Below are 57,671 nucleotides of genomic sequence, written 5' to 3' on the forward strand. Positions count from 1 at the left end.
CACCACCCCACCTGCCGGTACGCCTGCCCAGTGAACCCCTCCAGCCTCTTTATCCGCAGGCCCGTCGCCACGACGCTCCTGATGCTCGCCATTCTGATGAGCGGGCTTCTGGGCTACCACTTCCTCCCGGTTTCGGCTCTGCCGCAGGTGGATTACCCCACCATTACGGTTGAGACCTTCTACCCCGGCGCCGGGCCGGATGTGATGGCAACCTCCGTGACGGCCCCTCTGGAAACCCAGTTTGGCGAGATGCCGGGGCTGGACCAGATGACATCGCGCTCCTCAGGGGGCGCGTCTGTCATTACGCTGCGCTTCAACCTCACCATGTCCATGGACGTGGCGGAGCAGGAAGTGCAGGCCGCCATCAATCAGGCCAATTCTCTCCTGCCGACTGACCTTCCGGCCCCGCCGGTCTACGCCAAGGTCAACCCGGCGGATACACCTGTGCTGACGCTAGGCATTACGTCCTCCACCATCCCCCTGCCGGAAGTGGAAGACTATGTGGACACCCGTCTGGCCCAGAAAATCAGTCAGATTTCCGGGGTTGGGCTGGTGACGCTTTCAGGCGGCAACCGCAAGGCCATTCGCGTTCGCGTCAACATCCCCAAGCTGACCTCCTACGGGATTGATCTGGATACGCTGCGCACCACCATTGGCAACGTCAACGTCAACTCCCCCACCGGCACGTTTGATGGTGCAACCCGTGCGGCCACGCTGCGGGTTGATGGGCAGATTACCAATGTGGACATGCTGCTCAATCAGGTCATTGCCTATCAGAACAGCGGGCCTGTCCGGATCCGGGATGTCGCCTCTGTTGTGATCGGCCCGGAAAACACCCAGCTTGCCGCATGGTCCAACCTCACCCCGGCGCTGATCATGAATGTGCAGCGCCAGCCGGGTGCCAACGTGATCTCCGTGGTGGACAATATTCAGGCGGCCCTGCCCGTGCTGCGCAAGGCGCTGCCGCCGGGCATTGATATTGTTCCGCTGACAGACCGCACCACCACCATCCGCGCCTCCGTCTCTGACGTGGAGTTCGAGCTGTTTCTGGCTCTGGTGCTGGTCGTGGGCGTGATTTTTGTGTTCCTGCGCAACGTCCCGGCCACCATTATCCCCAGCCTGTCCGTGCCGCTCTCCATTATCGGCACGCTGGCCATTATGTATCTGCTCGGCTTCTCGCTGGATAACCTCTCTCTCATGGCCCTGACCATCGCCACCGGCTTTGTGGTGGATGATGCCATTGTGATGATCGAGAACATCTCGCGCTACGTGGAAGCCGGGGAAGACCGGATGTCCGCCGCCGTCAAAGGTGCCGGGGAAATCGGATTTACCATTATCTCCCTGACCATCTCGCTCATTGCGGTGCTGATCCCGCTGCTGTTCATGGGTGATGTGGTGGGCCGCCTGTTCCATGAATTTGCGCTGACCCTGTCCATCACCATTGTTCTGTCTGCCGTGGTCTCCCTGACGCTCGTGCCGATGATGTGCGCGCGGATCCTCAGTGAACGCCCGCATGATGCCGCCAGCGCCACCACCGCCTTCCAGCGCTGGTCCGCCCGTATGGAAGTGGCGACGGAAAAGCTGATTGCCGGGTATGACCGCGCTCTGGATGTTGTTCTGGCGCACCGTGTTCTCACCCTGTTTGTCGCGCTCGGCACGCTGGTGCTGACCGGCGTTCTGGCTGTTATCATTCCTAAAGGGTTCTTTCCCGCGCAGGATACCGGCGTCATTCAGGGGATTTCCGTTGCGTCTCAGGCCATCTCGTTCGAGAGCATGAAGGAACACCAGCAGGCCCTGGCCCGCGTACTGCTGAAAGACCCGGATGTGGTCTCCCTCTCCTCCTTTGTGGGGGTGGACGGGCAGAATGCCACGCTTAATCAGGGTCGCTTTCTGATCAACCTGCGCCCGCATGATGACCGTTCAGACAGCGCGCTGACCATTGCGCGCCGTCTGGAGCAGGAAACCTCCGAGGTCGCCGGGATCAAGCTGTATATGCAGCCTATTCAGGACCTGTCTCTGGATACAACCGTCACCGCCACGCAGTATCAGTTCCTGCTGGAAAACCCGGACGCCACCGCGTTTAATACGTGGATCCCCAAACTGCTGGACCGCCTGCGGCAGGAGCCTGCTCTGGCCGATGTCACGTCTGACCTTCAGGCCGAAGGGCTGGTGGCGCATGTCACGCTGGATCGCACCACCGGCGCGCGCTATTCCATCACGCCGCAGACCATTGATAACGTGCTGTATGACTCGTTCGGCCAGCGGCAGATTTCCACCATCTACACACAGTCCAACCAGTATCGTGTCATTCTGGAAGCTGACCCGGCATTCCAGACCAATCTGGCCTCGCTCAATCAGGTCTATCTGCCGGGTATTGGCGGCAACTCCGGGGAAAGTTCCTCTGGCCCTACCCGCTCCCCCACCTCAGGGCTGGTGCCTCTGGCGGCGGTGACAAAAGTTACAAAAGGCAAGGCCCCGCTGCTGATAACCCATTTCGGGCAGTTCCCGGCGACGACCGTCTCCTTCAACCTCGCACCCGGCTATGCGCTGGGGGATGCGACAGCCGCCATCCGCAAGGTGGAAGAAGAGATCAAACTGCCCTCTTCTTTCCAGACATCCTTTCAGGGCACGGCGGCGGCGTTTGAAGGGTCTCTGAGTAACGAACTCTTCCTCGTCGCGGCGGCGCTGGTTGCCGTCTATATCGTGCTGGGTATTCTGTACGAGAGCTTTATCCACCCCATTACCATTCTCTCCACCCTCCCCTCCGCCGCCATTGGGGCGTTGCTGACGCTGATTGTGGCCGGGGTGGATCTGGATGTGATGGGCATTATCGGCATCGTGCTGCTGATCGGTATTGTGAAGAAAAACGCGATCATGATGATCGACTTCGCACTGGATGCCGAGCGTGAGCACGGCATGGACTCCCTCCAGTCCATCCGTCAGGCAGCCACGCTGCGGTTCCGTCCTATCCTGATGACAACCCTTGCCGCCATGCTGGGCGCTGTGCCGATGGTCATTTCCAACGGCACAGGGTCTGAACTGCGTTACCCGCTGGGGCTGACCATTATCGGCGGCCTTGCCCTCTCTCAGCTTCTCACACTGTTCACCACGCCGGTGATCTATCTGACGCTGGATACATGGGCCCATCGCTGGAACGCATGGCGCCACCGTAATGACCTGCCTCCCACCCAGCCGCCCTCAGCCGGACAGGTTCACTCGTGAATTTCAGCCGGATCTTCATTGACCGGCCCGTTGCCACCATTCTTCTGACCGTAGCACTGCTGCTTGCCGGCGTGCTGGGGTACAGAAGTCTCCCGGTGTCAGACCTGCCGAACGTTGATTTTCCGGTTATTCAGGTGCAGGCCCGGCAGGCTGGCGGCTCACCTGAAGAAATCGCCAGTTCCGTCGCCGCCCCGCTGGAGCGGCATCTGGGGCAGATTGCGGACCTCACGGAAATGACGTCCCAGTCCTCCCAGAACCTGACGCGCATCACGCTGCAATTTGCGCTCTCACGCGATATTAACGGGGCCGCGCGGGATGTGGAGGCAGCCCTTCAGGCCGCCCATGCGGACCTGCCCTCTTCCCTGCGCCAAAACCCGTCCTATTCCAAAGCCAACCCCAACGGCGCGCCTATCCTGATTCTGGCGCTGACCTCCGACACCCACACCCAGCCACAGCTCTATGACTACGCCACCAATGTTCTGGAGCAGCACCTCTCGCAGATTGAAGGGGTGGGGGAAGTGGAAATCAGCGGGAGCGCCCTGCCCGCCGTGCGCGTGGAAATCAACCCGCACCCGCTCTACAAATACGGCATCAGCTTTGAAGACGTCCGGGCGGCACTGGCCTCTGCCAACGCCAACACCCCCAAAGGGGTGGTGGACCAGAACGGCATGCGCTTTACGCTCGACACGAACGATCAGGCCCGCAGCGCGCAGGACTACCGGGATCTGATTATCGCATGGCGCAACAACCGCCCGGTGCGGCTTTCAGACGTGGCCTACGTGCGGGACAGCGTGGAAGACCTCCGCAACGCAGGCTATTATAACGGCGCGCGCTCCGTGATTGCCGTTGTTTTCCCGCAGGCCGGGGCCAACACCATCAAGACGGTGGACCAGATTAACGCCAAAATGCCGCTGCTTCAGGCCGCCCTGCCCGGCGGGGTGGACCTGCATGTGGGGCTTGACCGGTCTCTGACCATCCGGGCCTCTCTGGCGGATACGCAATATACGCTGATTGTCTCCATCGTGCTGGTCGTGCTGGTGGTGCTGGCCTTCCTGCATTCCGGCCGCATGACGCTGATCCCGGCCGTTGTGGTGCCAACGTCCATTGTGGCGACCTTTGGCGTCATGGCGACCCTCGGCTATTCGCTGGACAATATGTCCCTCATGGCGCTGACGGTCTCCACCGGCTTTGTGGTGGATGACGCCATTGTGGTGATGGAAAATATCGCCCGTTATATTGAGCAGGGCTATTCCGCGCGGGACGCCGCCATTCGCGGCACGGGGGAAGTGGCTTTTACCGTCATTTCCATCTCCATTTCCCTCATTGCGGTCTTTCTGCCCATCCTGCTGCTGGGCGGGCTGGCCGGCCGGCTGTTCCATGAATTCGCGATGACAGTCTCCGTCACCATTCTGGTGTCCATGGTGCTGTCCCTCACTCTTACGCCGATGATGGCAGCCCAGCTTCTCACCCCCCGCAAGCCCGGGCAGACGCCGCAAATCCTGCGGCGCATCACGGTTTTTATCACCCGCATCCTGAATGGTTTGCAGGCAGGCTACACGCGCACGCTGGACGTGGCACTGGCGCACCGCAAACTGGTGCTGCTCAGCCTGCCGCTGACTCTGGCCCTGATTGTCGCGCTGTTTGTCCGTATGCCCAAAGGCTTCTTCCCCACGGAAGATACCGGCATGATGATGGGCCATTTGCAGGGTGATCAGTCCATTTCCTTCACGGCGCTCTCACAAAAGCTGATGCAGGTTCAGAAAAGCATCCTGAAGGATAAGGATGTGCAGAGCGTCTCCAGCTTTATTGGCGGGCGTGGCTCCAATCAGGCCAATCTGTTCCTGCAACTCAAAGATAAGGCAGACCGGTCCGATACGCCGACAGACCTGATTGCCCGCGCCACACGCAGGCTGAGCCATCTGGTGGGCGCGCAGTTCTTCATGATGCAGCCGGGAGCTGTGCGGGCCGGTGCTCGGCAGAGCAACGCGGCCTACCAGTACACGCTGGAAGGAGAATCCGCGTCCGAACTCTATACATGGACCAGCAAGCTCCAGGCCGCCCTGCAACACCACCCGGAATTCACGGATCTGTCCTCCGACGTGCAGCAGGGTGGCTCTGCGATTGATGTGCGGATTGACCGTGACACCTCATCGCGCGTGCAGATCACCCCGCAGCTTTTGTCCAACACCCTGTATGATGCCTTTGGCCAGCGCTCAGCCTCCGTCATTTATAACGCGCTCAACCAGTATCATGTGGTGATGGAAGCGGACCCGCAGCACTGGTCCAGCCCCAACGCACTGAATCAGGTCTGGATCAGTGTATCAGGCGGGTCTGCCGGGGGCGGCACAAAGTCCAATACGGTGCGGGTCCGGCGGGATGCGTCGGGCCGGGATTCGGCAGGCAACAGCACTTCCTCCTCCCTGAGCAGCCAGTCCTTCAAAAACCAGATTGCCAACGCTCTGGCGGGCGGGGCGAGTGCGTCAAACGGCTCCGCAGTCAGCACGTCGTCCGAGACCATGGTGCCGCTTACGCTGGTGTCCAGACTGGTGCCTGCCAAAACACCGCTTTCCATCAACCATCAGGGCCAGTCCGTCGCCACTACCATTTCCTTTAATCTGGCGAAAAACGTCTCTCTGAGCACGGCAACGCAGGTGCTTAAGGCCACGCAGGTCGCGCTGCATATGCCGCCCACCATCCACGGCAGCTTTGCGGGCAACGCCGCGCAGTTCCAGCAGACCGTGAATGATGAACCGCTGCTCATTCTGGCGGCACTCGCCGCCGTCTATATTACGCTCGGTGTGCTGTATGAAAGCTACGTGCATCCGCTGACCATTCTCTCCACCCTGCCCTCCGCCGGGGTCGGCGCACTGCTGGCCCTGCAACTGGCAGGCGAGGAATTTTCGCTCATCGCCATGATCGGCGTGATTCTGCTGATCGGCATCGTCAAGAAAAACGCCATCATGCTGGTGGATTTCGCCATTGAGGCCGAGCGTGAGCGGAATCTGTCCTCGCTTGAGGCCATTCGCACAGCCTGCCTGCTGCGGTTCCGCCCGATTATGATGACATCCGTGGCCGCAGCCCTTGGAGCGGCCCCCTTGATTGTTGCTAACGGCTATGGTGCCGAGTTGCGCCGTCCGCTGGGAATTGCGATTGTGGGCGGTCTGATCGTCAGTCAGGCGCTCACGCTCTATACCACGCCCGTTATTTACCTCATGCTGGATGGGTTGCGCCTGCGCTTTGCCCGACGCCGCCCCCGCTCCCTCCGCCTTTCTCACAACATGCAAGATACCTGATACGCCCGATGAAGCATTTCCCTCTCCGCCCGTCTTCTCGCCGCCTGAGTATCCTGCTGGCCCCGCTTATTTTAACGGGCTGCATGGTCGGCCCCAGCTATAAGCGCCCTTCGGCCATTGTGTCTCCTCAGTTCAAGGAACTGCGCCCGGCGCCCGGCTGGACCTACGCCAAACCGGCTCTGGCGGAGCTGCCAAAAGGCACATGGTGGACCATTTATAATGACCCGACGCTGAACGCGCTGGAAGCACAGGTCGCGCTGAACAACCAGACCGTGCTGGAATATGACGCCCGCTACCGGAACGCCCGCGCAACCATAAATTCCGTGCGCGCGCAGCTTTACCCCACGCTGAGCGGTTCACTCTCCTTCAACCGGCAGAGCTCCGGCCGTGGGTCACGCTCGTCCGGCACCATCATCAATTACGGCGGAGATTCTGCCTCCGGCGGGGCTACGCCCTCCAACAGCACAGAAAATACCTACGGCATGGGGCCGACTGCCTCGTGGGATCTGGATCTGTGGGGCAAGATCCGCCGCCAGATTCAGGCACAGGTCACTGAGGCACAGGCGAGTGCGGCAGACCTTGCCAATGCCCGCCTGTCCTATCAGGCGCAGCTTGCCACGGCGTATTTCAACATGCGCTATCAGGACAGCCTGCATGACCTGCTGGAGCGGAACGTGAAGTTCTATGAGCGCTCCTACCAGATTACCAAAAACCAGTATGACGCCGGGACCGCGACCCCGACGACCCTGTTGCAGGCGCAGACACAACTCGAACAGACCCGCGCGCAGTCCACCGCCACACAGGCGGCCCGCGCCCAGTATGAACACGCCATTGCCATCCTGATTGGCAAACCTCCGGCGGAAGTCTCCATCGCTCCCGGTGCGCTCCCTACCTCCATCCCCGCCATCCCGGTCACGGTTCCGGCCGATCTGCTGCAACGCCGGCCGGACGTGGCGGCGGCTGAACGCCGGATGGAAGAATATAACGCTCAGATTGGTGCGGCCATTGCCGCGTTCTATCCGGATGTAAAACTCACGGCGTCTTATTCCTACAGCGGGGACCCGGTGGGGACACTGGTGCAGGTGGCAAACCGAATCTGGGCACTGGGAGCCTCAGCGTCTGAAACCCTGTTCTCCGGTGGCAGCCGTACTGCTGCCGTGCATGAAGCAAACGCCAATTATGATTATTACGTCGCCACCTATCGTCAGACGGTGCTGACCGCACTGCAAGGCGTGGAAGATCAGCTTGCCAACCTGCGCGTTCTGGCCCAGCAGGCTGACCAGCAGGATGTGGCCGTCAAAGCCTCCAACCGCGCGGTCACTGTGGCCCTTAACCAGTATATGGCGGGCACGGAAATTTATACGACGGTTATCACATCGGAAGTCACCGCCCTTTCCAATGCTGAAACTGCCTTGCAGATCCAGCAGAGCCGGATGCTGGACTCCGTTACCCTGATTGAAAATCTGGGTGGTGGCTGGAACGCGACTGAACTGCCGAGCAAAAACTCCATGCAGACGGATAATCCCTTCCTGCCCTCCTTCATTCAGAAGGACAAAAACTGAGTTTTCCGGAATAATCTGGACAACGGAACAAAGTCCTTGCTGTTTTCAGCAGGGACTTTTTTTATGGGCTCTGACCCTGCTGTACCCAGCCATCTCTCAAGCACGAGCCTTTCCATATGCTGAGACGCCGTCCGCTCTTAGTTCCCGTTCTGGCCTGCGCTTTTCAGGTGGCATTCCTGTGCGTTGCCTCGCCGTGTCAGGCTGCTCTGGGTGCTCCGGGCGCGCCAGACCTCAGAACCCAGACCATTCTGCCCCCCGACGCCCTGTCTTTCCAGACGCAGCAAACCTCTGAGTCCTCAGGTTTGCAGTCATGGCTTACGGAAGATCTGACCGTGCACGGCAAACGCCACGCGGCCTTTCTCGCGCCCCCGCAAAAGCCTTTTTTAAAACAGTATGACGACGGCCATGCCGCTGGAGATATCACTCTCTGGAAAGGTATACGCATCCACATGCAGTTTGGCGAAGATACCCGGCATGACCCGGTAACAGGTGCCTCTATTGCCCCGTTTGGTGAAGCCTACCGCCTCAGCAATCCCCTCAGACAACGATAACAGCCCGCAGCGATGCTGGACGCCTCCTCCGCTTCGTCTCAGGCTCAGGCTCTCAGGCTCTCAGGCTCTCAGGCTCTCAGGCTCTCAGGCTCTCAGGCTCAAGGTCCGTGAAAAACAAATACCCATCATAAAAAAAAGCCCCCATCCTTCCGGACAGGGGCCTTTCTCAAACTCTGGATGGACCTGTTTATTGAGTGAGCGAGCGGCCCGCCAGCAGGGCGACCACCAGAAACACAACAAACAGAACAATCGCGATAAAGAACAGAATTTTAGCCATTCCGGCAGCAGCGGAAGAAATCCCGCCAAAACCGAACAGACCAGCAATGATGGAAATCACCAGAAAGAAAAGCGCCATCTTCAGCATGTTGAAGTCTCCTTTGCCTTTTTAACCAACACGACCGTTAGTGTTAAAACGGGTGTCAGCGTTGATCAGGATTTACGAGCCAGTAAGGCGCCCAGAATAAAACCGAAAAGACCCGCGACCGAGACAGCAACAACAGGTTGATCCGCAACGCAGTCCCGCACCGCATCCAGCGCGGCACAGGCTTTGTTGCAGGCCAGACCATCAGTCTGATCCGCCGCTTTGTTGAAAAGGTTTTCTGCACCGTCCTGAACACGGCCAATGCCATCTTCCAGTTTGTTCTCAACTGTTTTTTCGTCACTCATCAGAAGCCCTCCCCCTCTCATAACTGCTCATAACGCACACCTGCGCACAGGGATGCGTTGCAGCCGTATTTTCTCACAAAAAAAGTTAAATTTCGGCGGATTGCCAGTATGGAGCCCCACCGGGGTCCGGCTCCCCGGCAATCATGGCGCGCAGCCGGGCGGCATACATGCGAAAAGCAGGAGAATCCGGCTCTTTTTCCCCGGCTCCAATCTCCAGTTCTCCGGTAATGCCCGCGGGGGAGCCGGAGAGCACGACAATGCGGGTCGCGAGCTTCAGTGCTTCTTCAATATCATGCGTTACAAACAGCACCGTTTTATGGGTCTGCTGCCAGATCCGCAGTAATTCGTCCTGCAAGGAACTGCGTGTAATGGGGTCGAGCGCCCCAAACGGTTCATCCATCAGCAGCAGGTCCGGGTCAACCGTCAGAGCACGGGCAACCCCAACGCGCTGACGCTGGCCGCCCGAAAGACGCCTCGGCCAGCGGTCCGCCGCATCTTCCAGCCCGACCAGCCGCAATGCCGCCAGCGCACGCTCCCGTTTTGCCTGCCGGGTCAGCCCCAGCCCTTCCAGACCAAAAGCCACATTCCGCAGGACAGAACGCCAGGGCATCAGCCGGGCATCCTGAAAAACCAGAGCCTGCGCACGGCGCCTGCCCTCTGCTGCCCCATGCGATGCGCCTGCCTCATCCTGCGTCGGCCCGACTACTGTGCCTTCTGAGGGCTTGCTCAGCCCCATCAGCACCCGCAGCAACGTGGATTTCCCCACACCGGACGGCCCAAGCAATGCGACAAACTCGCCTTTGTGCAAATTCAGGCTGACATGCCGGAGAATAAACGTCTTTCCACCATCATGCGAAAGCCCGACCTCTTCAAGCCGGGCCAGAGGCCCCGCATCGCTCATGCCTGCCATCGCAGCACACGCACGCGTACAAAACCGAAAAGAAAATCTGTCAGTGCATACAAAAGCGCCATGGTCAGCATATAAACCACAACCACGTCGGTCGCCAGAAGACTGGACGCCTGCATCATACGGGCGCCAATCCCCGGCACCCCAAACAGTTCTGCTGCCACAACGGACATCCAGCCCTGCCCCAGCCCGGTTCTCAGCCCGGCCATAACGCCCGGCGCAGAGGCGGGCAGCACAACCTTGAACAAACGCCCCAGAAAGCTGCCATGCCCAAAAGCTGAGGCCAGTTCATACAATTCCGGGTCCACACTCCGCACCGCCGCATAAGCCGCGTAGAAATTGATCCAGAAAACGGAAATCGCGATAACAAACGTCGCGCCGGAAGTGTTCAGTCCAAACCACAAAATGGCAAACGGCACCCATGCCAGTCCCGGTACCGGACGCAGGAGATGCACAATCCCGGCCAGAAACGCATCCAGCACTGGCACCATGCCGCATAGCAGGCCCGTCAGTGCCCCCAGCACGGAGCCAAACAGCAGCCCCAGCGCGTAATGGCTCAGACTATCCAGAATAGCCTGTTGCCAGAACCCACCATGCACCTCATCCAGCCACGCCTGCCACAAAGAGCTTGGCGCAGGCACCATGCCAGACGGCAGAAGGCCGGTGCGGACCGCCGCCTCCCAGCCTCCAAAAAACACAATCAGACCAAGGCCAGACAGTGCGAAGCGCTGCCGTGGGGAAAGCGCGGTTGTCACTGTTTCAGCTGCCGCCACAAATCAAGGTCAAACAGGTCTTCCACCGGCTGCGCTTTTCTCAGCAGCCCCTGTTCCACTTCAAAGTCCTGCAACTGCTTTACGCCCTCCACAATACGGGTCGGATCGCTCACAAAACGGGACGCAGAGCCTTCCAGCGCTTTTTTCAGAACATCTTCACTCAGAATGCCGCCGCCGAGCGCCTTGGTCACAAACGGCGCGGCCTCATTCGGATGCGTGGCCAGAAGTGTTGTGGCGCGCACAAACAGGCCAGCCAGAGCCTTCGCCCAAGCCTGACGGTCGGGGGCGTTGGGATTAACAATTGCCAGTACGGAACCGGGCTGGTCCGGCAAGAGGTCATGCCCGCTGGCGAGCGTTCTGACATCCTTCAGTCGGCTGCGCACCACCGTCAGGGCGGGCTCGCGCAGCACGGCCGCGTCCACCGCTCCAGCCAGAAACGCCTGCTGTGCCGCATCAATATCCACACCGACAATAGACACAGCAGACGTCACGGGATTGATTCCCTCCCGCTTTTGCAGCCAGAACCGCAGCAGACTGTCCGGCACAGAGCCAGAGGGCTGAACCGCAATACGCGGCAGACGAGACTGCTCCTGCTTGAATTTTTCCAGAACATTTTTCAGGGCCTCAGGAGAAAGGCCCCCTTCTGCCCCGGCAGGCAGCAATGTGCTGAGCGCCCCGCGGGACACCACTTCCAGTTCCTCAACAGAGGCTGCCGTGACCACCTTGACATCCGCGCCATGCGCCCGTGCCTGAAGCAGCGGGAGAACGCCCGCCACATAGGCATCAATCCGCCCGGAAACGAGCGCCTGAATGGCCTGCGGGCCAGACGTAAAGCGCACCAGATTCAGGTCCAGCCCGGCCTCTTTCGCCCAGCCTTCTCCATCCAGCATAAACAGCGCGGAAGAACCGAGAACAGGGATATAGCCAATCCGCACCGGTGTCCCGGCGTGCGCAGGGCTACCCAATACGGACAGAGCCAGCGCGCCCGCAACTATCAATCGGGAAAAGAACCGTTTCATTTCATCACCACGCTGAGCAAAAGCGTTTAATACCGAAGTAGTATAGTGATAAAATTCGAACGCCTGTCAACGCACCGCATGAAATGGAGATTATGCGGTTTTGTCACAGCTTCTGGAAAATGTGTTGGCGCATATAAAAACAGGGGCCGATGGAACACGGAAACCACCGTTTCATCCCTGCCCCTGCTTCTGTAGATCACTCTGTCAGGCTGTCAAAAACAGAGCCTTATCCTTGCGGATTATTCCGGCCCGGAAGACGTACGCTCTTTTTACAAACCAGACACTGTCAAACTTGAAACCAGCTTTAGCAGACCTTACTGGTTCCCGACAGCATGCATCGCGGCTTCACGATTCATCTGGTTATCTCTCTGCTCATCCCGGCGGATCTGCGCACGCGCTTCCGGAGAGACAGTAATCAGAACCGTCAGCAACGCGGAGACAACATACAGCCCGCTGAAAATCCAGATCACGCCTTCAACACCGCGCCAGCCTTCAAACCAGGTGACAATAGCCGGGCCAACCCATGTACTGGCCCCGGCACCCAGACCCAGAATGGACAGAGCAGCCGCTTTTTCACGCGGGCAGACCTGCGGCATCAGGCCAGAGAGCGGCACGAAGGACGCCAGAGACGCGCCATACAGCACCCCCATAGCCGCCGCGATGGGGAAGTTATGCGTAAAGGACAGCGGCACATAATAGAACAGCGGAACAGAAATAGCCGCACCAAGCCCGCCACCCACAGCCACAACCGTCCGCGGACCAAGCTTATCGGCCATCATGCCGGACAGCAGGTTGAAGATAATGTTGCTGAGGAACACGATGGACAGCAGTTGCAGCCACTGTTCCAGAGAAAACCCGACCAGTTTGGTAAACACGCCCGGCATAATGACCAGAAAGGCATATTCAGAAGACGTGTTGATGGTGCGCACAATGCCCGCGATCAACGTCTTCGGTTCACGCCAGATGATGCTGATTGAGCCGAACATGGCCTGCTTTAGCGTTACGTCCGACGGGCTGAGACGCTGCGTGCCACGGGGTTCATGGGTGAAGAGAAGAGCAACAAGCCCCCCAGCCATGACCAGCCCCAGAGAAGACCAGAACGTGCCCATTTCCCCAATGCGCGGAATGGCAAAGCTGGCGAACAGAGAGCCCAGCGTCGGCAGACCACCAGAAAATGCAAACCAGAACCACCCGGCGGCCGACCCAAGCTGGCGCGCAGGCGTTGCCGCGGCAATCCAGACCAGAAAGCCATAAGCAAACAGCGGATACCCAAGACCACGCGCCGTATAGGCCACCATCATCATCTGATAGTTGTTCGGCTGGAGGCCGAGCAGCAGAAACAGAACTTCAAAAACACCCCAGATCCAAAGGCCGGTCCACATGACTTTCTTCGGCCCCCAGAGGTCCGACAGAGGGCCTGAAAGCCAGGAGGAAATGGAGACAGCAACACCGTAAACGGTAAACAGCAGCGCAACCCGTGTGGAAGAATGTCCCTGCCCTTCCAGATACGGAGCCAGATACCCGGCCTCAACCCCGTCCCCGATCATGAACAGCAAAAGCCCGACAAAGCCCCAGAGTAAGGGACGCGGGATGCCCATTCTGTCTATAAGATGTGGTTTTTCCTGCTGTGTTGCTGTCTGCATCACCATGCTCTCCTTCATGCGGTGACGGCACGAAATAAAGACACCTCGCCTCATTGCGTGGGCTTCAGGCACATCACCATACGGACCTTTACGGGAGTGCTCGCAAAGACCCGAAAAAACGATTTTTTTGCTGGGCAGCCGTCAAGCGCGAGACGGAACAGACAGATCGTAAGATCTCACCCAAACAGCCATAAGGACGGAGAAAAACTCAACATCCGGGCTGATAACAACGACCACACTGGCGTGGACGCTTCTGCCAGAAAGGCAGATGAGGCCAGCATGAAGACGCTGGCCTCCCTGATCAGACTCTGGAAGCCTCAGGCTGCCAGATCGTGCTCTTCCGTCACTTCGGGACGGGGGCCGCTATCCTGGCCCTTTGCACTGATATCGCGGTCGATCAGTTCGATCACAGCCATATCAGCTGCGTCACCATAGCGGACGCCAGCACGCATCACGCGGGAATACCCACCGGTGCGGCCCTTGTAACGTTCTGCAATCGCGGAGAACAGTTTCTTCACGATCACTTCGTCACGCAGCATGGCATAAGCCTGACGACGAGCGTGCAGATCACCACGTTTGCCCAGCGTGATCAGCTTTTCGACGACGGGACGCAGTTCCTTCGCCTTGGGCAGAGTGGTCGTGATCTGCTCGTGTTTAATGAGAGCAACGGCCATGTTGCGAAACATTGCCGCGCGGTGAGAAGAGGTTACGCCGAGCTTTCTGCCGGCCATCCGGTGACGCATAGTTCAGTTCCTAGTCAATAAGATGTGGACTTAGAACGGCTCATCAAGCCGCTTTGCCAGATCTTCAATATTTTCCGGCGGCCAGGCCGGCACATTCATACCCAGAGAAAGCCCCATGGAGGTCAGGACTTCCTTGATCTCGTTCAGAGACTTACGCCCAAAGTTCGGAGTGCGCAGCATTTCCTGCTCGCTCTTCTGGACCAGGTCCCCGATATAGATGATGTTGTCGTTCTTCAGGCAGTTAGCGCTACGAACAGACAGCTCAAGCTCATCAACCTTACGCAGCAGGTTACGGTTGAAGGGCAGGTCATCCTGCGGCTCTTCAGCCTGAACCGGACGCGGCTCATCAAAGTTGATGAACAGTTGCAGCTGATCCTGAAGGATTCGGGCTGCAAGAGCAACTGCATCTTCCGGCGTGATGGCGCCGTTAGTTTCCACCGTCAGCAGCAGCTTATCAAAGTCTGTTACCTGACCAACACGGGTCGGCTCAACTTTGTAAGACACGCGCTTGACCGGAGAATAGATGGCATCAATCGGGATAAGACCGATCGGCGCATCTTCCGGACGGTTTGCAGCAGCGGGGACATAACCCTTGCCCATGTTCACCACAAATTCCATGCCCAGCTTCACACCGTCATCCAGTGTGCACAGAACCAGATCAGGGTTCATGACTTCAATGTCATGCCCGGTCTGGATCTGGCCGGCACGCACTTCACCGGGGCCTGTCGCCGTCAGCACCATGCGCTTCGGGCCTTCTCCGTGCATACGCAGTGCAAGCTGTTTGATGTTCAGGACAATGTCCGTCACATCTTCGCGCACACCCGCAACAGAAGAGAACTCGTGCAGGACGCCGTCAATCTGCACGGCTGTAACCGCAGCCCCCTGCAGGGAAGACAACAGCACACGACGCAGGGCGTTGCCCAGTGTCATACCAAAACCGCGTTCCAGCGGTTCTGCCACAACTGTCGCAATACGTGTCGGTTCCACGCCGGATTCGACTTCAAGCTTTTCGGGCTTGATCAGAGATTGCCAGTTTTTCTGAAGGACCAAGGTACCGGCCTTTCAATATGAAAAAACACTGCAGATCGCAGCGATTTCTCAGAAAATTAACAGAACAGCGAAAAGATGGCGGCTACACTCAGGTAGCCGCACAACCTTAATGCTTAGACGCGACGACGCTTGCGCGGGCGGCAACCGTTGTGCGGTACCGGCGTCATGTCACGGATAGAGGTAATGGAAAAACCGACAGCCTGCAGAGCGCGCAGAGCGCTTTCACGCCCTGACCCGGGGCCAGACACTTCGATTTCCAGCGTTTCCATGCCGTGTTCACGGGCCTTGCGGCCTGCGTCTTCAGCAGCAACCTGCGCCGCATACGGCGTAGACTTACGGGAGCCTTTGAAGCCCTGAGCACCGGCTGAAGACCAGGAAATTGCATTCCCCTGTGCATCAGAGATGGTGATCATGGTGTTGTTAAACGTGGACAGAACATGTGCCACGCCAGAAATAATGTTCTTGCGCTCTTTTTTACGAATACGCGGTGTAGCGGCTTTCGCCATTGTTTTTCTACCTCAGTCCCTGCCCAGAAGCCCGCAAAAGCCGTCCGGAAATCCTCAACAAATCAGATTAACGCGTGGCTTTCTTCTTACCAGCGATCGCCACAGCCTTACCCTTACGTGTACGGGCGTTGGTGTGGGTTCTCTGACCATGCACCGGCAGGCCGCGACGGTGACGGAGACCGCGGTAGCAGCCCAGATCCATCAGACGCTTGATGTTCATTGCGACTTCACGACGCAGGTCACCTTCAACGCGATAGTCGGTGTCGATCACTTCACGCAGCTTTGCGATTTCATCATCGCTCAGCTCGTTCACGCGCTTTGCATCGGCAATGCCAACCTTCTCGCAGATCTGAGCTGCCTTGGTTGCGCCAATTCCGTAAATATACTGAAGCCCGATAACAACCCGTTTGTTGGTCGGGACATTCACGCCGGCAATACGTGCCACGCTTTACACTCCTGTCGGTTCAACTCGCTGGTCGAACGCTACTGGCATCACATGGATGCATGATTTCAATCAGTGGCCGCGAAATATACCGGCCACCCGCACAAGTCAACGAAAACAGATCACTTTTTCGTGAGCTGTCACTTTCACGCCATGACAGCTTCAATGTCTGCCGTGACCTGAGCGGTCGGAAGCATTCCATTAATTTTATAAAGCCGTCCGGTTTTTTCATAAAAAGGAAGAATCGGAGCCGTCAGATTCCGGTATTCCTTCAGGCGCTCAACAACCGTTTCGCGCTTGTCATCCGCCCGCCGCTTGAATTCATGGCTTCCGCATACATCACACTCACCTTCCTTTTTAGGAGGCTTGGAGACTTCGTTATACGTCGAGCCACACTTGCTGCACGTAAAGCGTCCGGAGATTCGGTCTGCCAGAATGTCTTCATCAACATCCAGAAACAGAACCACATCTATTTTTTTATTTTCGGCAGAAAGCATCTTATCCAGCGCATCTGCCTGCCCAAGAGTGCGCGGGAATCCATCCAGGATGAATCCCTTTGCACAGTCAGGCTGCCCGATGCGGGAATGCAGCATGGCGATAATCAACTCATCAGGCACCAGTTTCCCGGCATCCATTAGAGATTTTGCCTGCTTACCAATGTCAGACCCACGCGCAACCTCGGCACGCAGCATGTCACCGGTAGAAATCTGCACCAGACCGTACTGCTCTTCCAGCCGCTTGGACTGCGTTCCCTTCCCGGCACCGGGAGGCCCCAGAAAAATCACGTTCATCGTCTGATAACCCTCTGCTTCTTGCCACCACGAGACCGCCGCATAAGCCCCTGATACTGATGCGCAACAAGATGCGACTGCACCTGCGTCACGGTATCAATAGTGACCGACACGATAATGATCAGACTTGTGCCGCCAAAATAGAAAGGCACGTTGTAACGGCTGATCAGAATCTGCGGTAACAGACACACAAGAACCATATAGGCAGCGCCAATCGTCGTCAGGCGCGTGAGAATTTTATCGAAGTAGGTTGCCGTGGCCGCACCGGGGCGAATACCCGGAATAAAGCCCCCCTGCTTACGCAGGTTATCCGCAGTTTCCGCCGGGTTAAACGTGACTGCCGCATAAAAATACGAGAAGAACACGATCATGGCGGCGTAGAACAGCATATAGAGCGGCTGCCCCTGCCCCAGCTCTTCACCCAGAAACGACAACCAGCCCGGCATAGACTTACCGTTCATGAAGCCGGAGATGGTGACCGGAATCAGAAGCACAGACGAAGCAAAAATCGGCGGAATGACGCCCGCTGTATTCACTTTGAGAGGCATGTGGGTGGTATCCCCCCCAAACATCCTCTGTCCCATCTGTCGCTTGGGATACTGGATCACAACACGCCGTTGTGCCTGCTCCATAAACACGATGAACGTAATGGTCACCGCAGCCAGAACAAGAAAGACCAGCACGAAGAAAGGCGAAAGCGCGCCCGTGTATCCGAGCTGGAACAGACTTGCCATGGCATGCGGCAGGTTGGCCACAATACCGGCAAAGATAATGAGGGAGATCCCGTTCCCGACACCTCGGGACGTAATCTGCTCACCCAGCCACATCAGGAACATGGTGCCACCCACAAGGGTGATCACGCAGGAAACCAGAAAGAACACGCCAGGGTTCACAACAGCGGATCCAGCTGCGCTATGCATACTCTCAAGCCCGACTGCAATGCCGTAAGCCTGAAATAACGCAATAAACACAGTCAAATAGCGTGTGTACTGATTGAGCTTTTTCCGCCCCTGCTCACCTTCTTTTTTCAAGGCTTCCAAAGAAGGAACTGCCGTGGACATCAACTGCACGATAATCGAGGCAGAAATGTAAGGCATGATATTGAGGGCAAAAACGGTCATACGCCCAAGCGCACCACCGGTGAACATGTTGAACATGCCCAGAATGCCACCCTGATGCTGAGCCAGAAGCTGCCCCATCACCGTCGCATCCACACCCGGAACCGGAATGTATGTGCCAAGACGGTAAATAATCAGCGCACCAAGCGTGAACCAAATCCGCTTTTTGAGTTCGGTTGCCTTGGCAAAGGAGCCCACATTGAAGTTGGCAGCCAACTGTTCGGCCGCGGAAGCCATGCATCCGTCCTTTCACACAAACAGCGCCACCACATAACGCGGGACGCTGTCATGATAGTCTAAGAGTTAACCCAGACCACATCTGGAGAAGTATCAGCCAGAAGAACAGTACAGGACTGCCCTTCTGACCAAAACATCAGGATGCGCTGGCTTCAGCAGCCTTAGGAGCCACCAGGACCTTGATGGACCCGCCAGCTTTCTCAATAGCTGCAACTGCAGAAGCAGAAGCACCAGACACTTCGAACGTGACAGCGCGGGTCAGTTCGCCTTCTGCCAGAATACGCACACCAGCATATTTGCCCGTGCCGACCAGACCAGCAGTTTTCAGCGTTTCTTCCGTCACTGTCGTGCCAGCTTCAAGCTTGCCATCAGCGAAGGCTTTTTCAATCGCACCGAGGTTAACCGGAGCATAAGCCTTACGGAAGATGTTTTTGAAGCCACGCTTCGGCAGACGACGATAAATCGGCAGCTGACCACCTTCAAAGCCGTTCAGGGACACGCCTTCACGTGCTTTCTGCCCCTTCACACCTTTACCGGAGGTCTTGCCTTTACCAGAACCGATACCACGACCGAGACGCTTTTTGCGATAACGAGAGCCTTCGTTATCACGCAGTTCGTTCAGATTCATATCAATCCTCCACCTTCACGAGGTGGGCCACCTTACGGACCATACCACGGGTTGAAGGGGTATCTTCCAACACCCGCTCACGCCCGATCTTGTTCAGACCGAGACCCACAAGGGTCTCTTTCTGGCCAGGCTTGCGGCCGTTACCGGACGCAATCTGAATGACTTTGAAGGTCTTAGCTTCAGACATCTGCAGCCTCCACACCTGAAGCAGCCTGATCGCGCTTACCGAAGATTTCAGCAACCTTCTTACCGCGACGGTTTGCAACAGAACGAGGGCTTGCACAACGCTCAAGCGCCGCAAACGTCGCTTTCACCATGTTGTGCGGGTTACGCGTCCCGAGGGACTTGGCAACCACGTCATTGATGCCCAGGCTTTCAAAAACAGCGCGCATCGGGCCGCCGGCAATGATCCCCGTCCCTGCTTCAGCAGAGCGCAGAACAACCTTACCAGCACCGAAGTGACCAGTCACATCGTGATGCAGCGTGCGGCCTTCCTTCATCGGCACGCGGATCATGCCACGCTTGGCACGTTCCGTCGCCTTACGGATAGCTTCCGGCACTTCACGGGCTTTACCAGCACCATACCCAACGCGGCCTTTCTGGTCACCAACGACAACCAGAGCAGCGAAGGCAAAGCGCCGACCACCCTTAACAACCTTAGCAACGCGATTGATGGTGACCAGTTTATCAACCAGTTCATCGCCTTCGCGTTCGCGATCACGGCCGCCTCGACCGCCTTCTCTTGGTTCACGAGCCATTACGTGATCCTTTCCTCAGAAGGAGAGACCGCCCTCGCGGGCAGCCTCCGCCAGGGCTTTCACGCGCCCATGATAAAGATACGACCCCCTGTCGAAAACAACCTGGGAGACGCCGGCAGCCACAGCACGCTGCGCAACAAGTTTACCAACAGCGCCAGCGCTGTCCTTGTTGGCACCGGTCTTCAGAGACGAGCGCAGTTCTTTATCCAGGCTGGAAGCGGCAGCAAGGGTGCATCCGCGCACGTCATCAATGACCTGCGCATAGATGTTCTTGCCAGACCGGAAGACCGACAGACGCGGACGACCACCAGCCTTGCGACGGAGCTGAAAACGCAGGCGAGCACGCCGACGGTTCCGCAGTTCCTGCTGAGTGCTCATTATTTCTTCTTGCCTTCCTTGCGACGAATGGTTTCCGTCTCATAACGCACACCCTTGCCTTTATAGGGCTCAGGCTTACGAAAATTGCGAATATCAAGAGCAACCTGCCCAACGCGCTGCTTGTCGATACCTTCGACAAGGATAGCTGTCGGACGCGGCGTGGAGATCTTGATACCCTGCGGGATCGGATAAACCACGTCGTGAGAATAGCCCAGGTTCATCACAAGATTAGAACCCTGCACAGCAGCACGATAACCGGTGCCGTTGATCTCAAGAGCCTTTGAGAACCCTTCAGAAACACCTTTGATCGCCGTTGCAATCAGAGCGCGGGTTGTGCCCCACATCATACGAGCCTGCGCTGCAGTCCCAACCGGACGCACCGCGACTTTCCCGTCTGAAATTTCCGCTTCAATGTGAGAGGAAAGCGGCAGAGCGAGTTCGCCCAGCTTTCCCTTCGCCTTGAAAACACCGTCTGCAATCGAGACAGTCACCCCTGCGGGAACATCAACGGGATATTTGCCTACACGTGACATGTATCCCTCCTCAGAACACGCGACAGAGGACTTCACCGCCAACATTGGCAGCGCGAGCCTCGACATCAGACAGAACACCACGCGGTGTGGACAGGATCGAAACCCCGAGACCAGCACGCACCCGCGGCAACTCTTTAATTTTGGAATACACACGGCGGCCCGGACGGGACACGCGGTGAATTTCCTTAATAACCGGCTCGCCTTCGGAATATTTCAGCTCGATATGGAGCTGAGTGATGCCTTTGCGAATTTCTTCGTGTGAGTAGCCACGGATGTAGCCTTCACGCTGCAGGGCATCAAGAACATTCGAACGCAGCTTGGAAGCCGGCGACACGCAGGACACATGGCGTGCACGCTGCGCGTTACGAATACGGGTGAGCATATCACCCAGCGGATCAGAAAGTGACATTGTGCGCCCTTACCAGCTAGCTTTGACCAGGCCCGGGATCTGCCCGTTTGAAGCCAGATCACGCAGTGCAATACGGCACAGCTCAAACTTGCGGTAGTTACCGCGAGAGCGTCCCGTAAGTTTGCAACGGAGACGGACACGTACGCGTGAACCATTCCGCGGCAGTTCAGCCAGCTTTAAAGACGCATCAAACCGATCTTCTACAGGAAGCGAGCGGTCCATCACAATGTTCTTCAGCGCCGCACGCTTTTCCTTGTCGCGCGCAGCCATGCGTGTCCGCTTGGCATTACGCGTGATGGCAGAAGTCTTAGCCATATAATTTTATCCTCCGGAACCCTTCGAAAACCTTCGATGGTTTTCCAAGACAACAACACCTGGTGACAGGTAACCTATTTCACTCAGGCAGCAAAGGGGAGATCGAACGCTTTAAGAAGCGCCTTAGCTTCAGCATCCGTCTTTGCGCTCGTCACAAACACCACGTCCATCCCGCGAACTTCGTCTACTTTATCGTAGTCGATTTCAGGGAAAACGATCTGTTCTTTCAGACCAAGAGCGAAGTTACCACGTCCGTCGAACCCCTTGTTAGCCGGCAGACCACGGAAATCGCGAATGCGGGGCATTGCGATCGTGACCAGACGATCAAGGAATTCATACATCTGCGCACGGCGCAGCGTAACCTTACAACCGATCGGCAGACCTTCACGGATTTTGAAGCCCGCGATGGCTTTCTTTGCAACAGTTTTAACCGGCTTCTGACCTGCAATAAGCGTCATTTCAGCAACGGCAGCGTCCAGTTTCTTCTGGTCGCCTGCAGCTTCACCAACGCCCATGTTCAGGACAATTTTTTCCAGCCGAGGAACCTGCATGATGTTTTTGTAACCAAACTGTTCACGCAGTTTAGCGCGCAGTTCAGCTTCATAACGTTCCTGCATACGAGGAACGGAACGAACGCCCTTAGACTCACTCATTCTCGCCCCCTCAGCCTTCAATCACTTCGCCGGTTGCTTTTGCAACACGAACTTTCCGCCCGTCTTCCAGAACACGGAACCCAACGCGGGTCGGCTTCTTGGAGGCCGGATCGACCAGTTTCAGATTCGACAGATGAATCGGGGCTTCACGCGTGATGATGCCGCCTTCTTCACCCATACGCGTTGCTTTCTGGTGACGCTTAACAAGCGCTACACCACGAACAATCGCGCGATTTTCAGCCGGACGGACGGAGAGAACTTCACCCTGAGTTCCTTTGGAGGAACCCGTGATGACAACAACCGTATCGCCTTTTTTAATGCGAGCAGCCATTTATAGAACCTCCGGCGCCAGAGAGATAATTTTCATGAACTTGCGCGCACGCAGTTCACGAACAACCGGACCGAAGATACGGGTGCCGATCGGCTCCTGCTGCTTGTTGATCAAAACAGCAGCGTTCTTATCAAAACGGATCGCGCTCCCGTCGGGGCGGCGAACCGGATAAGAGGTACGCACGATAACAGCTTGGTGCACGTCGCCTTTTTTCACCTTCCCACGGGGGATGGCTTCCTTGACAGACACGACGATCACGTCGCCGACCGAGGCGGACTTCCGCTTGGAGCCGCCCAGTACCTTGATGCACTGCACCTGACGCGCACCAGAATTGTCGGCCACGTCGAGGTTGGTCTCGGGATGGATCATGAACTAGATATCCTTACCTTACGCTGACACGCCAGCGGAGGACGCATCAACGACCTCACCATTGCGCGCCACCACGGCCCACGTCTTGCGCTTGGAAATCGGCGTGCATTCAATGATGCGCACGCTATCGCCCACTTTGCAGACATTCTCTTCATCATGCGCCGCATATTTTTTAGAGCGACGAATGAACTTCTTATACAGCGGGTGCATGACGCGACGATCGACAAGAACCGTAACGGTCTTGTCCATTTTGTCGCTGGTCACACGCCCGGTAAGGACGCGCCTTGGCATCGTCCAACTCCCTTCAGGAAATGGCGGCAGATGTTTTAGCACCCGCCGCAGTCTTCTTTGTATTCTGCGCATCAATCGTCTTGATGCGCGCAATTTCACGACGGACCACACGAATGCGGCTCTGGCCCTCGTTCTGCCCGGTTGCCTGCTGGAACCGGAGATTGAGCTGCTCACGCTTCAGCTCAAGCAGAAGTGCGTTCAGTTCGTCGGCCGTTTTGGCACGCAGGTCAGCGGGCTTTGTTGCCTTCGCCATCTTACGCATCTCCAATTCGGGTCACAAATTTTGTCTTGATCGGCAGCTTTGCTGCGCCGAGAGCCAGCGCTTCACGCGCGATCTCGGGCGGCACGCCTTCGATTTCAAACAAAATGCGACCGGGTTTCACACGGGCCACCCAGTATTCGGGAGATCCCTTGCCCGAGCCCATACGCACTTCTGCAGGCTTTGTCGAGACCGGAAGGTCAGGAAAAATACGAATCCACACGCGACCTGCACGTTTCATCGCTCTGGTGATAGCCCGACGAGAGGCTTCAATCTGCCGTGCGGTGATACGTTCGGGCTGAAGAGCCTTCAGACCAAACGTACCGAAGTTGAGCGTCGTGCCGCTTTTGGCCAGGCCGTGAATACGACCTTTGTGAGCCTTACGGAATTTAGTTCGCTTCGGAGAGAGCATTGTCTTCTATCCTTCGCCTCAGCGCTGAGGGGCCTGCTCGGCCGCCCGGCGGTCCTGAGCCAGTGGGTCATGGGCCAGGATCTCACCTTTGAAGATCCACACCTTCACACCGCAAGCACCATACGTGGTCTGTGCAGTCGCCGTCCCGTAATCGATATCTGCACGGAGCGTATGCAGGGGCACACGTCCTTCACGATACCATTCGATACGGGCGATTTCTGCACCGCCAAGACGGCCGGAGCAGTTGATCCGGATACCCTGTGCGCCAAGACGCATAGCGGACTGCACGGCGCGCTTCATGGCGCGACGGAAGGCCACACGGCGTTCGAGCTGCTGCGCAATGTTGTCAGCAACCAGCGTGGCGTCGATTTCCGGCTTGCGGATCTCAACAATATTAAGAGCCACTTCCGTACCGGCCATTTTGGTCAGCTCTTTACGCAGAGCGTCAATGTCCTGACCTTTTTTACCGATCACAACGCCCGGACGTGCTGCATAAATCGTAACGCGCGGCTTTTTGGCCGGACGTTCGATCACAACGCGGGACACACCAGCACCAGACAGCTTACGACGCAGGAAAGCGCGCAGCTTCAGGTCAGCGTGCAGCAGACGAGAATAGTCGGAGTCAGCGTACCAACGGCTATCCCAGGTGCGATTGATTCCGAGCCGCAGCCCGATTGGATTGACTTTATGTCCCATACGTCAGGCTGCCTTCTGCTCAGGAGAAGCTGCTTCGGGCTGCGGAGCCCGTTCTGCAACAACAATCTTCAGATGGCTGAAGAATTTTTCCACACGGGCGGAACGACCACGGCCACGCGCATGGAAGCGACGCATGACAATGGACTTCCCGACTTCAGCCGTCTTCACAACCAGCTGGTCAACGTCCAGCTGGTGATTGTTCTCAGCATTTGCAATCGCGCTTTCCAGAGTCTTTTTGACTTCCTGGGCAATGCGACGCTTGGAGAACGTCAGGGTTGCAACAGCCTGAGACGCGGGCTTGTTGCGGATCAGACCGGCAACAAGGTTCAACTTGCGGGGACTAACCCGGATGTTGCGCGTGATCGCCTGCGCTTCTGTTTCCGCGAGCGTGCGCGGATGCTTCGGCTTGCTCATCTTAGCCCCGCTTCGACTTCTTATCGGCCCCATGCCCGTGGAACGTACGGGTGGGAGAAAATTCACCGAACTTGTGTCCGACCATATTCTCCGTCACCTGCACAGGCAGGAACTTCTGACCATTATAAACACCGAACGTCAGACCAACGAACTGCGGAAGGATCGTAGAACGACGTGACCAGATTTTGATCACTTCGTTACGACCCGACGCGCGGGACGTTTCAGCTTTGCTCAGCAGATACCCGTCGACGAACGGGCCTTTCCAGACGGAACGTGCCATCTTCTATTGCCCCTTACTTGCCGGTCTTCCGACGACGGATAATCAGACTGTCCGTACGCTTGTTGACCCGAGTTTTGTAACCTTTGGTCGGCTTGCCCCACGGCGTAACCGGATGACGGCCACCAGAGGTGCGGCCTTCACCACCACCATGCGGATGGTCGACCGGGTTCATCACAACGCCGCGGTTATGCGGGCGACGACCCAGCCAGCGCGCACGGCCAGCCTTACCAATGTGCTGGTTCATGTTGTCCGGGTTGGAGACAGCCCCAACCGTTGCCATGCATTCACCACGCACAACACGCAGTTCACCAGACTGCAGCTTGATCTGCGCATAGCCGGCATCTTTACCGACCAGCTGCGCATACGTCCCGGCAGAGCGGGCCAGCTTGCCACCGGCACCCTGCTTCAGTTCGATGTTATGCACGATCGTACCAACCGGAATCGCTGCCAGCGGCATGGCGTTACCCGGCTTGATGTCAACGCGAGCGCCAGCGATGACATTGTCACCCACTTTCAGACGCTGCGGAGCCAGGATGTAAGCCAGCTCACCATCTTCGTACTTCACCAGCGCAATGAAGGCGGTACGGTTGGGGTCATATTCCAGACGCTCAACCGTGCCCAGCACGTCAAATTTGCGACGTTTGAAGTCGACATAACGGTAAGACTGCTTGTGCCCGCCGCCACGGAAACGAGACGTTGTGCGACCGTTGTTGTTACGACCGCCCGTCTTGTTTTTACCTTCCGTCAGCTGCTTGACCGGCTTGCCCTTCCAGAGGTCGGAACGATCAATCAGAACCGTACCACGAAGGCTCGGCGTGACGGGATTAAAGTGCTTCAGTGCCATTTGTTCCTACCCCACGTCACGCCAGTTTAGCGGTAAGGTCAATGGACTGACCTTCCGCAAGCTGGACGAACGCCTTCTTGATATCAGAACGCTGCCCCAGACGCCCCTTGAAGCGCTTGGTCTTGCCCTTCTGGACAAGCGTGTTAACGCCAACAACCTTGACGCCGAACAGTGTTTCCACAGCCACTTTGATTTCAGGCTTGGTTGCAGAAATCGCAACCTTGAAAACAACCTGATTCTTCTCTGAAAGCGCGGTTGCTTTCTCGGTGATCAGCGGAGAACGAACAATGTCGTACATCGCTTCCCGGGAAAGACGCTCGGCTTTCTTGCGCAGAGCAAGAATGTTCGTCATGCCAGGCGCTCCTTCAGACCCTCGAGGCCAGCCTGCGTAATCGCCAGGACCTCGTGATTAAGAATGTCATAAACATTGGCGCCAATTGTCGGCAGGATATCAATGCGCGGCAGGTTGCTTGCAGCGCGCAGAAAGCCTTCGTCAACAGAGGCATCAACAATCAGGGCAGATTTCCAGCCGAGCGTTTTCAGCTTTGCAGCCAGTTCGCTCGTGCGGGCCACACCAGAAGCAGACTGAAGGACAACCAGCTTGCCTTCTTTTGCTTTCTGGGACAGCGCAGAGATCAGACCCAGACGGCGAACCTTCTTGGGAAGGTCATATCCGTGGTCACGCACAACCGGACCATGGACTGCGCCACCGGTACGATACTGCGGTGCACGAAGAGAACCCTGACGGGCGCTACCTGTGCCTTTCTGGCGGTACGGCTTCTTGGTCGTGCCGGACACTTCGCCCATGCCTTTGACCTTGTGCGTACCAGCGCGGCGCTTGGCCAGCTGCCAGTGAACAACGCGCGCCATGATGTCATTGCGCGGCGCGACAGCAAACAGCGCTTCGGGAAGCGTTGCAGAACCTGCGGTGCCGTTATCAAGCGTTTTGATTTCGATTTCCATGACCTCAGCCCTCCGCCGTCACGAGAGCGGCCGGATACGGCGCATCGACATGGCGGGCTTTTTTAATTGCATCACGGACCAGAACGACACCGTTTTTAGCTCCGGGAACGGAACCACGGATCATGATCAGGTTCTTTTCCGGATCGATCGCAGCAATTTCAAGATTCAGCGTGGTAATACGCTCATCGCCAAGGTGACCGGCCATCTTCTTGTTCTTGAAGGTCTTGCCCGGATCCTGACGGTTACCGGTAGAACCATGTGAACGGTGAGAGATGGACACGCCGTGGGAGGCTTCCAGACCGGCAAAGTTCCAGCGCTTCATGGCGCCTGCGAACCCTTTACCCTTGCTGGTACCCGTCACGTCGACTTTCTGCCCCACAACAAAGTGAGCTGCGGAAAGAGAAGCGCCGATATCCAGCGTAGCATCATCAGCTACACGGAATTCAACCAGCTTCTTCTTCGGCTCAACCTGCGTGCGGGCAAAATGGCCACGGTTAGGTTTAGAGACATTTTTTACCTTGGCTTTGCCCATACCAAGCTGAAGGGCCGTATAGCCATCCCGCTCCTGAGTACGGACGTCCACCACCTGCACGGAATCCACATGCAGGACGGTAACGGGCACATGTGTGCCATCTTCCTTGAACAGTCGGGACATACCCAACTTTTTTGCGATCAATCCGGTGCGCATCGTCTGGACCTTAAAGTTTGATCTCGACATCCACGCCAGCGGCGAGGTCGAGTTTCATGAGAGCGTCCACGGTCTGCGGAGTCGGCTCGACAATGTCGAGCAGGCGGCGATGAGTCCGAATTTCGAACTGCTCGCGACTTTTCTTATCCACGTGGGGAGAACGGTTCACTGTAAACCGCTCGATATGCGTCGGCAGCGGGATAGGACCCCGAACCCGCGCACCCGTACGCTTCGCCGTATTGACGATCTCTTTCGTGCTGTTATCGAGAACACGATGATCGTACGCCTTCAGGCGAATGCGGATGTTCTGGTTGTCCATTGTTTCTTAGTCCAACACTTTACTGGTCCGGGGTAACCCGGCCGCCAAGTAAGACCCCGACCGAAGACTCGGCCGGGGCCATCCAGTCCTAGGCTTCTAACCGATTAGTCGGTGATAGAAGCAACCACGCCGGCACCAACGGTGCGGCCACCTTCACGAATAGCGAAGCGCAGGCCTTCATCCATGGCGATCGGAGCGATCAGCTCAACATCCATGGCGCAGTTATCGCCCGGCATGATCATTTCCGTGCCTTCCGGCAGGTGAACAACGCCAGTGACGTCGGTCGTGCGGAAATAGAACTGCGGACGATAGTTGGTGAAGAACGGCGTGTGACGGCCACCTTCATCCTTCGTCAGGATGTATGCTTCAGCTTTAAACTTCTTGTGCGGGGTGATGGAACCCGGCTTAGCCAGAACCTGGCCACGCTCCACGTCTTCACGCTTCGTGCCACGCACCAGCGCACCGATGTTGTCACCAGCTTCACCGCGATCAAGCAGCTTACGGAACATTTCAACGCCCGTAACGGTCGTCTTAATGGTGTCCTTCAGGCCGACGATTTCAACTTCGTCACCCACGTTCACAACACCACGTTCGACACGGCCCGTCACCACGGTGCCACGACCGGAGATGGAGAACACGTCTTCGATCGGCATCAGGAACGGACGGTCAACCGGACGTTCCGGCTGCGGGATGTAGGAGTCAACTGCATCCATCAGGTCACGAACGCGGTTTTCGCCGATTTCCGGATCACCATCTTCCAGAGTAACCAGAGCAGAACCCTTGATGATGGGGATTTCGTCGCCCGGGAACTGGTAGGAAGACAGAAGTTCACGAACTTCCATTTCAACCAGCTCAAGCAGTTCCGGATCATCAACCTGATCAACTTTGTTCAGGAAGACAACCAGAGCCGGCACACCGACCTGACGAGCAAGCAGGATGTGCTCACGGGTCTGCGGCATCGGGCCATCAGCTGCGGAAACCACGAGGATAGCGCCGTCCATCTGCGCTGCACCCGTGATCATGTTCTTCACGTAGTCAGCATGTCCGGGGCAGTCGACGTGTGCGTAATGACGGTTGGCCGTTTCATATTCCACGTGAGCCGTGGAGATGGTGATGCCACGAGCGCGCTCTTCAGGAGCAGCGTCAATCTGGTCATACGCCTTGAACTCAGCGCCACCAGCTTTCGCCAGCGTTTTGGTGATGGCGGCCGTCAGAGACGTTTTACCATGGTCAACGTGGCCGATGGTGCCGATGTTGCAGTGCGGTTTATTCCGCTCAAATTTAGCCTTAGCCATTTCTCTACTCCATACCCCGAAAATTTATCGGGATGCAGTTTTTAATAAGTCCGCTCTCACTCCACAAGGAGTGAATGCCATACTCAAAAGATTACCAGCGATAGTGGCTGAATGCCTTGTTGGCTTCGGCCATGCGGTGGGTATCTTCACGCTTCTTAACAGCAGCGCCACGGTTGTTCACGGCATCCATCAGCTCGTTAGACAACCGGTCCTGCATGGTGTTTTCGCCCCGCTTGCGGGAAGCGTCGATCACCCAGCGAATGGCCAGCGCCTGACGGCGTTCAGCGCGAACTTCAACAGGCACCTGATAGGTCGCACCACCAACGCGGCGAGAGCGAACTTCTACTGCAGGCTTTACGTTATCCAGAGCATTGTGGAACAATGCAATCGGATCCGCAGAAGCTCCACTCCGGCGAACCATCGCCTCGAGAGCTCCATAAACAATCCTCTCCGCAGTGGATTTTTTGCCATCATACATCAGAGCGTTCATGAAACGCGTAATGACAATATCTCCGAACTTCGGATCAGGAAGAATCTCACGCTTAACAGCGCGGTGACGGCGGCTCATACCTTAACTTCCTCTTACTTCGGACGCTTCGCGCCGTAGAGCGAACGCCGCTGACGACGCTTAGCAATACCCTGGGTATCCAGGACACCGCGAAGGATGTGATAACGCACACCCGGAAGATCCTTTACACGACCCCCACGGATAAGCACGACGCTATGTTCCTGAAGGTTGTGACCCTCACCCGGAATATAACTCACCACCTCATAGCCGTTCGTCAGACGCACCTTTGCAACTTTACGCAGTGCGGAGTTCGGCTTTTTCGGCGTCGTCGTATAAACACGGGTGCAAACACCACGTTTCTGGGGGCAGCTCTGCAGTGCGGGCACTTTGTTGCGCTTGACTGCAGGCTTGCGCCCCTTGGCAATGAGCTGGTTGATGGTCGGCATGCGCCTTTCCCGATCCTTACACAGTTCGGCCGGCTAGCCTTTTTATCGGCTGCCGACTGTCATTTGAAAAACCCACCAGGCAACAACACCCGTGTGGGGCTATCTAGGCATCCGGCTCTTACTTCCAACCGGAAGCCAGCCGCATGCTTACACAAGAATTACGAATTTACCTCCGCTCCGGCACGGGAGCAGAAGCTGAGGGCTGCTAACTACCTCTCCCCCCCCCTTAAGTCAAGCGCGGTACGCGATTCTTAACCACGAAAATGTAAAGAAGCCCTCACATAAAAAAAGGGACCAGAGCATAACTCTGATCCCTCTTCTTCTTATGCCTTAGCGGCGCGCGCTGCGTTACTCCGCAGCGGAGCGCCCGACACGCTGCCGGTCCTGAGACGCTGCGATTGCACGCAGACGGTTCATGACACTGCCCGTCCCTGCCGGGATCAGACGGCCGACAATGACGTTCTCTTTCAGACCGTTCAGAGTATCCACCTTCCCTGCGGTAGCAGCCTCTGTCAGGACACGCGTGGTCTCCTGGAAGGATGCGGCAGAGATGAAGGACTGCGTCTGCAGAGAGGCCTTGGTAATACCCTGCAACACCGGCATCGCCACCGCAGGGCGCTCACCAGCATTCATACGCTTGGTATTTTCGGTCTCGTACTCAATCCGGTCAACGGTTTCACCAATGAGGTACGTCGTGTCACCCGGCTCCAGAATTTCGACCTTCTGGAGCATCTGACGCACGATAACCTCAATATGCTTATCGTTAATCTTCACACCCTGAAGACGATAAACATCCTGAATTTCGTTCACGAGGTAATCGGACAGAGCCTCAACCCCCATGACCTTCAGAATATCATGCGGCACGCGAGGACCATCGACCAGCGGATCGCCCTTTTCGACGAAGTCGCCTTCCTGAACAGACACGTGCTTGCCTTTGGGTATCAGATATTCCGTCTCTTCGCCCGTCTCATCATTCTTCACGATGACACGACGTTTGGACTTGTAATCTTTCCCAAATTCAACACGGCCTTCCATTTCCGCGATAATCGCATGGTCTTTCGGGCGACGAGCTTCAAAAAGCTCGGCAACACGCGGCAGACCACCGGTAATATCACGGGTCTTGGACCCTTCACGCGGCAGACGTGCCAGCACGTCACCCGCATGAACTTCGGCACCGTTTTCCACAGACAGCAGGGATTCAGGTGGCAGGAAGTAACGGGCATCGTTCCCGTTATCCAGCTTGATCACCTCGCCCTTGGCGTCCTTCAGTTGCAGACGCGGACGCAGGTCAACGCCCTTCCCTGCCTGCTTGTAGTCCACCACGGTTTTTGCTGTCAGGCCTGTCACCTCATCCATACGCTCAACGAGCGTAATGGAGTCAATCAGGTCCAGATACTCAACCTTACCGGCTTTCTCAGTAATGATCGGCAGGGTGTAGGGGTCCCACTCGGCCAGCTTCTGTGCACGCGTGACTTCCGCACCTTCCGTCGTAAGCAGTCGCGCACCATACGGCACACGATAACGGGCTTTTTCAACCCCGGCTTCGTCGGTCAGCAGGATTTCACAGTTACGGGCCATGACAACCGGCACGCCCTGACTGTTCTGCACGACGTTGCGGTTACGGATAACCACTTTACCATCACGAGACGCTTCGATCATGGACTGCTCAGCACCACGCTGCGCCGCACCACCGATATGGAAGGTACGCATGGTCAGCTGTGTGCCCGGTTCACCGATGGACTGTGCTGCAATAACGCCAACAGCTTCACCAATGTTGACCGGCGTGCCGCGTGCCAGATCACGGCCATAGCAGTGACCACATACGCCAACACGGCTGTCACAGGTCAGCACAGACCGAATCTGCACCGTTTCCACACCGGAGCTTTCAATGCGTTCCGCATCGGCTTCATCAATCAGGCAGTTGCGCGGGGCAACAACCTTACCGGAAGCCGGATCGATCACATCAGCAGCCAGTGTACGACCAAGAATCCGCTCGGACAGAGAAGAAACAACTTCACCGCCGTCCATCACGGCACGAATGGTCAGGCCGCGCTCAGTGCCGCAATCGTTTTCAACGATGATGCAATCCTGTGCCACGTCAACCAGACGACGCGTCAGATACCCGGAGTTTGCGGTCTTCAGAGCGGTATCGGCCAGACCCTTACGTGCACCGTGGGTAGACGTAAAGTAATCGAGAACCGACAGACCTTCTTTAAAGTTCGCAATAATCGGCTGTTCAATAATCTCACCAGACGGCTTGGCCATCAGACCACGCATACCGGCAAGCTGCTTCATCTGAGCCGGTGACCCACGAGCCCCGGAGTGGCTCATCATCCACACGGAATTGATGGGCTTGCCGATTTCCTGACGGGAAATCTCTTTGGTCATAGCGGCCTGCACTTCGTCCGTGCAGCGTGACCAGGCGTCAACCACCTTGTTGTAGCGTTCGCCAGCCGTGATCAAACCGTCCTGATACTGCTGTTCGAACTCCTTGACTTCAGCCGCGGTGCGGTCAACCAGCACTTTCTTTTCAGCCGGGATGATCATGTCATCCTTACCGAAGGAAATACCGGCCTTTGCAGCGTGACGGAAACCAAGGGCCATCAGGCGGTCACAGAAGATCACTGCTTCTTTCTGACCACAGTGACGATAAACCGTATCAATAACGTCAGACACGGCTTTCTTGGTCAGCTGCTTGTTGATCAGCGAGAACGGAATAGCGTCGCTCTTCGGCAGGATCTGCGCAATCAGCACACGTCCTGGAGTCGTGACGATCGTTTCATGATGCTTCTTGCCGTCTGCATCGATCGTCTCGAAACGGGCACGGATCTTGTCATGTAGTTTCAGGACACCCGCGTTAAGCGCGTATTCCACTTCACCGATAGACGAGAAGGACGGCGGACCCTTTTTGGTGAGTTCACCCGTGGTGTCGTCATACTCATTCCGGTCAGGGGTTGCGCCAAATTCAGGCGTTTCAAGGCTGAGGTAATACAGACCAAGAACGATATCCTGAGATGGCACGATGATCGGCTTACCGTTTGCCGGGCTGAGGATGTTGTTGGTGGACATCATCAGCACGCGTGCTTCAAGCTGGGCCTCAAGGCTCAGCGGCACGTGCACGGCCATCTGGTCACCGTCGAAGTCCGCGTTGAACGCAGTACAGACGAGCGGATGCAGCTGGATCGCCTTGCCTTCAACCAGCACAGGTTCAAACGCCTGAATACCAAGACGATGGAGGGTCGGTGCACGGTTCAGCATCACGGGATGCTCGCGAATGACCTCTTCCAGAATATCCCAGACTTCCGGACGTTCTTTTTCAACCATCCGCTTTGCAGCTTTAATGGTTGTGGCGTGGCCGTATTTTTCCAGTTTGGAGTAGATGAACGGCTTGAACAGTTCCAACGCCATCTTCTTGGGCAGGCCGCACTGGTGCAGCTTCATTTCCGGGCCAACCACGATGACCGAACGGCCAGAGTAGTCAACACGCTTACCAAGAAGGTTCTGACGGAAACGGCCCTGCTTTCCTTTCAACATATCAGACAGGGACTTCAGCGGACGCTTGTTGGCGCCGGTGATGGCGCGACCGCGGCGACCGTTGTCAAACAGGGCGTCAACAGCTTCCTGAAGCATACGCTTTTCGTTACGCACGATAATATCGGGCGCACGCAGTTCCATCAGGCGCTTGAGACGGTTGTTACGGTTGATAACGCGACGATACAGATCATTCAGATCAGACGTTGCGAAACGACCCCCATCAAGCGGCACCAGCGGACGGAGTTCCGGCGGAATGACGGGAACCAGATCAAGGATCATCCACTCAGGGCGGGAGCCGCTTTCTGAGAAGGCCTCAATCAGCTTCAGGCGTTTGACAAGCTTCTTGCGCTTGGCTTCAGACGTCGTCTCTTTCAGAGCCTGACGCAGTTCCACCTTTTCAGCATCACAGTCGATGCGTTCCAGCACCTTCTTGATGGCCTCAGCGCCGATCCCGACTTCAATCCCTTCTTCGCCATATTCATCCATAGCGTCGAGGTACTGTTCTTCCGTCAGCAGAGAATACTGCTTGAGCGGAGACGTGCCGGGTTCAAGAACGAGATAGTTCTCGAAATACAGCACTTTTTCGAGGTCTTTCAGCGTCATATCGACCATCAGGCCGATACGGCTCGGAAGAGACTTCAGGAACCAGATATGGGCAACGGGGCTGGCAAGCTGGATGTGACCCATCCGCTCGCGCCGCACTTTTGCCAGGGTGACTTCAACGCCGCATTTTTCACAGACAATACCGCGGAACTTCATCCGCTTGTATTTGCCGCACAGGCATTCATAGTCCTTGATCGGGCCAAAAATACGCGCGCAGAACAGACCATCACGTTCCGGCTTGAATGTCCGGTAGTTGATCGTCTCGGGCTTCTTGATTTCACCAAACGACCAGGACCGGATCTGCTCAGGCGATGCGAGCTGAATCTTGATCTGGTCGAAGGTCATCGCCTGGCCGGTCTGGCCAAGAATTTTCATGAGTTCATTCATGTGCCGAAGCCCCCAAAGGGAAATGAGGAGCCGGAATCGTCATTCCGGCCTCCCCCTCAAAATAAAAACGGATGGTGCTGCTAAGGGTCACTCTTATTTGGCCCCCTGCTCCAGCTCAACATTCAGGCCAAGGGACTTCAGTTCCTTAATCAGAACGTTAAAGCTTTCCGGAATACCGGCTTCAAAGTCATCCTGCTCACGCACAATGGCTTCATAGACCTTGGTTCGACCGGACACGTCATCCGATTTCACCGTCAGCATTTCCTGCAGCGTATACGCAGCACCGTAGGCTTCCAGAGCCCAGACTTCCATTTCACCAAAGCGCTGACCACCGAACTGCGCCTTACCACCCAGCGGCTGCTGGGTCACAAGGGAGTACGGACCGATGGAGCGTGCATGGATCTTGTCGTCAACAAGGTGATGCAGCTTGAGCATGTAAATGTAGCCAACCGTGGTTTTACGCTCGAACGGCTCGCCCGTGCGCCCATCAATCAGCTGAGACTGACCAGATTTATCCACCCCTGCCTTTTCAAGCATGGCTTCAATATCCGGAATGGAAGCACCATCGAACACCGGCGTTGCAATCGGCACGCCTTTGCGCAGATTGTTGCACAGTTCGGTCAGTTCACGGTTGTCCATGTTGGCAATGGCATCGTCATAGATGTTCTGCCCGTAAACGTCTTTCAGACGGTCCAGCAGTTCCTGACGCTTTTCACCCGTGCGCTGGTATTCATCCACCAGATCACCAATGCCACGACCAAGGTTGGCGCAGGCCCAGCCCAGATGTGTCTCCAGAATCTGCCCCACGTTCATACGGGACGGCACACCCAGCGGGTTCAGCACGATGTCAACAGACGTGCCATCTTCCAGGAAGGGCATGTCTTCAACAGGCACCACGCGGGAGACGACACCCTTATTTCCGTGACGACCGGCCATTTTGTCACCCGGCTGAAGCTTACGCTTCACGGCGACAAACACCTTGACCATTTTCATCACGCCGGGCGGCAGTTCATCACCACGCTGAAGCTTTTCAACCTTGCTTTCAAAGCGGGTCTGAATTTTTGCCACAGAGGCATCAAATTCACGACGCAGCGTTTCCAGCTCAGCCATCACCTCATCAGATGCGACGACGATGTTGCGCCATGCACCACGGGGATTTTCATCCAGAACTTCGTCCGTAATTACGGTACCGGAGCGGATGCCCTTGAAGCCGGCCCCTGCGGTCTGGTCGAGCAGCTTTTCACGCAGACGGCTGTAGAAAGAGCGTTCCTGAATGGCGCGCTCGTCATCACGGTCCTTGGACAGACGTTCGATTTCGGCGCGTTCAATCGCCATCGCACGTTCGTCTTTGTCCACACCACGACGTGAGAACACGCGGACGTCGACAATGGTGCCGGTTGTGCCGGGCGGCAGACGCAGAGACGTATCCCGCACGTCAGACGCTTTTTCACCGAAGATAGCGCGCAGAAGTTTTTCTTCCGGCGTCATCGGGCTTTCGCCCTTCGGCGTGACCTTACCGATAAGGATATCACCGGGGTTCACTTCAGCGCCAACGTAGACGATGCCAGCTTCGTCCAGATTCCGCAGCGCTTCTTCACCCACATTGGGGATATCACGCGTGATTTCTTCCTGACCCAGCTTGGTATCACGCGCCATGACTTCGAATTCCTCGATATGGATCGAGGTAAACACGTCATCTTTCGCGATACGTTCGGAGATCAGGATGGAATCTTCGAAGTTGTAACCGTTCCAGGGCATGAACGCGACAAGCGTGTTCCGGCCCAGAGCCAGTTCACCCAGTTCGGTTGACGGACCATCCGCAATGATATCGCCAGCAAGAACCGTGTCACCCACATGCACCAGCGGGCGCTGGTTGATGCAGGTCGACTGGTTGGAGCGGGAATATTTCCGCAAACGATAGATATCGACACCCTGCGTGGAGCCATTGGCATCTGTTGCCCGGACAACGATACGCGCACCGTCGATCTGGTCCACAATCCCCTGACGACGGGCAACAATTGTCGCGCCGGAGTCATGAGCCACTGCGGCTTCCATCCCTGTGCCAACCAGCGGCGCATCAGAGCGCACCAGCGGCACAGCCTGACGCTGCATGTTTGAGCCCATCAGTGCGCGGTTCGCGTCATCGTTCTCAAGGAACGGAATGAGCGCGGCCGCGACAGACACGAGCTGCTTCGGAGAGACGTCACAGGCCGTCACTTCCGTCGGCGGCACGAGACGGAAGTCCCCGCCACGACGCACGGAAACCAGATCCCCCGTCAGCGTACCATCGGCACTCTGCTCAGCGTCCGCCTGTGCCACGACCAGCTTTTCTTCTTCCATGGCGGAAAGATATTTCCAGCCATCCTGAAGAACGCCGTCTTTCACCAGACGATACGGCGTTTCGATAAAGCCGTACTTGTTCACCTTGGCATAGGTAGACAGTGAATTGATCAGACCGATGTTCGGGCCTTCCGGCGTTTCAATCGGGCAGATACGGCCATAATGGGTCGGATGAACGTCACGGACTTCAAAGCCTGCGCGTTCACGCGTCAGACCACCCGGACCAAGCGCTGAGAGACGACGCTTATGCGTGACTTCAGAGAGCGGGTTTGTCTGATCCATGAACTGGCTGAGCTGGGAAGAGCCGAAGAACTCACGCACAGCAGCGGCGGCGGGCTTCGCATTGATCAGGTCATGCGGCATGACCGTATCAATATCGACAGAACCCATCCGTTCACGAATGGCGCGTTCCATCCGCAGCAGACCGACGCGATACTGGTTTTCCATCAGTTCACCAACCGAGCGAACGCGGCGGTTACCGAGGTTATCAATATCATCGACCTGACCGCGGCCGTCCTTGAGTTCACACATCACCTTGATGGTGCGCAGGATATCTTCCTTACGCAGAACGCGCACGGTGTCCGGCACATCAATATCAAGACGCATGTTCATCTTCACGCGACCGACCGAAGACAGGTCATAGCGGTCGGGATCAAAGAACAGGCCGTGGAACATGGCATCGGCGGTTTCAGCCGTCGGCGGCTCACCCGGACGCATCACGCGGTAGATATCAATCAGCGCTTCATCACGCGCCGTGTTTTTATCAACAACCAGCGTATTGCGGATCCACGGCCCCTTAGCGGCGTCAATTGCCAGAACCGGCATTTCCGTCACACCAGCTTCTTCAAGCCCGGTCAGCGTGGCTTCCGTGATTTCGTCGCCAGCTTCCGCGTAGATCTCACCCGTGTCCAGATTGACCATGTCCCGGGCAATGAAGCGGCCCAGCAGGTCGATCTCGCCCACCAGCACTTCACGGGTTTTTTCGGCAATCTTACGGACAGTACGGGCCGTCAGCTTGGCTTCTGCCTCGGCAACCACTTCCCCGGTTTCAGCATCCACCAGCGGCGCCAGCAGCTTCATGCCACGGAAAGAATCCGCATCAAACGGGCGGGCCCAGCCTTTAGCCGTCTTGGTGAAGGTAACGGTGTCATAGAAATAGGAGAGGATTTCATTATCATCCATCCCCTTGATATCCAGAGCATCAACATCACCGCCTTCTGCTGCTTTTGCCTTACGGGCAGCGGCAGAGGCCTCACCTTCCAGCGCATACAGCAGCGTGGTGACAGGCAGCTTACGCTTACGGTCGATACGCACATAGATCAGATCTTTGGCGTCGAATTCAAAATCGAGCCATGAACCACGATACGGAATGACGCGCGCGGCAAACAGATATTTGCCGGAAGAGTGCGTCTTGCCTTTATCGTGATCAAAGAACACACCCGGAGAGCGGTGCATCTGGCTGACGATAACTCGCTCGGTGCCGTTAACGATAAAGGTGCCGTTGTCGGTCATCAGGGGCATGTCGCCCATATAGACCGGCTGCTCCTTGATATCCCGGATGGAGCGGGAACCCGTATCTTCATCCACATCCCATACAATGAGACGCAGGATCACTTTCAGCGGGGCGGAATAGGTCAGCCCGCGCTGAATGCATTCTTCAACATCATATTTCGGCTCTTCAAATTCGTAGCTTACGAATTCAAGCCGCCCACGACCTGCAAAGTCGTTAATCGGGAAAACAGACCGGAAAACCTCCTGCAAACCCGTCGGTGTGCGCGCATCAGGCGACACATTCGCCTGAAGAAACGTCTCATAAGACGCGCGCTGCACATCAATCAGGTTCGGCATCGGAGCGATTTCGGGGATCCGCCCGAAACTCTTGCGAATCCGCTTCCGTCCTGTGAACGATTTGGTGATTGCGTTCATCTTCGCTCCTGCCCCGCCCTTGTCTCGGACCATCAGGCCCGCCGCGCTCTACCGCGAGCCTGATGGTCCGATCTGTAGTAACCGGCCTTCACTGAATACCGGGAAATCCCGGCATCTATACCTGCTCCGAACCGGATCCGAAACAGGCAAACGGGCAGAGGCAACACACCTCCACCCGAAAACCCTTCCATCACCCCGCTGCCCGGAGACAGCGGGAGACTGGAAAACTTATTTAATTTCGACGCTTGCGCCGTTGTCTTCAAGAGTCTTCTTGATTTTTTCGGCTTCGTCTTTGCTTGCGCCTTCTTTAATGGTCTTCGGTGCGCCTTCAACCAGGTCCTTGGCTTCTTTCAGGCCCAGACCCGTGATCGCACGGATTTCCTTAATGACGTTGATTTTCTTGTCGCCAGCTTTGGTCAGAACGACGTCAAATTCGGTCTTTTCTTCAGCCGGAGCAGCGGCAGCAGCCGGACCAGCAGCAGCAACAGCAACCGGAGCAGCAGCGGAAACGCCCCACTTTTCCTCCAGCAGCTTGGAGAGTTCAGCAGCTTCCAGAACGGTAAGAGCGGACAGTTCGTCAACGAGCTTGTTAAGATCAGCCATGATTAGACTTCCTAATATAAACACTGGTTTGCAAAGCACAACCTCCCCGATGGAAGGCCATGCGATTTCTTGAGCACGTCTTCAGATGAAGGCGTGCTTTAGGCGGCTTCCGCCTCACCCGTTTTGGCATAGGCCCCAAAAACCCGGGCAAGCTGCCCTGCCGGCGCCTGAACAACACCTGCGATACGCGTAGCGGGCGTGGAGATAAGACCCACGAGCTGCGCGCGCAGTGCATCCAGAGACGGCAGTTCGGCCAGAGCCTTCAGTCCGTTGGCGTCAAGCACCTGCGAACCAAGAGAACCCCCGACCAGCACAAGCTTGTCATTGGTTTTGGCGAACTCGACGATCACCTTTGCCACTGCTACCGGATCAGCTGCCCATGCAAGAGCAGTCGGTCCTTTAAGCATCGGCTTAATGCCGTCGAACTGGGTCCCATCCAGGGCGAGAGTTGCCAGCCGGTTTTTTGCGACCTTGTAAGTTGCACCCGCTGCACGCACTTTGCGCCGCAGATCCGTCACATCAGCTACAGTCAGACCAGCATTCTGGGTGACCACAACCATGGACGTTTCAGCGAACACGGCGGCAAGGGCGGCAACAGAGGCCTGCTTTTCCGTACGGTTCAAATCCCGTCTCCGTCTTGCTTCATCCAGCGCAAGCTGAACAAAGCGGGTTGCCCTCAGGATTTCACGAAGAAGCGTGAAACCCGCTCGCCTGTCCTTCAAACGGAATACCCGGAGCCTGCCGAAAAACAGCCTGCAACCAGCATCCCCGTCTTACACGCGCAAGCCATAAAGGCTTTTTACGGCACTGGGCCACGTGTGATCTCGGACAGGATCGGGAAGCAGCCCTAAGGCGCTTCCCTTAATGTGCCACACCGGACCGAAGTCCCGCGCAGCAGCATTTCAAACTCAGCCAGAGAAGGCTGAGGTATCGACCTGAACGCCCGGGCCCATGGTGGAAGCAAGAGCGATCTTTTTCAGATACGTTCCCTTCGCACCGGACGGACGAGCTTTCTGCACGGCATCAATGAACGCACGGGCATTTTCAGCCAGCTTTGCTTCATCGAAGGACGCCTTGCCGATGCCAGCATGCACGATACCGGCTTTTTCAGCGCGATATTCGACCTGACCGGACTTGGCTGCCGTAATAGCACCCTTAACGTCCATGGTCACGGTGCCCAGCTTCGGGTTCGGCATCAGACCGCGCGGACCGAGGATCTTACCCAGACGACCGACCAGAGCCATCATGTCCGGGGTTGCAATGCAGCGGTCGAATTCGATTTCGCCAGCCTGCACTTTTTCCATCAGGTCTTCAGCGCCAACAACGTCGGCACCGGCAGCGGTTGCTTCTTCAGCTTTCGCGCCACGAGCAAACACGCCAACGCGCAGCGTCTTACCCGTGCCGTTCGGCAGGGAAACGAAGCCACGGACCATCTGGTCAGCATGACGCGGGTCAATGCCCAGGTTGAGGGAGATTTCAACCGTTTCGTCAAACTTGGCGGTCGCGTTGCCCTTTACCAGAGCAAGAGCTTCGTCCAGCCCGTAGACCTGACCGTGTGTGACCTTGCTGCGTGCAGCGGCAATACGCTTATTCTTAGCCATGCTCTCAGCCCTCCACCGTCAGACCCATGGAACGGGCAGAGCCAACCAGCATCCGCACGGCACCATCGATATCATTGGCGTTCATGTCCTGGAATTTCTGCTCCGCGATTTCGCGCAGCTGACCCATGGTCACTTTACCAACCGCAGCAGACTTACCGACCGTCTGGCTGCCTTTGGAGATTTTGGCAGCTTTGAGCAGGAAGTGCGTGTTCGGCGGGGTTTTGGTGATGAAGCTGAACGTGCGGTCTGCATAAGCGGTGATGACGACCGGGATCGGCATACCGGGCTCAAGACCCTGGGTCTTGGCGTTGAACTCTTTACAGAACTGCATGATGTTCAGACCACGCTGACCGAGCGCGGGACCAACCGGCGGCGAAGGATTCGCCTTACCAGCGGGAATCTGAAGCTTGATGTAGCCAACAACTTTTTTGGCCATATCCGGGACTCCTCATTGTTGAACCCGGACCGCGGTTCTCACGACTGCCTGAGCCATGGTGATGGCACAGGACGAGCCTCCCGCGTTCCGATAGGAAAGGCGCGCTTACCGGTGCGCGCCGCTTATGTCAAGAGGCTGACGCATATTTGCGCCGCCGGATGTGAGGTCTGATGCAGCCGGATCAGGCTGCGTCGTGATGCCACCGAGGGGGGCTGCATGGCGCAGATTGCCATACTGCAACGGCTGGAACGGCATGATTTTATCAGACTGCGGAAGCTCGGCACGGGACCACCCGCCGCCCAGCGCGCGAATCAGCTCCACACGCGCATCCACAGCCCGCGTCTGCACCTGCACAAGCGCGATGCGGGCATTCAGGGCTGCCACCTGCGCCACAACCACGTCCAGATAGTTGGTCAGGCCGCCTGTGTAGAGCGCCATCGTCATGGTCTGGGTGTGCAAGGCTGCGGCAACCGCATTGCTCTGCTGCTGCGATTCCGTTTTCAGGCGGCTGGTGCGCGTGAGGTTATCTTCCACCTCCTGAAATGCATCCAGCACGGTGCTGCGATACAAATCTTCCTTCTCCCGGTATTGCGACCAGTTGCGCTGGAGTTCCGCGCGCCGCAAACCACCCTGAAAAAGCGGCATCAGAGCCTGCACGCCGAACTGGTACATGGAGTTGGAGAGAGACGCGAGGTCAAACCCGTTATCCATGAAGCCCGTCATGGCGTTGAAGGTAATGTGCGGATAAAACGCCGCGCGCGAGACACCAATGGCCCGATTGGCCTGCGCCATGCGCCGTTCAGCCTCCGCAATATCCGGCCTGCGCTCCAGCAACGTGGACGGCAGAGCAACCGGCGGCTGGATCTCGGCAAAGGACAGACGGGTGACAGGCGCAATATGGAATGATGCCGGGGCCTCATTCACCAGCACGGCAATGGCGTGCTCCATCACGTCACGCTGGGCGCGGACTTCGGTTTCCTGCGCCTGTGTGGTGTAAAGCTGGGTTTCCGCGCGGGAGACGTCCATCCCGGGCGCAATCGCCCCTGCCAGACGCATTTTAGTGACCTGCACGGCCGTCTGATAATACCGGATGGAATCCCGATAAACCGCGTCCTGCGCGTCCAGACCACGCAGCGTCACATAGTCACTCGCGAGTTCCGCCTGAAGGCTGAGCTTTGCCAGCGCATAGGCGGCTGCTTCCGCCTGTGTGCCCTGCTTGGCCATCCGCACCTTGTTGCGAATGGCGGACCAGAAATCCGGTTCCCACGTTGCGGTGCCCGAATACTGCTCGGACGACATATAAACCGGCCCCTGCGCCCCGACCCCACGCCATAGCCTGTGCCGGGAACCTTTATATTTTTCGCCCGAAGCCGCACCATTCACCTGCGGATACAGATGCGATTTGGCCTCCATCGCCACATCACGCGCCTGCATAAAGGCTTCTGCCCGCGCCTGAAGGTCCGGATTAAGGCGCATGGCCTGCTCTTCCAGACGGTTCAGTTCCGGGTCACCCAGCATGGTCCACCACTCCGGGCGAATGGCGTCGTCCGCCGGACGTGCAGACTGGAGCACACCGTGACTCTGCCCCCCCCACTCCGCTGGCATGGTCAGCTTTGTAGGGTTGTAGCGCGGGGCCATGTCACACCCCGACAGCATGGTGGCGAGAGACAGACCGACCAGAAAACTCCGCTTCAGTCGCAAAGGTACGGCCCGCCCTGTCATGGGCGGCCCCCTGCTTCCGTTGCGGGTTGATTATCTTCCGGCATGGCGCGGATATCATCCTTGCCCTGCTCGGTGCTCCCGGCGGGTGTCTTTTGCTCAGCCTTAGGAGCAGCAGGCTTTTTAGAGGGCATATTGTAGCCGGGGGTGCCTTTGACAATCCGCACACTCTGCCCGTCCAGCAGCCCGGCAGAGGGGCTGTTCACTACGCGGTCCGTTTTCTTGACGCCACGCAGGATCTGCACAGTGGTGCCCAGATTGGTGCCGACCGTCACGCCCACCAGATGCACATGATTGGAATCATCTACCAGCGCGACCTGCGTGCCTTCCGCCCGGAAGATAATCGCGCCCTCCGGCAGGATCAGCATATCCGGGTCACCCGGCGCCTTGAAATTGGCGGTTGCGTAGGAATTGGGCCAGAGTTCACCAGATTTGTTATCCAGCGTGAGTTCGGTCGTCACGGTACGGGTGGAGGCGTTGAAGGCCGTCGCCGTTGCCAGAAATTTCGCTTTGAAGGTGCGGTCCGGATATTGAGGAATGTTGAGATCGGCTTCCAGACGAGGCGAGATGATATCCGCATAATCCTGCGGCACCGCCACAAACACACGCATGGCATGCACATCCGCCACGCTGAACAGTTCCGTGGCATTGCCGTGGGAGTCGACATCCCCGCGGCCTGCATTGACGTAATCCCCAACGTCCGCAAAACGCGATGTCACGACCCCATCAAAGGGGGCGACAATTTTCTTGAAGCCTTCAAGGGCTGCAAATCGTTCCACATCATGCCGCGCGGCTTCAACCTGCGCCTGCTGGGCCTCGGCATTGGCCGCCTGCACATCCACTTCCTGTTGTGAGACAGCCTGCGTGCCCTGCAGGGCCTTCCAGCGTCGTGCTGTGATCTGGGCCAGTTTGTAGCGTGCCTGTGCTACGTCCAGATTGGCTTTGGCGGCTGCGTATTGCGCATCCAGTCCCGGTGTGTCGATTTCCGCCAGAACGTCGCCGGTTTTCACCACCGCGCCAAAGTCTTTGTACCACATTTTCACGTAGCCAGAGACCTGCGCGTAAATGGGTGCCTGATACCATGCGGCAATATTGGCGGGCAGAGAGAGCGTGCGGACGGAAGGCCCCGGCTGCGGATAAATAACCTGCACAGCAGGGGTCGCGTTTTCCTGCGTTTCCTTGGCCAGATGCATGAAATGCGCCTGCCGCTGCACAATGCCGATGACCGCCAGAATTATGGCGACCAGAGCAACAACGGCAATGCCGATCGTCCGTTTGCGGGAAGACGCCGCATCATGCTGTGTGGTCTGCTGCGGCTGGCCACCGTCTTCATGATACCCGCTCATGCGCCTTCTCCCTCTTCCGTCGTACTGGTCGGCTTTTTACGATTATGCAGCATGGCGAAAACACATGGCACAAACAGCAAGGTTGCAACTGTTGCCACCAGCAGGCCGCCCATGACGGCTTTACCCAGTGGCGCATTCTGAGAATTACTGAGGGACATGGGCAACATCCCGATGATCATGGCGGAAGCCGTCATCAGCACCGGGCGGATACGCTCAAATCCGGCCTCAATGGCTGCGGCAATCGCATCCCCATGTTCTTCTAGCCGCTCCCGCGCAAAGGACACCACGAGAATGGCGTTGGCCGTTGCCGTGCCCATGCACATGATGGCCCCTGTGAGCGCAGGCACGGAGAGCGTAGTGTGCGTCAGGAACAGGCTCCACGAAATCCCGGCCAGCGCGCCCGGAAGGGCCGTGATGATGATGAACGGGTCCAGCCAGGACTGAAAATTGACCACAATCAGCAGGTAGACCAGCAGCACCGACATGGCGAGACCACCGAGCAACTGCACATAGGCGCTGTTCATGGTTACAGCCTGCCCGCGCACTACCAGAGAGGAGCCGCGTGGCAGGTCCGGACGGATTTCATCAACAATACGCTCCACCTGTCGCGAGACGCGGCCAAGATCAATACCCTCGTTTGACGCGTAGATGTCAAACACCGGCATAATGTTGTAATGCGCAACTTCCCCCGGCGTCCCGGTCTGCACAATCTGGCTCAGGCCACCCAGAATCTGCGGTGTCTGGCCGGACGGATTACCGTCCCCTTTATCAACCGGGGTGATTTCCAGATCATTCATGGTTTGCAGGAAGGTCGCCGGGGTCTGGATATCAATCAGATGCGAGACGCCTGTTTTGGTATCCAGCCAGTAAACCTGTCCAACCTGCGAACTGCCGGACAGAGAGACCAGCGCGTTGTTTGCCACGTCTGATTCCGTAATACCGGTGCCCAATGCGTATGTCCGGCGCGTATTCACCCGCAGAGTGGGTGTTGTCATTGGCTGCTGGACGGATACGTCCGTCAGGCCGGTTACGTGGCGCAGGCGGTCCGCCAGACGGTTTGCAAAGCGGAAATTATCCGCAAGATTGCGGCCTGTAATCTGCACATCAATCGGGGATGGCAGGCCGAAGTTCAGGATCTTGGCGGTCAGATCCCCCGGCAGGAAGGAAATCTGCGTGCCGGGGAACTTTTCGCCCAGATTACGGCGAATCATACGGCGATATTCCGCCACCGGAGAATTCGGGTCTTTCAGGGAGACCGTCAGATCGCAATCCTGCGTGCCGACTGTGGGGGTGGGAATATAAGCCTGATTGAGCGGACTGAACGGCAGACCGCAGTTATCGACAATACTTTCCACCTGCCCCGGCAGCGTGCGTTCAATCTCATCATTCACAAGCTGGGAAATCTTGCCTGCTTCCGAGAGCTTGGTGCCCAGAGGCGCGCGCATATGAATGGCCATGGTGTCAGAATTGATTTCGGGAAAGAAATCCTGCCCGACAAAGAACAGCAGACCTAGAGACCCCAGCGAGCACAGGACAAACACCGGAATAAACGTCGCGCGCGTCGCCACCAGATGCTTCAGCAGGTTCTGGTAGTTTTGCCGGAACTGCTCAAACTTGCGCTCAAACCCTTTCTGGAACCGGCCAAAAATGGTTTTGGGTGCGACCGGACCATGCGCATGCGCCGCGACCTGCGCCGCCAGCATGTATTTCGCCATGGTCGGCACGAGGGTCCGGGAGAGAATGAAGGACGCAATCATCGCGAAGATGATGGCTTCAGCCATTGGCATGAATAGCCAGCCCGCAACACCCGTAAGCTGGAACAGCGGCATCCAGACGATACAGATACAAAGCGTGGAAACAAATGTCGGGATCACGATCTGATTGGCGGCATCGATAATCGCGGTCTCAAGATCCTTGTCCATCTCAAGATGCGCATCGATATTTTCAATCATCACGGTGGCATCATCCACCAGAATACCCACGGCCAGCGCCAGCCCGCCAAGTGTCATGACGTTGATGGTCTGCCCGGCCCAGCCCAGCCCGATAATGGAGCAGAGCATCGCAAGCGGAATGGAGGTGGCAATAATAACCGTTGAACGCCATGACCCGAGGAAGAGCAGCACCACAAGCCCGGTCAGGCAGGCGGCAGTCAGCATTTCCCGCAGCACATCCTCAACAGACTCTTTCACGAAGGTTGAGGCGTCGTTCAGGACCTTGATGCTCACGCCCTCCGGCAGGGTGCTGATAATACCGGGGAGCAGCTTCTTCACCCCGGCCACAACATCCAGTGTCGAGGCATCACCGCTCTTCATGACCACAATCAGAACGCCCTGTTGGCCTTTAACCAGCACGAGGTTGGTCTGCGGCGGGCCACCCTGATGCACCCACGCCACGTCCTGCAGGCGGACGACAGCATTCCCCACCTGTTTGATAGGCAGCATATTGAGGTCATTCATATCCCGCGGGGAGGCGTTGGTCTGCACCATCCAGTCAAACGCGCCAATTCGCTGATCACCCGCGGGCAGCACGATGTTCTGACTGTTCAGAGCTTTGGAAACATCCACGGGGGAGAGCCGGTGCGCCAGCAGTTTCACCGGGTCCAGATCGACCATCACGTTGCCGGGCTGGCCGCCATAGGGGTTCGGGATTGCCGCCCCTGCGACGGAAACCAGTGCGGGCCGGATAAGGTTGGACGACATATCGTAGATCTGTGAGGCCGTCATGGAGGTCGAGGAGACCTGCAACGTGATCACCGGCACAGAGGAGGCGTTATAGGCCAGAACCAGCGGCGGAGTGGAGCCGGTGGGCATCTGCTTGATCACGGTCTGGGAGACCGAGGTGATCTGCGTCTGCGCGACTGCCGTATCCGTTCCGGGCTGGAAGAAGATTTTTACAATCCCGCGCCCGTAATAGGACTGGCTTTCAATATGCTCGATATTGTTAACCGTCGCTGTCAGCGCGCGCTCATAGTAATACACCACGCGGCCGGACATATCTTCGGGCATCAGGCCGGTATAGGTCCAGACCACGGCCACAACCGGGATCTTGATACTGGGGAAGACGTCAGTCGGTGTCGTGAAGACACCTCTGATGCCAAACACCAGAATAAGAATGGAGAGTACCACAAAGGTATACGGCTTTTTAAGCGCCGTTACGACAATCTCATTCATACGTGGCAGCCCCTGCCGACACGTCTAAACGCCAGCATCCAGATAAATCGCTCATACCTAACTGAAATACAGATATCCCCCCTGAGCGCCAATAAAAATGCTTTTAATCTGGGGGGCTCAGGCCATGTTGTAATACAAATATAACACTGAAGCGTGTTCCGCACCCATCTGGCCCGGCATCAATCTGCACCATGGCGTCATGCAGGTGCGCAATGGCGGACACAAGGCTCAGCCCCAGTCCACTCCCCGGCACATGCCGGCTTTTATCAGACCGGTAAAACCGGGAGAGCACGGCCCCGCGCTCTTCCGGCGCAATCCCGATCCCGGTGTCGGTCACCTCCAGAGACACGGACCCAGCCTGACGGCCGATACTCACCGCCACCTGCCCGCCCTCCGGCGTGAATTTGATGGCGTTATCCACCAGATTGACCAGCAGTTCGATCAGCAGATGCCGGTCTCCGTCCAGACAGACCGGAACAACCGTCGGCTGCATGACCAGCGTGACACCTTCCGTCTCGGCAATCGGCTCATAGAGATCAACCACATCCGCACCAAGGTCATTCAGATTGACTGCCTCAAAGCCGGCGCGGCGGCGGCTACTTTCCAGTTCCGCAATACGCAGCAGCGCGGTGATGATGCCAAGGCACTGATCCAGATTATCCACCGCCCCGCTGACGGCATCTTCCAGCGCCTCACGCTCCCCGCCAGAGGCCAGTGCGCGTTCCAGTCTGGCCCGCACGCGGGAGAGCGGTGTGCGCAGGTCATGCGCGATATCGTTCCCTACTTCACGCATGCCGTCCATCAGCCGTTCCAGCCGGTCCAGCATGCGGTTTACGCTGCCCGCCAGCCGCTCCAGATCATCCCGCTCCTTCCCCGCCGGGAGGCGCTCATGAATATCCCCGGCCATAATGAGATCAATCGCCTCATGCATCTGCTTGACCCGGAACAAGGCACGGCGGCTCAGCACCATGCCCAGCAGCAGGGCGAACAGAAGAGTGGGGATGGCCGCAACCAGCGTTGCGTGCCGCAGCATAAGCTTCTGCTCCGCGAGCAGATGAAAGCTACGGCCCAGAACCAGAATATTCCCGTCCGGCAGGGTTTCAGCCAGCAGGCGCAGCGGGTAGGCCGCCCCTTCCTCCGGGTAGATTTCTACATTATGGGGCTTGCCGTCCGCCACCAGCCCTCTGGGCCAGACATGCAGGTCCCCGGCAATCAGGGCATGGCTTGCGTCAAACAGTCCGGCGCTGCTGATCACCAGCCGCATATCATCCGTGGCGCGTTTACGAATGACATATTCCAGATGTTCCGGCGTCATCTGCGCCAGCAGACGCGACTCTCCGCGCAGCAGTTCGGTCGAGCGGCGGGATTCCACCGCTTCCATCTGGGTGTAGACCAGCCCGAACTGCATCACCATCACGCCCGCCATAGCCGCCAGAGCGGCGAGGGTCAGGCGGAAGGTCGCGGTGCGGAAAAGTTCAGTCAGGAACACGCAGCAGGAACCCTGTGCCGCGAATACTGCGGATCAGCGGCTCTTCTCCGGGGGCATCCACCTTACGGCGGAGCTTGCCGATATGCACATCCACCAGATTGGTGCGCGGGATAAAGCGATATTGCCAGACATCTTCCAGCATCATGGAACGTGTCAGCACCTGCCCCGGCCTGCGCATGAGATATTCCAGCAGGCGGAACTCACGCGGCAGGAGTTCAATCTCCCGCCCGTCCCGCCAGACACGGCGTTCAATAAGGTCCATGGAAAGCGGCCCGACCCGCAGCGTGGTGCTGCGCGTATCATCCGGGCGGCGCAGCAGGGCCTCGACCCGCGCCATCAGCTCTTCCATCGCGAAGGGCTTGGTCAGATAGTCATCCCCGCCCGCCTTCAGCCCGGTCACACGGTCATCCACGGCGGAAAGGGCGGACAGCACCAGCACCGGCGTGCGGATACCGTGCTGGCGCACAGCCTCAATCACACTCAGCCCGTCCATGCCCGGCAGCAGGCGGTCCACCACCATCACATGCGCCTCACCCGTGAGAGCGGACGTCAGACCGGCATCACCCGTCTCCTCATGCCGCACCTCAAAGCCGTGACCCATCAGTTCTCCCACAATTTCCTCAGCAATGGCGCTGTCATCTTCTATCAGCAGCACCACGCCTCTGGAGTGGCCCGGCAGAGCCATGTGTGCGTCACCCGGGTTTGTGTTGATTCCTGTCTCGTCCGTCATAACTGTCCTGATGCTGTGTTCCCCGGTTCAGAGCCAGTAAATTCCATTTCAGGATTAAGCGCCACATCTTCCGTCTCCGGGGCGTCCAGTTCCCGCAGGCGGCGGCTCACCACACGGGTCCGCCTCCGGGCTTCCTCAATGGATGTTGACATGGCCTGTGCATTACGCGCCAGTTTTTCCAGCACGCCATCCATACGGATCATTTCCTGCCGGGTGGCGCCCAGCAGGCGGGCGATGGTTTCCGTCCGGTCTTCCAGCGCCAGAGTTACGTATCCCAGATGCACCGTGCGCAGCAGAGCGGGCATCAAAGCCGGGCCCATAATCATCACCCGGCAGGTGCGGCCAATTTCATCAATCAGGCCCGGAATACGCGCGGCCTCCGCGTAAAGCCCGTCAGTTGGCAGATACAGCACGGCAAATTCCACCGTGCGGGGCGGGTGGATATATTTGGTCGCAATTTTCCGTGATTCCAGCCGCAATGTGCTTTCCAGAGATTTACGGGCAGCCTTTTCAGCCACCGCATCGCCCTCCTCCACCGCGTTCAGCAGGCGTTCATATGCCTCGGTCGGGAACTTGCTGTCCACCGGCAGGACTGGCGGCGTGCTGGCGCGGACCGGCATGCGGATTGCAAATTCCACCACGTCATTCCCCGGCCCCAGCCGGACATTCGATTCGTAAGAGCCTTCAGGCAGCACATCATCCAGAATGGCTTTCAACTGAGCCTCACCCCAGCCGCCGCGGGTTTTTACGTTGCCGAACAGGCGCTTGAGATCACTGATCTGCGCCGTCATGGCCCGCACTTCCCCCATGGCTTTCTGCATGGCGCTGAACTGCTCCAGCACCCGCTGGAAGGACGTCTGCATCTGCCGCTCCACGGCCTCATGCAACTGGTCCGTCACGGCCACGCGGATGGCTGAAAGCTGACGGGCGGACGCTTCCGCCATATCCCGCAGGGCCTCTGCCTGCGCCGCCCGCACCTCCGCCTGCTCGCGCCCCATACTGCCCGCCATGCCGGCCAGACGTTCAGCCAGCTCGGAGCGCACCTGCTCAATCCGCCCGGTCATCACCCGTTCCAGCTCGGCCAGATGGGTTCTCTGATGCGCGGCTTCCGTCCGGGCCGCGGCAGTTTCCTGCTCCATCAGCACGTAAAGCCGGGCCAGCAAATCCGCGTCCGCGCTGCCCTGCCCCCGGCCTGCGCCGCGGCCTCCAGCACCCAGCAGCCACGCCAGCACAGCCCCCAGCGCAAGTGCCCCCAAAGCCACAACAGCCAGCATTATTCCATCATCCATCCGTGATCTGTCTCATTTTCTCTCGGCAGGGAGGCCGGTTCGTGCTGAGCTGACACCAAATAATAATTTATGACGCCAATGCAATGACAAGCCTGTATACAACATCGCGCAAGGTTTGCCGCGCTGCCAGAGCGTTGACAAGAATAATGAACAAACCGGGAAAATACCCTTTTGGCCTTACCTGACCCAACCTCCTCCGCCCATTCCGGCTCCTCTCGTGCCCACCTGTTTTACATTCAGGTGATCATTGCCGTTATTGCGGGCATTCTTGTGGGCTATTTTTTCCCCAATCTCGGCGCGTCTTTGCGGCCGCTGGGGGATGGATTTGTCAAACTCATCAAGATGGTGATCGCGCCAGTCATTTTTCTGACTGTCTGCACCGGCATTGCAGGCATGGCGGACCTGAAGCAGACAGGGCGCGTTGCCGGAAAGGCCATGGCCTATTTCCTGTGCTTTTCCACGCTGGCACTGATTGTCGGCATGCTGGTAGCCAATATCGCCCGTCCGGGTGCGGGGCTGCATATCAAGCCTGCCTCACTGGACAGCGGTGCCGTCGCGACGTTTGTGAGCGAGGCGCACTCCCACTCCTTTACCGAATTCCTGATGCGCATCATCCCCAGCACCACGGCCGGGGCGTTTACATCCGGTGAGATTTTGCAGGTACTGCTGATTGCCATCCTGTTTGGCATCAGCCTCGCCCAGATGGGGGAAAGCGGGCAGAAAGTGCTGTCACTCTTCCGTAATCTGACAGAGCTGGTTTTTGGCGTAGTGCGACTGGTGATGTACGTCGCCCCCATCGGCGCCTTCGGGGCCATGGCCTTTACGGTCGGCAAATTCGGAGTGGCCTCCATCGGGCATCTGCTCGCGCTGGTTCTGGCGTTTTATCTGACCGCCATTCTGTTTGTCTGCGGGGTTCTGGGCTTAGTCACGCGCATGATGGGCATCAGCATTTTCCGGCTGCTGGGCTATATCAAGGAAGAACTGCTGATTGTTCTGGGCACCAGTTCCTCAGAATCCGCTCTGCCGGGACTGATTTCCAAACTGGAAAAAGCCGGTTGCCCGCAGGGGATTGTCGGGCTGGTGGTGCCTATGGGCTATTCCTTCAATCTGGATGGCACCAATATTTACATGACCCTCGCGGCCCTGTTCATTGCGCAGGCGACGGACGTGCATCTGGGCCTTGGGGAGCAGCTTGCTCTGCTGCTGGTGGCCATGGTGAGTTCAAAAGGCGCTGCGGGCGTGACGGGCGCAGGCTTTATCACGCTTGCCGCAACGCTTTCCGTTGTGCCCAGCGTGCCTGTGGGGGGTATGGCCCTTATTCTGGGCATTGACCGCTTTATGTCCGAATGTCGTTCCCTGACCAATCTTGTCGGGAATGCTGTGGCCGCGCTCGTTATTTCCCGCTGGGAAAATGTGCTGGACGAGGAGCAACTCCACGCCGCCTTAAACGATAGACCTCACGCCTGAGCGGCCATCCCCCTTTCTTTCAGCTTTTAAAAGCCTCCTGATCAGATGCGAGAGTTTACATGCAAACCGGAATGACAACAGCACAGCGCCTTCGCGGTATTCTGGCAGGCTCAGCCGGGAACCTGCTGGAATATTATGACTGGTATGTCTATTCCTCTTTTACCATTTACTTCGCGCATGCCTTCTTCCCGCGCGGGAACCAGACCGCAGAACTGCTGAATGCGGCTGCAATTTTCGCGGTCGGGTTTTTCATGCGTCCGGTGGGTGGCTGGCTGCTGGGCGCAGCGGCGGACCGCTACGGCCGCCGCGCGGCGCTGACGTTATCCGTCACCGCCATGTGTGTTGGATCACTGGCGATTGCTGTCTGCCCGACCTATGAGCAGATTGGTCTTGCGGCACCCGCTGTGCTGCTGCTTGCCCGGCTGGTGCAGGGCCTCAGCCTTGGTGGGGAATATGGGGCCTCCGCCACCTATCTGGCGGAAATGTCCACCCCGGAACACCGTGGTTTCTGGTCGGGGTTTCTCTACGTCACGCTTGTCATGGGGCAGTTGCTGGCACTGCTGATCCTGCTGCTGATGCAATATGTGCTGCTCACACCGGAACAGATCGGCGCATGGGGCTGGCGCGTCCCCTTCTTTATCGGCGCGCTGGGGGCCTTGCTGGTGTTCTGGCTGCGCAGGCATATGGAAGAGAGTGAGCGTTTTCAAAAAGCCAGCACACAAAAAGAAAAAGGCGGCGTGCGCGCGCTTCTCCAGTATCCCCGCGCGGTGCTGACCGTCTGTGGCATGACGCTGGGCGGCACCGTTATTTTCTACACCTACACCATCTATATGCAGAAATATCTTGCAAACAGCCTCGGTTTTCCAAAAGAGACGGCCACTCTGGTCTCTTCCGCCTCTCTGCTGGTCTTTGCCGCCATACAGCCCGCCTTCGGCGCATTGTCTGACCGCATCGGCCGCCGCCCGCTGCTGCTATATTTTGGCGTCTGCGCCACGCTGGGCACCGTGCCGCTGCTGACGCTGCTTTCTGGCGTTTCCTCACCATGGGCCGCGTTTGGACTGATTACCGGCGCCTTGTTCATTGCCTCCGGCTATACCTCCATCAACGCGGTGGTAAAGGCGGAACTGTTCCCCACCCGTATCCGCGCACTGGGTGTGGCGCTGCCTTACGCCGTAACCGTCTCCGTTTTTGGCGGCACGACTGAATATGTCGCTCTGTGGTGCAAGCAGATGGGGCATGAAATGTGGTTTGCCTATTACGTCTCAGCCTGCGCCCTCGTAACACTGCTTACCGTCCTGTCCCTCCGTAAAACGACGGAGATTGACCAGAGCTGAGGCGGCAGCCCCGTCACACCCTGCCGGACACAAATCGCCCGGAAGCGGCCTTGAAATTGCCATGAGGCGGCGCGTTACTAAGCCTCAGAGAGGGAACACTCCGGTGTTTCCTCCCACAGTTTCGAGGAGGCACACGATGCGCCGCATGACAAAACTTCTTCTCGCTCTGCCCCTTATTGCGGGGACAACACTGGCCACCCTGCCCGCTGCCGAGGCGCATCCGGGTGGCGGATGGGGCCGTCCGGGCTGGGGTGGTCCTCCGCCGCCTCCGCGTGGCTACTGGGGAGGTGGCCCGCGCAGAGGCTGGCACCGTGGCCCCGGTGGGGGCGCCATTGCCGGTGCGCTGATTGGCGGTCTGGCCGTTGGGGCCCTTGCGGGTGCTGCGATGGGTGGCGGCGCACCGCCGCCGGTAGCCTACGCACCACCCCCTCCGCCGCCTCCGGCTATGGGATATGCGATACCGGTGGTGCCGGCTGTGCCCGTCGCTCCGGTTGCGCCGGGCTACTACGCTCCGGGGAGCTACTATTCTGGCTGGTAACCCCGGCCGGAGCATTTTTCAGGCAACACTCATGGCCAGAACAGGCAAGGCTTCGGCCTCTGTTCTGGGTCGGCGGCCAGCAGCCTCCGCCCGACCGGACCTGCTGGCTAAAGCCCGTTTTCGGGCCGGGTGGCACAAGGCCGGTGTGTTGTGTCTACCCATCGCGTGGGTCACACCGGGTCACCGGGTCACCGGGTCACCGGGTCACCGGGTCACCGGGTCACCGGGTCACCGGGTCACCGGGTCACCGGGTCACCGGGTCACCGGGTCACCGGGTCACCGGGTCACCGGGTCACCGGGTCACCGGGTCACCGGGTCAAAGTCTTCTGCTCCGCCTTACGACGCAAGATCTTTTGCGGCCTCCAGCACGGCTTCCACATGACCGGGCACTTTCACTTTTTTCCAGATCCGGGCAATTTTGCCGTCTGCGCCAATGAGGAATGTGGTGCGGTCAATCCCCATATAGGTTTTGCCATACAGGGATTTTTCCACCCATACGCCGTAGGCTTCCGTCACGCGTCCCGCTTCGTCTGATGCCAGCGGGAAGGTGAGGTCATATTTCTCCGCGAACTTATCCAGCTTTTTCACCGGATCACGCGAGACGCCGATAATCGTCAACCGGGCCCCTTCAAACTGGCCGAGAGCCTCACTGAAGCCACAGGCTTCCTTCGTGCAGCCGGGCGTATCCGCTTTGGGGTAGAAATACAGCACAAACGGCTTTCCCTTAAGGGCCGCAAGGCTCACTGTGCGGCCCCGGCTGGCGTCCATCTGGAAATCCGGAGCATTGTCTCCTTCTTTCAGGTCAACGTCAGGCGTGGTCTGGGTGTCTGCCATAATCCGGCTCCTTCCTTGCAAAGTTACTAAAAACAACGCTGCGCTCTGGGCAGGCCTTATGAGGAAACGGCTGAGGACGCTGAGCGTTCTCCGCCCTGCTCTGCTCCGCCGCCTTCTTCTGCCTCCATGCTGCCAACACGGCGTTCAAAAATCTGCCGCACAGACTGTGCCAGCGCCGCCGTGCGCACCATCAGGTCTGGCAGACTTGCCTCGCCCATCACGCGCAACAGGATTTTCAGCGCACCGGGCGCCAGTTCCCGCTCCAGATCAACCGGCGGCACCGGGCCGCACAGTAGGCGGAGCAGGCATTGCATCTGTCGCCAGACGGCATCGGCGTCTATCAGCATTTTTGCCTCAGCGGCGTCCAGAAACCCGTGTTTTTTCAGCAGGCTCAGCGCGCGCCGGGTGCAGGGGTTTCTGGCCTCCTTTGTGCCCGCCACCAGTTGCAGGATCTGGGCAATAAACTCCACTTCCATCAACCCGCCCGCCCGGCGCTTGATATCCCACGGGCTGGACGCCGGAAGATCCCGCGCCAGACGCGCGCGCATCTTCCGGGCATCCGCCAGCAATGTCTCTGTGGACGGACGGGGCTTCCGCAGGTCTCCATTCAGAACATGCGCCAGATCAGCCTGCAAACGCGCCTTGAGCGCTGTGGGGGCGGTAATCAGCCGTGCACGGGTCAGCGCCATACGTTCCCACGTCCATGCGGCGTCTTCATGATATTTCAGGAACGCGGTGCGGAAGACCGCGACCGGCCCGGCCGCGCCGGACGGCCGCAGCCGCATATCCACGGCGTAAAGCGGGCCTTCCGGGCCGGGAGCTGTCAGGGCGGCAATAAACGCATGCGCCAGCCGGGTGTAATATTGCGCCACGGCCAGAGAACGCGGGGCGCGCACTGGCAGCCCACCCTGATGTTTTGGCGCACGCTCGGGCACCTCACTGGCCTGCACATCCTCCGGATGGTCAAACACCAGCAGCAGGTCCAGATCCGAGCCGGGCATCATCTCGCGGGAACCTGCCTTGCCCAGCGCCAGCACCGCCATGCCCCCGCCGGGCACGCGGCCATAACGCTGCCGGTGCTCCACCTCCACGGCCCGCATCAGCACCGTCATAATGGTATCGGCCAGAGCCGTCCGCTGTTTTTCAGCGTCGTTTTCCCCCAGCCGCCCTTCCAGCACGGCCACGGAAAGACGAAATTCCTCGCCGCGCAGCAAGGGCCGCAGGGCTGTCACCAGCAATTCCGCGGAATCCACCTCTGTCGCCAGATGCCGCAGGCGGTCCAGCACATTGCGGCCCTCTTCCGGTTCCGGCTCCAGCAACCCTTCCAGCGCGGAGGGCGTATCAGCCAGATGGTTGGCCAGAAACGCCGAGGCATCAAACAGCACCGCAATCCGGTCAATCAGCGCCGGGTTCCGCTCAAACAGTGAGAGGAGCTGGACACCCGCATGCTGCCGCGCCAGCAGCGCATCAAACCGCCGCAGGCAGGCCAGCGGGTTACTGCGGGCAGCAAAACTGGCCAGCAGCGCGGGCAACAGGGCACGCAGCAGCGCCCGCGCCCGTTCGGACCGCAGGGCGCGCAGGCTGCCGGTCTGCCACCGGGCCAGCACATGCACGGCCTCTTCTGTCTGACTGGCCGGAAAACCAAGCTGTTCCAGCACGGAGGGTGACTGGTCATCATCCGGGGCCACCGCCAGCAGCGTGGTATCCTGCTCTGGTGCTGCCACCTGAGGCGAGGCAAAATGCCGCTCAAAAATGCGCCGGGCTTCCCGCATACGCGGCAGCATATCCAGCGCCAGAGCCTCACCGTCCGAATAGTTCATAAAGACGGCAAAGGCGTCGAACGCTTCTGGCCGGTCCGGCAGGTCATGCGTCTGGTGGTCGGCCCGCATCTGCAACCGGTGTTCCGCATCCCGCAGGAAGCGGTAGGTCCGGGCCAGCACTTCAGCCTCCTCCCGCGGGAGGTAGGCAGACCCTACCAGCTTTTTCAGTGCGCCAAATGTCGTGCGGTCCCGC

57 protein-coding genes (1 of these 57 running past the window's edge) are annotated in these 57,671 nt (G+C 57.9%); 7 read left to right on the plus strand and 50 right to left on the minus strand.

The window, feature by feature from the left end; genetic code table 11:
- Positions 1 to 30 precede the first annotated feature (30 nt).
- The 4 genes from KP699_RS07410 (at position 31) to KP699_RS07425 (ending at position 8,628) form a co-directional block, all read left to right on the plus strand.
- Positions 31 to 3,222 (plus strand): efflux RND transporter permease subunit, encoded by a 3,192-nt coding sequence (locus KP699_RS07410; protein ID WP_077930114.1) that lies wholly within the window; start codon positions 31 to 33, stop codon positions 3,220 to 3,222.
- A complete protein-coding gene (locus KP699_RS07415; RefSeq protein WP_215762144.1) occupies positions 3,219 to 6,515 on the plus strand; it encodes an efflux RND transporter permease subunit in 3,297 nt (1,098 codons plus the stop codon). Before KP699_RS07410 ends, KP699_RS07415 begins: the two co-directional genes overlap by 4 nt.
- Positions 6,516 to 6,523: 8 nt before the next feature.
- On the plus strand, positions 6,524 to 8,077 hold the full coding sequence (locus KP699_RS07420; RefSeq protein WP_025826495.1) for an efflux transporter outer membrane subunit: 1,554 nt from the start codon (positions 6,524 to 6,526) through the stop codon (positions 8,075 to 8,077).
- A gap of 116 nt (positions 8,078 to 8,193) precedes the next feature.
- Positions 8,194 to 8,628 carry a hypothetical protein gene (locus KP699_RS07425; RefSeq protein WP_215762145.1) on the plus strand — a complete coding sequence of 145 codons (435 nt, stop codon included), beginning with the start codon at positions 8,194 to 8,196 and terminating at the stop codon, positions 8,626 to 8,628.
- 187 nt (positions 8,629 to 8,815) lie between these two features.
- On the opposite strand, the gene KP699_RS07430 is transcribed toward KP699_RS07425, so the two are convergent.
- From KP699_RS07430 to KP699_RS07665, 48 genes are all read right to left on the minus strand, one after another.
- Positions 8,816 to 8,992, minus strand: coding sequence for a DUF1328 domain-containing protein (locus KP699_RS07430; RefSeq protein ID WP_025826491.1), 177 nt, complete (start codon positions 8,990 to 8,992; stop codon positions 8,816 to 8,818).
- A 65-nt stretch (positions 8,993 to 9,057) separates the two neighbouring features.
- On the minus strand, positions 9,058 to 9,294 hold the full coding sequence (locus tag KP699_RS07435; protein ID WP_025826489.1) for a DUF883 C-terminal domain-containing protein: 237 nt from the start codon (positions 9,292 to 9,294) through the stop codon (positions 9,058 to 9,060).
- A gap of 85 nt (positions 9,295 to 9,379) precedes the next feature.
- Positions 9,380 to 10,204: an ABC transporter ATP-binding protein gene (locus KP699_RS07440; protein WP_215762146.1), complete on the minus strand. Its 825-nt coding sequence runs from the start codon at positions 10,202 to 10,204 to the stop codon at positions 9,380 to 9,382.
- A complete protein-coding gene (locus KP699_RS07445) occupies positions 10,192 to 10,956 on the minus strand; it encodes an ABC transporter permease (RefSeq protein WP_215762147.1) in 765 nt (254 codons plus the stop codon). Before KP699_RS07445 ends, KP699_RS07440 begins: the two co-directional genes overlap by 13 nt.
- Positions 10,953 to 11,993, minus strand: a complete 1,041-nt coding sequence (locus tag KP699_RS07450; protein ID WP_215762148.1) for an ABC transporter substrate-binding protein — start codon at positions 11,991 to 11,993, stop codon at positions 10,953 to 10,955. Before KP699_RS07450 ends, KP699_RS07445 begins: the two co-directional genes overlap by 4 nt.
- Positions 11,994 to 12,307: 314 nt before the next feature.
- The gene (locus KP699_RS07455) at positions 12,308 to 13,636 is read right to left on the minus strand and encodes an MFS transporter (protein ID WP_215762149.1); all 1,329 of its coding nucleotides are present in this window, start codon (positions 13,634 to 13,636) and stop codon (positions 12,308 to 12,310) included.
- A gap of 317 nt (positions 13,637 to 13,953) precedes the next feature.
- Positions 13,954 to 14,379, minus strand: a complete 426-nt coding sequence (gene rplQ, locus KP699_RS07460) for a 50S ribosomal protein L17 (RefSeq protein ID WP_025826481.1) — start codon at positions 14,377 to 14,379, stop codon at positions 13,954 to 13,956.
- 30 nt (positions 14,380 to 14,409) lie between these two features.
- On the minus strand, positions 14,410 to 15,429 hold the full coding sequence (locus tag KP699_RS07465) for a DNA-directed RNA polymerase subunit alpha (RefSeq protein ID WP_043552272.1): 1,020 nt from the start codon (positions 15,427 to 15,429) through the stop codon (positions 14,410 to 14,412).
- A 113-nt stretch (positions 15,430 to 15,542) separates the two neighbouring features.
- Positions 15,543 to 15,935: a 30S ribosomal protein S11 gene (rpsK, locus tag KP699_RS07470; protein ID WP_006557780.1), complete on the minus strand. Its 393-nt coding sequence runs from the start codon at positions 15,933 to 15,935 to the stop codon at positions 15,543 to 15,545.
- Between the two features lie 67 nt (positions 15,936 to 16,002).
- On the minus strand, positions 16,003 to 16,380 hold the full coding sequence (rpsM, locus tag KP699_RS07475) for a 30S ribosomal protein S13 (protein WP_025826479.1): 378 nt from the start codon (positions 16,378 to 16,380) through the stop codon (positions 16,003 to 16,005).
- A gap of 143 nt (positions 16,381 to 16,523) precedes the next feature.
- Positions 16,524 to 17,168, minus strand: coding sequence for an adenylate kinase (locus KP699_RS07480; protein WP_215762150.1), 645 nt, complete (start codon positions 17,166 to 17,168; stop codon positions 16,524 to 16,526).
- On the minus strand, positions 17,165 to 18,523 hold the full coding sequence (gene secY / locus KP699_RS07485) for a preprotein translocase subunit SecY (protein WP_025826477.1): 1,359 nt from the start codon (positions 18,521 to 18,523) through the stop codon (positions 17,165 to 17,167). Before secY ends, KP699_RS07480 begins: the two co-directional genes overlap by 4 nt.
- A 136-nt stretch (positions 18,524 to 18,659) precedes the next feature.
- Positions 18,660 to 19,151 carry a 50S ribosomal protein L15 gene (gene rplO, locus KP699_RS07490; RefSeq protein ID WP_025826475.1) on the minus strand — a complete coding sequence of 164 codons (492 nt, stop codon included), beginning with the start codon at positions 19,149 to 19,151 and terminating at the stop codon, positions 18,660 to 18,662.
- A 1-nt stretch (position 19,152) separates the two neighbouring features.
- Positions 19,153 to 19,338, minus strand: coding sequence for a 50S ribosomal protein L30 (rpmD, locus tag KP699_RS07495; protein WP_025826473.1), 186 nt, complete (start codon positions 19,336 to 19,338; stop codon positions 19,153 to 19,155).
- Positions 19,331 to 19,909 (minus strand): 30S ribosomal protein S5, encoded by a 579-nt coding sequence (rpsE, locus tag KP699_RS07500; protein WP_215762151.1) that lies wholly within the window; start codon positions 19,907 to 19,909, stop codon positions 19,331 to 19,333. The genes rpmD and rpsE overlap by 8 nt, the downstream gene beginning before the upstream one ends.
- 15 nt (positions 19,910 to 19,924) lie before the next feature.
- The gene (gene rplR, locus KP699_RS07505) at positions 19,925 to 20,287 is read right to left on the minus strand and encodes a 50S ribosomal protein L18 (RefSeq protein WP_077930120.1); all 363 of its coding nucleotides are present in this window, start codon (positions 20,285 to 20,287) and stop codon (positions 19,925 to 19,927) included.
- Positions 20,287 to 20,820, minus strand: a complete 534-nt coding sequence (rplF, locus tag KP699_RS07510; RefSeq protein WP_077930121.1) for a 50S ribosomal protein L6 — start codon at positions 20,818 to 20,820, stop codon at positions 20,287 to 20,289. The genes rplR and rplF overlap by 1 nt, the downstream gene beginning before the upstream one ends.
- Positions 20,821 to 20,830: 10 nt before the next feature.
- Positions 20,831 to 21,229: a 30S ribosomal protein S8 gene (gene rpsH / locus KP699_RS07515; protein ID WP_025826465.1), complete on the minus strand. Its 399-nt coding sequence runs from the start codon at positions 21,227 to 21,229 to the stop codon at positions 20,831 to 20,833.
- Between the two features lie 9 nt (positions 21,230 to 21,238).
- Positions 21,239 to 21,544, minus strand: a complete 306-nt coding sequence (rpsN, locus tag KP699_RS07520) for a 30S ribosomal protein S14 (protein ID WP_025826462.1) — start codon at positions 21,542 to 21,544, stop codon at positions 21,239 to 21,241.
- An 83-nt stretch (positions 21,545 to 21,627) separates the two neighbouring features.
- On the minus strand, positions 21,628 to 22,197 hold the full coding sequence (gene rplE, locus KP699_RS07525) for a 50S ribosomal protein L5 (RefSeq protein WP_025826460.1): 570 nt from the start codon (positions 22,195 to 22,197) through the stop codon (positions 21,628 to 21,630).
- A gap of 10 nt (positions 22,198 to 22,207) precedes the next feature.
- Positions 22,208 to 22,528: a 50S ribosomal protein L24 gene (gene rplX, locus KP699_RS07530; RefSeq protein ID WP_077930122.1), complete on the minus strand. Its 321-nt coding sequence runs from the start codon at positions 22,526 to 22,528 to the stop codon at positions 22,208 to 22,210.
- On the minus strand, positions 22,529 to 22,897 hold the full coding sequence (gene rplN / locus KP699_RS07535; RefSeq protein WP_006557767.1) for a 50S ribosomal protein L14: 369 nt from the start codon (positions 22,895 to 22,897) through the stop codon (positions 22,529 to 22,531).
- Between the two features lie 18 nt (positions 22,898 to 22,915).
- Positions 22,916 to 23,188: a 30S ribosomal protein S17 gene (rpsQ, locus tag KP699_RS07540; RefSeq protein ID WP_025826456.1), complete on the minus strand. Its 273-nt coding sequence runs from the start codon at positions 23,186 to 23,188 to the stop codon at positions 22,916 to 22,918.
- A gap of 13 nt (positions 23,189 to 23,201) precedes the next feature.
- Complete coding sequence (rpmC, locus tag KP699_RS07545; protein WP_077930123.1) at positions 23,202 to 23,441, minus strand: 50S ribosomal protein L29; 240 nt, start codon at positions 23,439 to 23,441, stop codon at positions 23,202 to 23,204.
- 1 nt (position 23,442) lies between these two features.
- Positions 23,443 to 23,859 carry a 50S ribosomal protein L16 gene (rplP, locus tag KP699_RS07550; protein WP_025826454.1) on the minus strand — a complete coding sequence of 139 codons (417 nt, stop codon included), beginning with the start codon at positions 23,857 to 23,859 and terminating at the stop codon, positions 23,443 to 23,445.
- An 18-nt stretch (positions 23,860 to 23,877) separates the two neighbouring features.
- Positions 23,878 to 24,555, minus strand: a complete 678-nt coding sequence (gene rpsC, locus KP699_RS07555) for a 30S ribosomal protein S3 (protein ID WP_035373729.1) — start codon at positions 24,553 to 24,555, stop codon at positions 23,878 to 23,880.
- Positions 24,556 to 24,558: 3 nt separating this feature from the next.
- A complete protein-coding gene (gene rplV / locus KP699_RS07560) occupies positions 24,559 to 24,969 on the minus strand; it encodes a 50S ribosomal protein L22 (RefSeq protein ID WP_025826450.1) in 411 nt (136 codons plus the stop codon).
- Between the two features lies 1 nt (position 24,970).
- Positions 24,971 to 25,249 (minus strand): 30S ribosomal protein S19, encoded by a 279-nt coding sequence (rpsS, locus tag KP699_RS07565; RefSeq protein ID WP_025826448.1) that lies wholly within the window; start codon positions 25,247 to 25,249, stop codon positions 24,971 to 24,973.
- A 13-nt stretch (positions 25,250 to 25,262) separates the two neighbouring features.
- Positions 25,263 to 26,093: a 50S ribosomal protein L2 gene (rplB, locus tag KP699_RS07570; protein WP_025826446.1), complete on the minus strand. Its 831-nt coding sequence runs from the start codon at positions 26,091 to 26,093 to the stop codon at positions 25,263 to 25,265.
- A gap of 16 nt (positions 26,094 to 26,109) precedes the next feature.
- A complete protein-coding gene (locus KP699_RS07575) occupies positions 26,110 to 26,445 on the minus strand; it encodes a 50S ribosomal protein L23 (RefSeq protein WP_025826444.1) in 336 nt (111 codons plus the stop codon).
- On the minus strand, positions 26,442 to 27,056 hold the full coding sequence (gene rplD, locus KP699_RS07580) for a 50S ribosomal protein L4 (RefSeq protein WP_077930124.1): 615 nt from the start codon (positions 27,054 to 27,056) through the stop codon (positions 26,442 to 26,444). Before rplD ends, KP699_RS07575 begins: the two co-directional genes overlap by 4 nt.
- A 4-nt stretch (positions 27,057 to 27,060) precedes the next feature.
- The gene (rplC, locus tag KP699_RS07585) at positions 27,061 to 27,744 is read right to left on the minus strand and encodes a 50S ribosomal protein L3 (protein WP_035373726.1); all 684 of its coding nucleotides are present in this window, start codon (positions 27,742 to 27,744) and stop codon (positions 27,061 to 27,063) included.
- Positions 27,745 to 27,754: 10 nt separating this feature from the next.
- Positions 27,755 to 28,063, minus strand: a complete 309-nt coding sequence (gene rpsJ, locus KP699_RS07590) for a 30S ribosomal protein S10 (protein ID WP_007282720.1) — start codon at positions 28,061 to 28,063, stop codon at positions 27,755 to 27,757.
- A gap of 104 nt (positions 28,064 to 28,167) precedes the next feature.
- Positions 28,168 to 29,358 (minus strand): elongation factor Tu, encoded by a 1,191-nt coding sequence (gene tuf / locus KP699_RS07595; protein WP_215762152.1) that lies wholly within the window; start codon positions 29,356 to 29,358, stop codon positions 28,168 to 28,170.
- Between the two features lie 91 nt (positions 29,359 to 29,449).
- Positions 29,450 to 29,926 (minus strand): 30S ribosomal protein S7, encoded by a 477-nt coding sequence (rpsG, locus tag KP699_RS07600; protein ID WP_025826438.1) that lies wholly within the window; start codon positions 29,924 to 29,926, stop codon positions 29,450 to 29,452.
- A gap of 14 nt (positions 29,927 to 29,940) precedes the next feature.
- Positions 29,941 to 30,312, minus strand: coding sequence for a 30S ribosomal protein S12 (gene rpsL, locus KP699_RS07605; protein WP_025826436.1), 372 nt, complete (start codon positions 30,310 to 30,312; stop codon positions 29,941 to 29,943).
- A 348-nt stretch (positions 30,313 to 30,660) separates the two neighbouring features.
- Positions 30,661 to 34,836, minus strand: coding sequence for a DNA-directed RNA polymerase subunit beta' (gene rpoC, locus KP699_RS07610; protein WP_215762153.1), 4,176 nt, complete (start codon positions 34,834 to 34,836; stop codon positions 30,661 to 30,663).
- Between the two features lie 93 nt (positions 34,837 to 34,929).
- Entirely contained in the window at positions 34,930 to 39,102 is a 4,173-nt protein-coding gene (gene rpoB, locus KP699_RS07615) for a DNA-directed RNA polymerase subunit beta (RefSeq protein WP_215762154.1), read from the minus strand.
- A gap of 228 nt (positions 39,103 to 39,330) precedes the next feature.
- Positions 39,331 to 39,705 carry a 50S ribosomal protein L7/L12 gene (gene rplL, locus KP699_RS07620; protein ID WP_077930127.1) on the minus strand — a complete coding sequence of 125 codons (375 nt, stop codon included), beginning with the start codon at positions 39,703 to 39,705 and terminating at the stop codon, positions 39,331 to 39,333.
- 98 nt (positions 39,706 to 39,803) lie between these two features.
- Complete coding sequence (rplJ, locus tag KP699_RS07625; protein ID WP_077930128.1) at positions 39,804 to 40,328, minus strand: 50S ribosomal protein L10; 525 nt, start codon at positions 40,326 to 40,328, stop codon at positions 39,804 to 39,806.
- Between the two features lie 285 nt (positions 40,329 to 40,613).
- On the minus strand, positions 40,614 to 41,306 hold the full coding sequence (gene rplA / locus KP699_RS07630; protein ID WP_077930129.1) for a 50S ribosomal protein L1: 693 nt from the start codon (positions 41,304 to 41,306) through the stop codon (positions 40,614 to 40,616).
- Between the two features lie 4 nt (positions 41,307 to 41,310).
- Positions 41,311 to 41,742, minus strand: coding sequence for a 50S ribosomal protein L11 (rplK, locus tag KP699_RS07635; protein WP_025826428.1), 432 nt, complete (start codon positions 41,740 to 41,742; stop codon positions 41,311 to 41,313).
- A gap of 105 nt (positions 41,743 to 41,847) precedes the next feature.
- Positions 41,848 to 43,398, minus strand: a complete 1,551-nt coding sequence (locus KP699_RS07640; protein WP_374196906.1) for an efflux transporter outer membrane subunit — start codon at positions 43,396 to 43,398, stop codon at positions 41,848 to 41,850.
- A gap of 62 nt (positions 43,399 to 43,460) precedes the next feature.
- Positions 43,461 to 44,807 carry an efflux RND transporter periplasmic adaptor subunit gene (locus tag KP699_RS07645; RefSeq protein ID WP_215762156.1) on the minus strand — a complete coding sequence of 449 codons (1,347 nt, stop codon included), beginning with the start codon at positions 44,805 to 44,807 and terminating at the stop codon, positions 43,461 to 43,463.
- A complete protein-coding gene (locus KP699_RS07650) occupies positions 44,804 to 47,977 on the minus strand; it encodes an efflux RND transporter permease subunit (RefSeq protein ID WP_215762157.1) in 3,174 nt (1,057 codons plus the stop codon). Before KP699_RS07650 ends, KP699_RS07645 begins: the two co-directional genes overlap by 4 nt.
- Positions 47,978 to 48,080: 103 nt before the next feature.
- Positions 48,081 to 49,466, minus strand: coding sequence for a HAMP domain-containing sensor histidine kinase (locus KP699_RS07655; protein WP_215762158.1), 1,386 nt, complete (start codon positions 49,464 to 49,466; stop codon positions 48,081 to 48,083).
- Complete coding sequence (locus KP699_RS07660) at positions 49,453 to 50,151, minus strand: response regulator transcription factor (RefSeq protein WP_077931631.1); 699 nt, start codon at positions 50,149 to 50,151, stop codon at positions 49,453 to 49,455. Before KP699_RS07660 ends, KP699_RS07655 begins: the two co-directional genes overlap by 14 nt.
- 41 nt (positions 50,152 to 50,192) lie before the next feature.
- Positions 50,193 to 51,485, minus strand: coding sequence for a DNA recombination protein RmuC (locus KP699_RS07665; RefSeq protein WP_215762160.1), 1,293 nt, complete (start codon positions 51,483 to 51,485; stop codon positions 50,193 to 50,195).
- Positions 51,486 to 51,656: 171 nt separating this feature from the next.
- Here KP699_RS07665 and KP699_RS07670 point away from each other — a divergent pair, with 171 nt between their 5' ends.
- From KP699_RS07670 to KP699_RS07680, 3 genes are all read left to right on the plus strand, one after another.
- Positions 51,657 to 52,952 carry a dicarboxylate/amino acid:cation symporter gene (locus KP699_RS07670; RefSeq protein WP_252346868.1) on the plus strand — a complete coding sequence of 432 codons (1,296 nt, stop codon included), beginning with the start codon at positions 51,657 to 51,659 and terminating at the stop codon, positions 52,950 to 52,952.
- Positions 52,953 to 53,023: 71 nt separating this feature from the next.
- Entirely contained in the window at positions 53,024 to 54,286 is a 1,263-nt protein-coding gene (locus KP699_RS07675; RefSeq protein ID WP_215762161.1) for an MFS transporter, read from the plus strand.
- Between the two features lie 136 nt (positions 54,287 to 54,422).
- Positions 54,423 to 54,824 carry a hypothetical protein gene (locus KP699_RS07680; RefSeq protein ID WP_077930136.1) on the plus strand — a complete coding sequence of 134 codons (402 nt, stop codon included), beginning with the start codon at positions 54,423 to 54,425 and terminating at the stop codon, positions 54,822 to 54,824.
- Positions 54,825 to 55,160: 336 nt separating this feature from the next.
- Here KP699_RS07680 and bcp read toward each other — a convergent pair whose 3' ends face one another.
- Both bcp and KP699_RS07690 read right to left on the minus strand, forming a co-directional pair.
- Entirely contained in the window at positions 55,161 to 55,658 is a 498-nt protein-coding gene (gene bcp, locus KP699_RS07685) for a thioredoxin-dependent thiol peroxidase (protein WP_215762162.1), read from the minus strand.
- Between the two features lie 56 nt (positions 55,659 to 55,714).
- A protein-coding gene (locus KP699_RS07690; protein ID WP_215762163.1) for a bifunctional [glutamine synthetase] adenylyltransferase/[glutamine synthetase]-adenylyl-L-tyrosine phosphorylase crosses the window boundary here: on the minus strand, positions 55,715 to 57,671 show its 3' portion. It continues 1,184 nt past the right edge of the window; 1,957 of the gene's 3,141 nt are visible here — the last part of the coding sequence; its start codon lies off the right edge, out of view; it ends in the stop codon at positions 55,715 to 55,717.

The organism is Acetobacter sp. P1H12_c, assembly GCF_018811975.1.
In the GTDB taxonomy this organism is placed as follows: Bacteria; Pseudomonadota; Alphaproteobacteria; order Acetobacterales; family Acetobacteraceae; genus Acetobacter; species Acetobacter persici.

What these genes read in the sequence shown, in the direction of transcription:
- rplQ (WP_025826481.1), bottom strand. Translation starts at nt 14,379, where the DNA reads ATGCGTCACCGGATGGCCGGCAGAAAGCTCGGCGTAACCTCTTCTCAC.
- KP699_RS07665 (WP_215762160.1), bottom strand. Translation starts at nt 51,485, where the DNA reads ATGGATGATGGAATAATGCTGGCTGTTGTGGCTTTGGGGGCACTTGCG.
- rpmD (WP_025826473.1), bottom strand. Translation starts at nt 19,338, where the DNA reads ATGTCTGAAGCTAAGACCTTCAAAGTCATTCAGATTGCGTCCGGTAAC.
- KP699_RS07425 (WP_215762145.1), top strand. Translation starts at nt 8,194, where the DNA reads ATGCTGAGACGCCGTCCGCTCTTAGTTCCCGTTCTGGCCTGCGCTTTT.
- rplD (WP_077930124.1), bottom strand. Translation starts at nt 27,056, where the DNA reads ATGGAAATCGAAATCAAAACGCTTGATAACGGCACCGCAGGTTCTGCA.
- rpsL (WP_025826436.1), bottom strand. Translation starts at nt 30,312, where the DNA reads ATGCCGACCATCAACCAGCTCATTGCCAAGGGGCGCAAGCCTGCAGTC.
- rplE (WP_025826460.1), bottom strand. Translation starts at nt 22,197, where the DNA reads ATGAGTGAGTCTAAGGGCGTTCGTTCCGTTCCTCGTATGCAGGAACGT.
- rpsK (WP_006557780.1), bottom strand. Translation starts at nt 15,935, where the DNA reads ATGGCGAAAGCCGCTACACCGCGTATTCGTAAAAAAGAGCGCAAGAAC.
- KP699_RS07480 (WP_215762150.1), bottom strand. Translation starts at nt 17,168, where the DNA reads ATGAACGTGATTTTTCTGGGGCCTCCCGGTGCCGGGAAGGGAACGCAG.
- rpoB (WP_215762154.1), bottom strand. Translation starts at nt 39,102, where the DNA reads ATGAACGCAATCACCAAATCGTTCACAGGACGGAAGCGGATTCGCAAG.
- KP699_RS07680 (WP_077930136.1), top strand. Translation starts at nt 54,423, where the DNA reads ATGCGCCGCATGACAAAACTTCTTCTCGCTCTGCCCCTTATTGCGGGG.
- KP699_RS07640 (WP_374196906.1), bottom strand. Translation starts at nt 43,398, where the DNA reads ATGCTGTCGGGGTGTGACATGGCCCCGCGCTACAACCCTACAAAGCTG.
- rplO (WP_025826475.1), bottom strand. Translation starts at nt 19,151, where the DNA reads ATGAATCTGAACGAACTGCGTGATAACGAAGGCTCTCGTTATCGCAAA.
- rpsQ (WP_025826456.1), bottom strand. Translation starts at nt 23,188, where the DNA reads ATGCCAAGGCGCGTCCTTACCGGGCGTGTGACCAGCGACAAAATGGAC.
- KP699_RS07660 (WP_077931631.1), bottom strand. Translation starts at nt 50,151, where the DNA reads ATGGCTCTGCCGGGCCACTCCAGAGGCGTGGTGCTGCTGATAGAAGAT.
- rpsH (WP_025826465.1), bottom strand. Translation starts at nt 21,229, where the DNA reads ATGTCACTTTCTGATCCGCTGGGTGATATGCTCACCCGTATTCGTAAC.
- rplL (WP_077930127.1), bottom strand. Translation starts at nt 39,705, where the DNA reads ATGGCTGATCTTAACAAGCTCGTTGACGAACTGTCCGCTCTTACCGTT.
- rplP (WP_025826454.1), bottom strand. Translation starts at nt 23,859, where the DNA reads ATGCTCTCTCCGAAGCGAACTAAATTCCGTAAGGCTCACAAAGGTCGT.
- KP699_RS07450 (WP_215762148.1), bottom strand. Translation starts at nt 11,993, where the DNA reads ATGAAACGGTTCTTTTCCCGATTGATAGTTGCGGGCGCGCTGGCTCTG.
- rplN (WP_006557767.1), bottom strand. Translation starts at nt 22,897, where the DNA reads ATGATCCATCCCGAGACCAACCTCGACGTGGCCGACAATTCTGGTGCG.
- rplF (WP_077930121.1), bottom strand. Translation starts at nt 20,820, where the DNA reads ATGTCACGTGTAGGCAAATATCCCGTTGATGTTCCCGCAGGGGTGACT.
- KP699_RS07675 (WP_215762161.1), top strand. Translation starts at nt 53,024, where the DNA reads ATGACAACAGCACAGCGCCTTCGCGGTATTCTGGCAGGCTCAGCCGGG.
- rplB (WP_025826446.1), bottom strand. Translation starts at nt 26,093, where the DNA reads ATGGCACTGAAGCACTTTAATCCCGTCACGCCGAGCCTTCGTGGTACG.
- KP699_RS07430 (WP_025826491.1), bottom strand. Translation starts at nt 8,992, where the DNA reads ATGCTGAAGATGGCGCTTTTCTTTCTGGTGATTTCCATCATTGCTGGT.
- KP699_RS07420 (WP_025826495.1), top strand. Translation starts at nt 6,524, where the DNA reads ATGAAGCATTTCCCTCTCCGCCCGTCTTCTCGCCGCCTGAGTATCCTG.
- rpsJ (WP_007282720.1), bottom strand. Translation starts at nt 28,063, where the DNA reads ATGGACAACCAGAACATCCGCATTCGCCTGAAGGCGTACGATCATCGT.
- rplA (WP_077930129.1), bottom strand. Translation starts at nt 41,306, where the DNA reads ATGGCTAAGAATAAGCGTATTGCCGCTGCACGCAGCAAGGTCACACAC.
- rplX (WP_077930122.1), bottom strand. Translation starts at nt 22,528, where the DNA reads ATGGCTGCTCGCATTAAAAAAGGCGATACGGTTGTTGTCATCACGGGT.
- bcp (WP_215762162.1), bottom strand. Translation starts at nt 55,658, where the DNA reads ATGGCAGACACCCAGACCACGCCTGACGTTGACCTGAAAGAAGGAGAC.
- rplV (WP_025826450.1), bottom strand. Translation starts at nt 24,969, where the DNA reads ATGAGCAAGCCGAAGCATCCGCGCACGCTCGCGGAAACAGAAGCGCAG.
- tuf (WP_215762152.1), bottom strand. Translation starts at nt 29,358, where the DNA reads ATGGCTAAGGCTAAATTTGAGCGGAATAAACCGCACTGCAACATCGGC.
- rplC (WP_035373726.1), bottom strand. Translation starts at nt 27,744, where the DNA reads ATGCGCACCGGATTGATCGCAAAAAAGTTGGGTATGTCCCGACTGTTC.
- rpoC (WP_215762153.1), bottom strand. Translation starts at nt 34,836, where the DNA reads ATGAATGAACTCATGAAAATTCTTGGCCAGACCGGCCAGGCGATGACC.
- rpsS (WP_025826448.1), bottom strand. Translation starts at nt 25,249, where the DNA reads ATGGCACGTTCCGTCTGGAAAGGCCCGTTCGTCGACGGGTATCTGCTG.
- KP699_RS07575 (WP_025826444.1), bottom strand. Translation starts at nt 26,445, where the DNA reads ATGACGAACATTCTTGCTCTGCGCAAGAAAGCCGAGCGTCTTTCCCGG.
- rplK (WP_025826428.1), bottom strand. Translation starts at nt 41,742, where the DNA reads ATGGCCAAAAAAGTTGTTGGCTACATCAAGCTTCAGATTCCCGCTGGT.
- KP699_RS07440 (WP_215762146.1), bottom strand. Translation starts at nt 10,204, where the DNA reads ATGGCAGGCATGAGCGATGCGGGGCCTCTGGCCCGGCTTGAAGAGGTC.
- KP699_RS07455 (WP_215762149.1), bottom strand. Translation starts at nt 13,636, where the DNA reads ATGCAGACAGCAACACAGCAGGAAAAACCACATCTTATAGACAGAATG.
- rpsC (WP_035373729.1), bottom strand. Translation starts at nt 24,555, where the DNA reads ATGGGACATAAAGTCAATCCAATCGGGCTGCGGCTCGGAATCAATCGC.
- rpsE (WP_215762151.1), bottom strand. Translation starts at nt 19,909, where the DNA reads ATGGCTCGTGAACCAAGAGAAGGCGGTCGAGGCGGCCGTGATCGCGAA.
- KP699_RS07435 (WP_025826489.1), bottom strand. Translation starts at nt 9,294, where the DNA reads ATGAGTGACGAAAAAACAGTTGAGAACAAACTGGAAGATGGCATTGGC.
- rpsN (WP_025826462.1), bottom strand. Translation starts at nt 21,544, where the DNA reads ATGGCTAAGACTTCTGCCATCACGCGTAATGCCAAGCGGACACGCATG.
- KP699_RS07650 (WP_215762157.1), bottom strand. Translation starts at nt 47,977, where the DNA reads ATGAATGAGATTGTCGTAACGGCGCTTAAAAAGCCGTATACCTTTGTG.
- rpmC (WP_077930123.1), bottom strand. Translation starts at nt 23,441, where the DNA reads ATGGCGAAGGCAACAAAGCCCGCTGACCTGCGTGCCAAAACGGCCGAC.
- secY (WP_025826477.1), bottom strand. Translation starts at nt 18,523, where the DNA reads ATGGCTTCCGCGGCCGAACAGTTGGCTGCCAACTTCAATGTGGGCTCC.
- rpsG (WP_025826438.1), bottom strand. Translation starts at nt 29,926, where the DNA reads ATGAGCCGCCGTCACCGCGCTGTTAAGCGTGAGATTCTTCCTGATCCG.
- rplR (WP_077930120.1), bottom strand. Translation starts at nt 20,287, where the DNA reads ATGAGCACTCAGCAGGAACTGCGGAACCGTCGGCGTGCTCGCCTGCGT.
- KP699_RS07645 (WP_215762156.1), bottom strand. Translation starts at nt 44,807, where the DNA reads ATGAGCGGGTATCATGAAGACGGTGGCCAGCCGCAGCAGACCACACAG.